51 protein-coding genes, 1 other RNA gene, 1 pseudogene and 1 other annotated feature (2 of these 54 cut by a window edge) are annotated in these 57,671 nt (G+C 53.0%); of the genes and pseudogenes, 21 read left to right on the top strand and 32 right to left on the bottom strand.

Going from position 1 to position 57,671, the window contains the following annotated elements; genetic code table 11:
- The 3 genes from copA to ybaK form a co-directional block, all read left to right on the top strand.
- Positions 1–2,309, top strand: partial view of a copper-exporting P-type ATPase CopA gene (copA, locus tag OGV65_RS17815; protein ID WP_104651315.1) — the 3' portion only. It extends 193 nt beyond the left edge of the window; only the last 2,309 of its 2,502 coding nucleotides appear in the window; its start codon lies off the left edge, out of view; it ends in the stop codon at positions 2,307–2,309.
- Between the two features lie 202 nt (positions 2,310–2,511).
- Positions 2,512–3,306, top strand: coding sequence for a TraB/GumN family protein (locus OGV65_RS17810; protein ID WP_286455289.1), 795 nt, complete (start codon positions 2,512–2,514; stop codon positions 3,304–3,306).
- 200 nt (positions 3,307–3,506) lie between these two features.
- Positions 3,507–3,986 (top strand): Cys-tRNA(Pro)/Cys-tRNA(Cys) deacylase YbaK, encoded by a 480-nt coding sequence (ybaK, locus tag OGV65_RS17805; RefSeq protein WP_016152092.1) that lies wholly within the window; start codon positions 3,507–3,509, stop codon positions 3,984–3,986.
- Positions 3,987–4,167: 181 nt separating this feature from the next.
- On the opposite strand, the gene ushA is transcribed toward ybaK, so the two are convergent.
- Positions 4,168–5,820 (bottom strand): bifunctional UDP-sugar hydrolase/5'-nucleotidase UshA, encoded by a 1,653-nt coding sequence (gene ushA / locus OGV65_RS17800; protein ID WP_016155880.1) that lies wholly within the window; start codon positions 5,818–5,820, stop codon positions 4,168–4,170.
- Positions 5,821–6,117: 297 nt separating this feature from the next.
- Here ushA and fsr point away from each other — a divergent pair, with 297 nt between their 5' ends.
- Together fsr and ybaL are read left to right on the top strand one after the other, a co-directional pair.
- Positions 6,118–7,338 carry a fosmidomycin MFS transporter gene (gene fsr, locus OGV65_RS17795; protein ID WP_016155879.1) on the top strand — a complete coding sequence of 407 codons (1,221 nt, stop codon included), beginning with the start codon at positions 6,118–6,120 and terminating at the stop codon, positions 7,336–7,338.
- 224 nt (positions 7,339–7,562) lie between these two features.
- Positions 7,563–9,242: a YbaL family putative K(+) efflux transporter gene (gene ybaL / locus OGV65_RS17790; protein WP_047501892.1), complete on the top strand. Its 1,680-nt coding sequence runs from the start codon at positions 7,563–7,565 to the stop codon at positions 9,240–9,242.
- 45 nt (positions 9,243–9,287) lie between these two features.
- Here ybaL and gsk read toward each other — a convergent pair whose 3' ends face one another.
- Complete coding sequence (gsk, locus tag OGV65_RS17785; RefSeq protein WP_016152086.1) at positions 9,288–10,592, bottom strand: inosine/guanosine kinase; 1,305 nt, start codon at positions 10,590–10,592, stop codon at positions 9,288–9,290.
- Positions 10,593–10,744: 152 nt separating this feature from the next.
- Between gsk and aes the strand changes: the two genes are divergently transcribed.
- Positions 10,745–11,704, top strand: coding sequence for an acetyl esterase (gene aes / locus OGV65_RS17780; RefSeq protein ID WP_286455288.1), 960 nt, complete (start codon positions 10,745–10,747; stop codon positions 11,702–11,704).
- Here the strand turns inward: aes and hemH are convergent.
- The 8 genes from hemH to OGV65_RS17740 form a co-directional block, all read right to left on the bottom strand.
- Positions 11,701–12,663 carry a ferrochelatase gene (hemH, locus tag OGV65_RS17775; RefSeq protein WP_016152084.1) on the bottom strand — a complete coding sequence of 321 codons (963 nt, stop codon included), beginning with the start codon at positions 12,661–12,663 and terminating at the stop codon, positions 11,701–11,703. The two genes, aes and hemH, sit on opposite strands and share 4 nt — an antisense overlap.
- A 180-nt stretch (positions 12,664–12,843) precedes the next feature.
- A complete protein-coding gene (adk, locus tag OGV65_RS17770; protein ID WP_003021773.1) occupies positions 12,844–13,488 on the bottom strand; it encodes an adenylate kinase in 645 nt (214 codons plus the stop codon).
- A gap of 232 nt (positions 13,489–13,720) precedes the next feature.
- On the bottom strand, positions 13,721–15,595 hold the full coding sequence (gene htpG, locus OGV65_RS17765) for a molecular chaperone HtpG (protein ID WP_016152083.1): 1,875 nt from the start codon (positions 15,593–15,595) through the stop codon (positions 13,721–13,723).
- Positions 15,596–15,705: 110 nt separating this feature from the next.
- The gene (recR, locus tag OGV65_RS17760) at positions 15,706–16,311 is read right to left on the bottom strand and encodes a recombination mediator RecR (RefSeq protein ID WP_016152082.1); all 606 of its coding nucleotides are present in this window, start codon (positions 16,309–16,311) and stop codon (positions 15,706–15,708) included.
- Positions 16,311–16,640 (bottom strand): YbaB/EbfC family nucleoid-associated protein, encoded by a 330-nt coding sequence (locus OGV65_RS17755; RefSeq protein WP_003021764.1) that lies wholly within the window; start codon positions 16,638–16,640, stop codon positions 16,311–16,313. The genes recR and OGV65_RS17755 overlap by 1 nt, the downstream gene beginning before the upstream one ends.
- Before the next feature lie 58 nt (positions 16,641–16,698).
- Positions 16,699–18,630 (bottom strand): DNA polymerase III subunit gamma/tau, encoded by a 1,932-nt coding sequence (gene dnaX, locus OGV65_RS17750; RefSeq protein WP_286455287.1) that lies wholly within the window; start codon positions 18,628–18,630, stop codon positions 16,699–16,701.
- Positions 17,302–17,366: a sequence feature (DnaX frameshifting element), on the bottom strand. It overlaps the preceding gene by 65 nt.
- Before the next feature lie 118 nt (positions 18,631–18,748).
- Positions 18,749–19,300 (bottom strand): adenine phosphoribosyltransferase, encoded by a 552-nt coding sequence (gene apt, locus OGV65_RS17745; RefSeq protein ID WP_006685676.1) that lies wholly within the window; start codon positions 19,298–19,300, stop codon positions 18,749–18,751.
- A 193-nt stretch (positions 19,301–19,493) separates the two neighbouring features.
- Positions 19,494–19,871 carry a DUF454 family protein gene (locus OGV65_RS17740; RefSeq protein ID WP_029139439.1) on the bottom strand — a complete coding sequence of 126 codons (378 nt, stop codon included), beginning with the start codon at positions 19,869–19,871 and terminating at the stop codon, positions 19,494–19,496.
- A 69-nt stretch (positions 19,872–19,940) separates the two neighbouring features.
- Between OGV65_RS17740 and priC the strand changes: the two genes are divergently transcribed.
- Positions 19,941–20,468, top strand: coding sequence for a primosomal replication protein N'' (gene priC / locus OGV65_RS17735; RefSeq protein WP_286455286.1), 528 nt, complete (start codon positions 19,941–19,943; stop codon positions 20,466–20,468).
- Positions 20,469–20,482: 14 nt separating this feature from the next.
- The gene (gene rsmS / locus OGV65_RS17730) at positions 20,483–20,644 is read left to right on the top strand and encodes a pleiotropic regulatory protein RsmS (protein WP_016155875.1); all 162 of its coding nucleotides are present in this window, start codon (positions 20,483–20,485) and stop codon (positions 20,642–20,644) included.
- A 74-nt stretch (positions 20,645–20,718) separates the two neighbouring features.
- On the opposite strand, the gene mscK is transcribed toward rsmS, so the two are convergent.
- Entirely contained in the window at positions 20,719–24,084 is a 3,366-nt protein-coding gene (mscK, locus tag OGV65_RS17725) for a mechanosensitive channel MscK (protein WP_047501900.1), read from the bottom strand.
- A gap of 127 nt (positions 24,085–24,211) precedes the next feature.
- Positions 24,212–24,862, bottom strand: a complete 651-nt coding sequence (gene acrR, locus OGV65_RS17720) for a multidrug efflux transporter transcriptional repressor AcrR (protein WP_047501902.1) — start codon at positions 24,860–24,862, stop codon at positions 24,212–24,214.
- 141 nt (positions 24,863–25,003) lie between these two features.
- On the opposite strand from acrR, the gene acrA reads away from it, so the two are divergent.
- The 6 genes from acrA to OGV65_RS17690 all read left to right on the top strand — a co-directional run bounded on the left by acrA (position 25,004) and on the right by OGV65_RS17690 (position 31,797).
- On the top strand, positions 25,004–26,197 hold the full coding sequence (gene acrA / locus OGV65_RS17715; RefSeq protein WP_094760920.1) for a multidrug efflux RND transporter periplasmic adaptor subunit AcrA: 1,194 nt from the start codon (positions 25,004–25,006) through the stop codon (positions 26,195–26,197).
- A gap of 22 nt (positions 26,198–26,219) precedes the next feature.
- Positions 26,220–29,369 carry an efflux RND transporter permease AcrB gene (gene acrB / locus OGV65_RS17710; protein WP_016152073.1) on the top strand — a complete coding sequence of 1,050 codons (3,150 nt, stop codon included), beginning with the start codon at positions 26,220–26,222 and terminating at the stop codon, positions 29,367–29,369.
- Positions 29,370–29,857: 488 nt separating this feature from the next.
- Positions 29,858–30,232 carry an Hha toxicity modulator TomB gene (tomB, locus tag OGV65_RS17705; protein WP_286455285.1) on the top strand — a complete coding sequence of 125 codons (375 nt, stop codon included), beginning with the start codon at positions 29,858–29,860 and terminating at the stop codon, positions 30,230–30,232.
- A gap of 27 nt (positions 30,233–30,259) precedes the next feature.
- On the top strand, positions 30,260–30,478 hold the full coding sequence (gene hha, locus OGV65_RS17700) for a hemolysin expression-modulating protein Hha (protein WP_002892050.1): 219 nt from the start codon (positions 30,260–30,262) through the stop codon (positions 30,476–30,478).
- 180 nt (positions 30,479–30,658) lie between these two features.
- Complete coding sequence (gene maa, locus OGV65_RS17695; protein WP_286455284.1) at positions 30,659–31,210, top strand: maltose O-acetyltransferase; 552 nt, start codon at positions 30,659–30,661, stop codon at positions 31,208–31,210.
- Positions 31,211–31,326: 116 nt separating this feature from the next.
- Positions 31,327–31,797 (top strand): YlaC family protein, encoded by a 471-nt coding sequence (locus tag OGV65_RS17690; RefSeq protein ID WP_016152071.1) that lies wholly within the window; start codon positions 31,327–31,329, stop codon positions 31,795–31,797.
- A gap of 78 nt (positions 31,798–31,875) precedes the next feature.
- Here the strand turns inward: OGV65_RS17690 and ykgO are convergent, their stop codons facing one another.
- Positions 31,876–32,016 (bottom strand): type B 50S ribosomal protein L36, encoded by a 141-nt coding sequence (gene ykgO / locus OGV65_RS17685; protein WP_005125190.1) that lies wholly within the window; start codon positions 32,014–32,016, stop codon positions 31,876–31,878.
- A 1-nt stretch (position 32,017) separates the two neighbouring features.
- Positions 32,018–32,278 carry a type B 50S ribosomal protein L31 gene (locus tag OGV65_RS17680; protein WP_016152070.1) on the bottom strand — a complete coding sequence of 87 codons (261 nt, stop codon included), beginning with the start codon at positions 32,276–32,278 and terminating at the stop codon, positions 32,018–32,020.
- Positions 32,279–32,466: 188 nt separating this feature from the next.
- Between OGV65_RS17680 and pdeB the strand changes: the two genes are divergently transcribed.
- The gene (pdeB, locus tag OGV65_RS17675; RefSeq protein ID WP_047501906.1) at positions 32,467–34,020 is read left to right on the top strand and encodes a cyclic di-3',5'-guanosine monophosphate phosphodiesterase PdeB; all 1,554 of its coding nucleotides are present in this window, start codon (positions 32,467–32,469) and stop codon (positions 34,018–34,020) included.
- 51 nt (positions 34,021–34,071) lie between these two features.
- On the opposite strand, the gene OGV65_RS17670 is transcribed toward pdeB, so the two are convergent.
- Complete coding sequence (locus OGV65_RS17670; RefSeq protein ID WP_003831033.1) at positions 34,072–34,425, bottom strand: DUF1428 domain-containing protein; 354 nt, start codon at positions 34,423–34,425, stop codon at positions 34,072–34,074.
- A 64-nt stretch (positions 34,426–34,489) separates the two neighbouring features.
- A complete protein-coding gene (gene yczE / locus OGV65_RS17665) occupies positions 34,490–35,119 on the bottom strand; it encodes a membrane protein YczE (protein ID WP_016155872.1) in 630 nt (209 codons plus the stop codon).
- Between the two features lie 87 nt (positions 35,120–35,206).
- Between yczE and yczR the strand changes: the two genes are divergently transcribed.
- Positions 35,207–36,634, top strand: a complete 1,428-nt coding sequence (gene yczR / locus OGV65_RS17660) for a MocR-like transcription factor YczR (protein WP_047501908.1) — start codon at positions 35,207–35,209, stop codon at positions 36,632–36,634.
- 59 nt (positions 36,635–36,693) lie between these two features.
- Here the strand turns inward: yczR and OGV65_RS17655 are convergent, their stop codons facing one another.
- The 3 genes from OGV65_RS17655 to ffs all read right to left on the bottom strand — a co-directional run bounded on the left by OGV65_RS17655 (position 36,694) and on the right by ffs (position 37,454).
- Positions 36,694–36,912: a hypothetical protein gene (locus OGV65_RS17655; RefSeq protein WP_016152066.1), complete on the bottom strand. Its 219-nt coding sequence runs from the start codon at positions 36,910–36,912 to the stop codon at positions 36,694–36,696.
- The gene (locus OGV65_RS17650) at positions 36,909–37,160 is read right to left on the bottom strand and encodes a hypothetical protein (protein WP_259685574.1); all 252 of its coding nucleotides are present in this window, start codon (positions 37,158–37,160) and stop codon (positions 36,909–36,911) included. The genes OGV65_RS17655 and OGV65_RS17650 overlap by 4 nt, the downstream gene beginning before the upstream one ends.
- Before the next feature lie 197 nt (positions 37,161–37,357).
- Positions 37,358–37,454, bottom strand: an RNA gene (ffs, locus tag OGV65_RS17645) — signal recognition particle sRNA small type.
- Positions 37,455–37,538: 84 nt separating this feature from the next.
- Between ffs and OGV65_RS17640 the strand changes: the two are divergent.
- Positions 37,539–37,928 (top strand): annotated as a pseudogene (locus tag OGV65_RS17640) (MGMT family protein).
- 31 nt (positions 37,929–37,959) lie between these two features.
- On the opposite strand, the gene OGV65_RS17635 reads toward OGV65_RS17640, so the two are convergent.
- Entirely contained in the window at positions 37,960–38,529 is a 570-nt protein-coding gene (locus OGV65_RS17635; protein ID WP_016152063.1) for a YbaY family lipoprotein, read from the bottom strand.
- 212 nt (positions 38,530–38,741) lie between these two features.
- On the opposite strand from OGV65_RS17635, the gene tesB reads away from it, so the two are divergent.
- Positions 38,742–39,602, top strand: coding sequence for an acyl-CoA thioesterase II (tesB, locus tag OGV65_RS17630; protein ID WP_016152062.1), 861 nt, complete (start codon positions 38,742–38,744; stop codon positions 39,600–39,602).
- Between the two features lie 49 nt (positions 39,603–39,651).
- Here the strand turns inward: tesB and amtB are convergent, their stop codons facing one another.
- The 5 genes from amtB to decR form a co-directional block, all read right to left on the bottom strand.
- Entirely contained in the window at positions 39,652–40,938 is a 1,287-nt protein-coding gene (amtB, locus tag OGV65_RS17625; protein WP_008783954.1) for an ammonium transporter AmtB, read from the bottom strand.
- A 31-nt stretch (positions 40,939–40,969) separates the two neighbouring features.
- Positions 40,970–41,308 carry a P-II family nitrogen regulator gene (glnK, locus tag OGV65_RS17620; protein WP_003021657.1) on the bottom strand — a complete coding sequence of 113 codons (339 nt, stop codon included), beginning with the start codon at positions 41,306–41,308 and terminating at the stop codon, positions 40,970–40,972.
- A gap of 256 nt (positions 41,309–41,564) precedes the next feature.
- Positions 41,565–43,343 carry a SmdB family multidrug efflux ABC transporter permease/ATP-binding protein gene (locus OGV65_RS17615; protein WP_047501912.1) on the bottom strand — a complete coding sequence of 593 codons (1,779 nt, stop codon included), beginning with the start codon at positions 43,341–43,343 and terminating at the stop codon, positions 41,565–41,567.
- Positions 43,336–45,108, bottom strand: coding sequence for a SmdA family multidrug ABC transporter permease/ATP-binding protein (locus tag OGV65_RS17610; protein WP_286455283.1), 1,773 nt, complete (start codon positions 45,106–45,108; stop codon positions 43,336–43,338). The genes OGV65_RS17615 and OGV65_RS17610 overlap by 8 nt, the downstream gene beginning before the upstream one ends.
- Positions 45,109–45,152: 44 nt before the next feature.
- Complete coding sequence (gene decR / locus OGV65_RS17605; RefSeq protein ID WP_016152059.1) at positions 45,153–45,611, bottom strand: DNA-binding transcriptional regulator DecR; 459 nt, start codon at positions 45,609–45,611, stop codon at positions 45,153–45,155.
- Between the two features lie 116 nt (positions 45,612–45,727).
- Here decR and OGV65_RS17600 point away from each other — a divergent pair, with 116 nt between their 5' ends.
- Positions 45,728–46,783 carry a PLP-dependent cysteine synthase family protein gene (locus tag OGV65_RS17600; protein ID WP_181220742.1) on the top strand — a complete coding sequence of 352 codons (1,056 nt, stop codon included), beginning with the start codon at positions 45,728–45,730 and terminating at the stop codon, positions 46,781–46,783.
- Positions 46,784–46,833: 50 nt separating this feature from the next.
- On the opposite strand, the gene cof is transcribed toward OGV65_RS17600, so the two are convergent.
- The gene (cof, locus tag OGV65_RS17595; protein ID WP_016152057.1) at positions 46,834–47,652 is read right to left on the bottom strand and encodes an HMP-PP phosphatase; all 819 of its coding nucleotides are present in this window, start codon (positions 47,650–47,652) and stop codon (positions 46,834–46,836) included.
- Between the two features lie 217 nt (positions 47,653–47,869).
- On the opposite strand from cof, the gene OGV65_RS17590 reads away from it, so the two are divergent.
- Positions 47,870–49,570: an SgrR family transcriptional regulator gene (locus OGV65_RS17590; RefSeq protein WP_286455282.1), complete on the top strand. Its 1,701-nt coding sequence runs from the start codon at positions 47,870–47,872 to the stop codon at positions 49,568–49,570.
- 64 nt (positions 49,571–49,634) lie between these two features.
- Entirely contained in the window at positions 49,635–50,330 is a 696-nt protein-coding gene (gene queC, locus OGV65_RS17585) for a 7-cyano-7-deazaguanine synthase QueC (protein WP_003021638.1), read from the top strand.
- A 107-nt stretch (positions 50,331–50,437) separates the two neighbouring features.
- Here queC and fadM read toward each other — a convergent pair whose 3' ends face one another.
- From fadM to clpX, 6 genes are all read right to left on the bottom strand, one after another.
- Complete coding sequence (gene fadM / locus OGV65_RS17580) at positions 50,438–50,836, bottom strand: long-chain acyl-CoA thioesterase FadM (protein WP_016152055.1); 399 nt, start codon at positions 50,834–50,836, stop codon at positions 50,438–50,440.
- Between the two features lie 105 nt (positions 50,837–50,941).
- Positions 50,942–51,316, bottom strand: coding sequence for a helix-hairpin-helix domain-containing protein (locus OGV65_RS17575; RefSeq protein WP_047416882.1), 375 nt, complete (start codon positions 51,314–51,316; stop codon positions 50,942–50,944).
- Positions 51,317–51,462: 146 nt separating this feature from the next.
- Entirely contained in the window at positions 51,463–53,337 is a 1,875-nt protein-coding gene (gene ppiD / locus OGV65_RS17570; RefSeq protein ID WP_016152053.1) for a peptidylprolyl isomerase, read from the bottom strand.
- Between the two features lie 267 nt (positions 53,338–53,604).
- Entirely contained in the window at positions 53,605–53,895 is a 291-nt protein-coding gene (hupB, locus tag OGV65_RS17565; protein WP_219352570.1) for a nucleoid-associated protein HU-beta, read from the bottom strand.
- A gap of 190 nt (positions 53,896–54,085) precedes the next feature.
- Entirely contained in the window at positions 54,086–56,440 is a 2,355-nt protein-coding gene (gene lon, locus OGV65_RS17560; protein WP_016152052.1) for an endopeptidase La, read from the bottom strand.
- A gap of 184 nt (positions 56,441–56,624) precedes the next feature.
- A protein-coding gene (clpX, locus tag OGV65_RS17555; RefSeq protein WP_003831013.1) for an ATP-dependent protease ATP-binding subunit ClpX crosses the window boundary here: on the bottom strand, positions 56,625–57,671 show its 3' portion. The gene runs 228 nt beyond the window's last position; the window shows 1,047 of its 1,275 coding nt (coding positions 229–1,275); its start codon lies beyond the right edge, outside the window; its stop codon occupies positions 56,625–56,627.

Raw genomic sequence — 57,671 nt, 5'->3', positions numbered from 1 at the left:
TAAGCCACCCAAAGGCTAAACCGCTGACGGAGTCATCAATCCCGTCGGAAGCACTGGCAGCGGTCCCTTCCGAGCTTCCGGCAGCTACGGCTGATGATGACAGCCAACAGTTGCTGTTAAACGGCATGAGCTGCGCCAGTTGTGTGACCCGCGTACAAAATGCATTGCAAAGTGTACCGGGCGTCACGCAGGCACGGGTAAACCTGGCGGAACGCACTGCGCTGGTAATGGGCAGTGCCTCCGCCGCAGATTTAGTACAGGCGGTTGAAAAAGCGGGCTACGGCGCAGAAGCGATTGAAGATGATGCTAAGCGTCGCGAGCGTCAGCAAGAAACCGCCGTGGCAACCATGAAACGTTTTCGCTGGCAGGCAGCCGTCGCGCTGCTCCTGGGTATCCCGGTCATGGTATGGGGCATGATTGGCGACAACATGATGGTGAGCGACGACAACCGCAGCCTGTGGCTGATGATTGGTCTGGCAACGCTTGCCGTGATGGTTTTCGCGGGCGGTCACTTTTACCGCAATGCGTGGAAAAGCCTGATGAACGGCACCGCGACCATGGATACGCTGGTGGCGCTGGGTACGGGGGTGGCATGGCTCTATTCCATGAGCGTCAACCTCTGGCCACAATGGTTCCCGATGGAAGCGCGACACCTCTATTATGAAGCCAGTGCCATGATTATCGGTCTGATTAACCTCGGACACATGCTGGAAGCGCGGGCTCGCCAACGCTCGTCTAAAGCACTGGAAAAACTACTCGATCTGACACCGCCGACCGCACGTGTCGTCACTGACGAAGGTGAAAAGAACGTGCCGCTGGCAGAGGTGCAGGCTGGAATGTTACTGCGCCTGACCACCGGTGACCGCGTTCCGGTTGATGGCGAAATCACTCAGGGTGAAGCCTGGCTGGATGAGGCCATGCTGACCGGGGAGCCGATTCCACAGCAAAAAGGCGCAGGCGATAGCGTCCACGCCGGTACGGTCGTACAGGACGGTAGCGTGCTGTTCCGCGCCAGCGCTGTTGGCAGTCACACCACGCTGTCGCGCATTATTCGTATGGTGCGCCAGGCGCAAAGCAGCAAACCGGAAATTGGCAAACTGGCCGACCGCATCTCCTCGGTGTTCGTTCCGGTCGTGGTCGCCATTGCGCTAGTCAGTGCGGCTATCTGGTATTTCTTTGGACCGGCGCCGCAGATTGTCTATACGCTGGTAATCGCCACCACCGTCCTGATTATTGCCTGCCCTTGTGCGCTGGGTCTGGCAACGCCGATGTCGATTATTTCCGGCGTCGGGCGCGCCGCTGAATTTGGGGTGCTGGTACGTGATGCCGATGCGCTGCAGCGCGCCAGCACGCTCGATACCATCGTGTTTGATAAAACCGGGACGCTAACTGAAGGCAAACCACAGGTTGTCGCCATCAAAACGTTTGGCAATACCGACGAAGCGCTGGCAATTCGTCTGGCAGCGGCCCTTGAACAGGGTTCCAGCCACCCGTTAGCCAGGGCGATTCTGGACAAAGCAGGTGATGTCACGCTGCCGCAGGTCAACGGTTTCCGTACGCTGCGCGGTTTAGGCGTCAGTGGCGAAACGGAAGGTCATACGCTGCTGCTGGGAAACCAGGCGCTGCTCAATGAACAGCAGGTAGATACCACTGAAATGGAGGCTGAAATCACCGCTCAGGCTTCCCAAGGCTCAACTCCGGTACTGTTAGCGATTGACGGTAAAGCGGCAGCGCTGTTAGCGGTACGTGATCCTCTGCGTAGCGACAGCGTGGCAGCGCTCCAGCGTCTGCACCGCGCCGGGTATCGTCTGGTGATGCTCACCGGCGACAACCCAACGACCGCCAACGCCATTGCCAAAGAGGCGGGTATTGATGAGGTGATTGCTGGCGTTCTGCCTGACGGTAAAGCCGAGGCGATTAAACGTCTGCAGAGCCAGGGGCGTCAGGTTGCCATGGTCGGTGACGGTATCAACGATGCGCCTGCGCTGGCTCAGGCTGATGTAGGGATTGCCATGGGTGGCGGCAGCGATGTGGCGATTGAAACCGCCGCGATTACGCTGATGCGCCATAGCCTGATGGGCGTTGCCGATGCGCTGTCTATCTCCCGGGCAACGCTGCGCAATATGAAGCAGAACCTGCTCGGCGCGTTTATCTATAACAGCATCGGTATCCCCGTTGCCGCCGGGATTTTGTGGCCGTTCACCGGAACGCTGCTCAACCCGGTCGTTGCCGGGGCGGCGATGGCGCTCTCCTCCATTACCGTGGTGAGCAACGCTAACCGACTGCTGCGCTTCAAACCTAAAGAGTAAGCCTTTACCGGATGACGCTCTGAACGGAGCACCAAATCATTCGCGTTGCCTCAAGGCGGCAAGTATAAAAACCCCAGGAGCATAGCCAACTATGTGACTGGGGTTTTTGCACGCTGCCAATAAAGAGGCTGAGGGAATGATGAAGTGTATTTGCACCTTCCAGGACCACGCGCTAGCATGGAAGTCTACTTAGGGAGGCCGTATGGATCTGTTGTACCGGGTAAAATCATTTTTCACCGCGCTACGCGGCAACCACTATACCTGGCCTGCCATCGACATCTCCTTGTCCGGTAACCGCCATTTTCATCTGATTGGCAGTATTCACATGGGCAGCCGCGATATGGCGCCTCTGCCTGCCAAATTACTCAAAAAGCTCCAGCGTGCCGATGCGCTCATTGTCGAAGCCGATGTTTCCGGCGACGACGCGCCGTTTGCCAACCTTCCGACCTTTGCCGCACTGGAAGAACGCATCAGCCCAGAGTTGCTAGATAATCTGCACAAAGTCACCGACGAGCTGGGTATTTCCCCTTCCCTGCTGTCTACCCAGCCGCTGTGGCAAATCGCCATGGTCTTGCAGGCAACGCAGGCGCAGCAGTTGGGGTTGCGGGCAGAATACGGCATTGATTACCAACTTCTGAATGCGGCAAAACAGGTGCATAAACCCATAATCGAGCTGGAAGGCGCATCCAGCCAAATCGAGCTGTTGTGTCAGTTACCCGATAACGGACTGGCTCTACTGGACGATACCCTGACGCACTGGCATACCAATGCCAGACTGCTACAACAGATGATGGGCTGGTGGCTTAAAACGCCGCCACTCAATAGCGAACTCACTCTACCCAATACTTTTAGCCAGTCGCTGTATGACGTTTTAATGCATCAGCGTAATGCGGCCTGGCGCGATCGACTCAGGGCGATGCCTGCCGGGCACTATGTCGTGGCCGTTGGTGCGCTGCATTTGTATGGAGAAGGAAATTTGCCGGAGATGTTACGGTAAAAAAATGGCCAATATTGCTATTGGCCCGTCAAAGAGGAATTTCATCATTATTATGATCCCGACGCTTAAAGCATCGGTGTAGTTCGATTGTCGCTCAAAGTCATCATCCTGCCAACACTATTGCGCAAGATGGTACTATTTTTTAGACAGACATCAGGCGTATGCTTGTGTCGTATTTTGTCTGGGCCAGGAAAATTGCTATGACACCCGCCGTTAAATTACTCGAAAAAAACAAAATTTCTTTTCAGATCCACACCTACGATCACGATCCGTCCGAGACGAACTTTGGTGACGAAGTGGTACGCAAGTTAGGTCTGAATGCGGACCAGGTCTACAAAACGCTACTGGTTGCCGTGAATGGCGATATGAAGCACCTGGCGGTTGCCGTTACGCCGGTAGCCGGTCAACTGGATCTCAAAAAGGTCGCCAGGGCGTTGGGAGCCAAAAAGGTCGATATGGCCGATCCGATGATCGCGCAGCGAACCACCGGGTATCTGGTAGGCGGCATCAGCCCGCTGGGGCAGAAAAAAAGATTGCCGACGCTCATCGACGCTCCCGCCCAGACGTTTGACACCATTTATGTGTCCGGCGGCAAACGCGGGCTGGATATTGAACTGGCAGCAGGCGATTTGGCGAAAATTCTGGATGCGAAATTCGCCGATATCGCACGCCGTGATTAATTGTCTTTTGCCCGGTGATACGGCGATTGAGCCTACTGCGATTACAGGGTGTGATTGGTGAAGACAGTTTGGACTCGGCCAGCGCGCAGGAACCGGAGCATAGAGGTAATAAGTAGGATTATTGGGCCGCCATGAAGGGCGGCCCGGAGGAGCGGATAAAATGATGCCCCAAATTGCCCTGTTACTGCCAGCTTACCTCGCCCTTCGGCTCATACGCACCGGCATCGAGCGGTGAGTTCTTCTGCACGTACTCTTTCAGCACCTCCGCATCAATAAACCCGGTATTCACATAGCCTGGCTTGTTATCAATTCGCGGATAGCCATCGCCGCCGGTGGCATTGAAGCTCAGCGTTGCCATGCGATAGGTTTTGGCTGGATCAACGGGTTCGCCTTTAATTTTCAAATCGTTAAGCTTGCCGTCTTTCGCCACGAAGCTGACGTTGGCAAACTGCGGATAGGCCCCGGAATCCGGCTTCATTTGTGCCACGGCGGTCAGATAGTCAATCACCTCTTTCCCGCTCATGTCGGCGTACACCACGATGTTACCGAACGGCTGCACTTTCAGCACGCTCTTATAGGTGATATCACCGCCTTCGATGGAGTCACGGATACCGCCGCCGCTCATCACGCCAAAATCAGCGCTGGTTCGCGCCATTTGCGCAGCCAGCAGTAAATGCCCCATGTTGGTCTGCACGAAACGGACTTTGCTACGGTCGCCTTCGAGGCGCGCATTGACGCTACCAATTTTCACGTCGAGCTGCGCTTTACCTTTATTCTGGAACGGCGTCAGCAGAGAAAGCATTTGCTGATTTTCTGCAATTTCCGGGGTGTAGAGTACGCGCTCACTTTTACCGTTGTCCCAGGTCACTTTTTTCTTCAGGTTGACGGGGATGAGCTGGTAGTTAACCATTTTCATTTCGCCATTGCGGAACTCAAAGTCCGCCCGCCCCACGTATTTCCCCCACTCATGCGCCTGCACAATCCAGATCCCGTTTTGCTTGTCTGGCGCACACGGCGTACCCGGTACGTAATCAACCTGCTTCTTGTTTTCCGCGGCCATACATACCGGATCCTGCGAGTGACCACCCACAATCATTGCCAGCGATCCCGCCGGCAGGCTGCGCGCCATTTCTACGTCGCCAGGCGCGTTCGAGCCGTGATTGCCATTGTCATAATGTCCCATATGGGTGGTCGCAATAATGATGTCCGGCTTTTCCCCCATATTCAGTTCCTGGATAACCAGTTTGGCTTCATCAGCAGGTTTACGGAACTCAATATCGGTAAAGAACTCTGGGTTGCCAATTTTCGCCGTATCGTCAGTGGTTAAACCGAGTACGGCAATTTTTAAATCCTGGCGCTTAAAGATGGCCCACGGCTTAAACAAACGCTCGCCGGTGCTTTTCTGATAGATATTGGCCGAGAGAAACGGGAATTTGGACCATTTTTCCTGCTGGCGCAATACGCTAAGCGGATTATCAAACTCGTGGTTTCCGACCGCCATCGCATCATAGCCAATCAGGTTCATTCCGCGAAAATCAGGTTCCGCATCCTGCAGATCAGACTCCGGTACGCCGGTATTAATGTCGCCACCGGAAAGCAGCAGTACACTGCCTCCTTCCTCAGCCACCTCTTTACGAATACCGTCCACCAGCGTTTTTTGTGCCGCCAGCCCGTATTCACCGTATTCGCTACGCCAGAAGTGACCGTGATGATCGTTGGTATGCAGAATGGTAATTTTGTAGGTTTTATCTTTTTCGTACGCCTGTGCAGGTTGACCTGCCAGCGCAAATGCGGCTAATAACGCCAGCGCCACGCCCCGTTTTAAAAACTTCATATTTCACTCCCTGACTCAATATCAACCGCCATACCCGTTATCCTTCAAATTACATGTGCGTTGGCTGCGCTCACTTCCCCCTGTCGCTTATGCAGTAAGCTCCTGGGACTCTCGCGTTTGCCGCCTACCTGTAAGTCGAATTAGTTCGGGCATAAAATTACAGCTACTGAAAATAATAGCCGAAAATGTTTTCAGAAATGAGACTTCCTTCAAACACCTTCCGCAGGTATGTTAGTCAGGTAATAATAACAAATTAGATTACCCTCATAATCGCAACCCAAACAGAAGTGACTTTCTATGGCAATAAGTGAACCAACCCAGCCAGTGGCTGGCGCGTCAGCGTCGGTTGCTAAAGCACGCACCTCATTTGGCATTTTAGGGGCAATCAGCCTCTCCCATCTGCTAAACGATATGATCCAGTCGCTGATCCTGGCGATTTATCCGCTATTGCAGTCAGAGTTCTCGCTGACGTTTATGCAGATAGGGATGATTACCCTGACCTTCCAGCTTGCTTCCTCACTGCTGCAACCGGTTGTGGGTTACTGGACGGATAAATACCCAATGCCGTGGTCGCTGCCCATTGGGATGTGCTTCACGCTGAGTGGGCTTGTTTTGCTGGCCATGGCTGGCAGTTTCCATATGGTCCTGCTCGCCGCAGCGCTGGTTGGTACCGGCTCTTCGGTATTTCACCCGGAATCATCCCGCGTGGCGCGAATGGCCTCCGGCGGTCGTCACGGTCTTGCCCAGTCAATTTTCCAGGTTGGCGGCAACTTCGGTAGCTCTCTGGGACCGTTACTGGCGGCTGTCATCATCGCGCCATATGGTAAGGGTAATGTGGCCTGGTTTGTGCTGGCTGCGTTATTAGCGATTGTCGTTCTGGCGCAAATCAGCCGTTGGTATGCTGCGCAGCACCGGATGAGTAAAGGAAAACCGAAAGTCGCCATCGTGAATCCGTTACCACGGAATAAAGTGGTACTGGCGGTAAGCATCCTGCTGGTGCTGATTTTCTCCAAATACTTCTATATGGCGAGCATCAGCAGCTATTACACCTTTTATCTGATGCAAAAATTCGGATTATCGGTACAAAATGCCCAGTTTCACCTGTTTGCCTTCCTGTTTGCCGTCGCAGCCGGGACGGTGATTGGTGGACCATTGGGCGATAAAATTGGCAGAAAATATGTTATTTGGGGCTCTATCCTCGGCGTAGCACCCTTTACCCTCTTTTTACCCTACGCAACGCTGGAATGGACCGGGATTTTAACCGTGATCATTGGTTTTATCCTCGCATCGGCGTTTTCTGCCATTCTGGTCTACGCGCAGGAACTGCTTCCTGGCCGTATCGGCATGGTTTCTGGGCTATTTTTCGGTTTTGCCTTCGGCATGGGCGGCTTGGGAGCCGCGGTGTTAGGGCTGATTGCCGACCATACCAGCATCGATTTGGTCTACAAAATATGTGCTTTCCTGCCACTACTGGGGATACTGACCATATTCTTACCTGATAACCGACATAAAGCCTGATTTTCTGACGGCCAAAAGTAAATTTTGGCCGTCAGACTTACAGTAGCCATCAGCCTTTGCCTCTCACATACCGCTGTACTTTTCCGATCCGTGCTTTTTTACGTCTAAAATCCTATTTTCATCAAAATTCAATAATTATTCACAAACAAAAACATCAAAATTGTCATAAACTATTACTCGTCGTTTGAGTTTTCAGGATTATCACAGCAACCAAAGGAGACGGAATGCATCACGCCACCCCGCTTATCACCACCATTGTCGGCGGCCTTGTGCTCGCTTTTATATTAGGCATGATTGCCAATAAACTACGTATTTCTCCTCTGGTGGGATATCTGTTAGCGGGCGTTCTGGCCGGTCCATTTACACCTGGTTTTGTTGCTGATACCAAGCTAGCGCCTGAACTGGCCGAGCTTGGCGTAATCCTGCTGATGTTCGGCGTGGGGCTGCACTTTTCGCTGAAGGATTTGATGGCGGTAAAGTCTATCGCCATTCCCGGCGCGATTGCCCAGATAGCGGTGGCAACGCTGCTGGGCATGGCGCTTTCAGCGGTGATGGGCTGGTCGCTGATGGTAGGGATCGTGTTTGGTCTGTGTCTTTCAACCGCCAGTACCGTGGTGCTATTGCGTGCGCTTGAAGAAAGGCAGCTCATTGACAGTCAGCGCGGGCAAATCGCCATTGGCTGGCTGATTGTCGAAGACCTGATGATGGTGCTGACGCTGGTTCTCCTGCCAGCCGTCGCTGGAATGCTGGAAAAAGAAGATGTCGGCTTTGCCTCGCTGGCCGTAGATATGGGCATTACCATCGGTAAGGTGGTGGCGTTTATCGCAATTATGATGCTGGTTGGTCGTCGCCTGGTGCCGTGGATTATGGCCCGTAGCGCCGCAACCGGCTCACGCGAACTGTTTACCCTGTCAGTCCTCGCCCTCGCATTAGGTATCGCATTTGGCGCAGTGGAGCTGTTCGATGTCTCCTTTGCACTGGGGGCATTCTTCGCCGGCATGGTGCTGAACGAATCTGAACTGAGTCACCGTGCGGCGCATGACACCCTACCGCTGCGCGATGCGTTCGCCGTACTGTTCTTTGTTTCCGTCGGGATGCTCTTTGATCCCATGATTCTGATTCAGCAGCCGCTGGCGGTGCTGGGCACGCTGGCGATTATCATCTTTGGTAAATCCCTTGCCGCCTATTTCCTGGTGCGCCTGTTTGGTCACTCCCAACGCACAGCGCTCACCATTGCCACCAGCCTGGCGCAGATTGGTGAATTTGCCTTTATCCTGGCGGGTCTGGGCATGGCGTTAAACCTGCTGCCGCAGGCCGGACAGAATCTGGTGCTGGCGGGGGCGATCCTGTCCATCATGCTTAACCCGGTGCTGTTCGCGGTGTTAGAAAAATATCTCGCCAAAACAGAAACGCTGGAAGAACAGACGCTGGAAGAGGCTATTGAAGAAGAGAAGCAAATTCCGGTGGATATCTGCAATCACGCCCTGCTGGTTGGCTTTGGGCGCGTCGGTAGCCTGCTGGGCGAGAAATTGATGGCTGCGGGGATCCCGCTGGTAGTTATCGAAACCTCACGCACCCGAGTGGATGAACTGCGCGAGCGCGGGATCCGCGCGGTGCTGGGAAATGCCGCCAACGAAGAAATTATGAATCTGGCGCATCTGGATTGCGCACGCTGGCTGCTGCTGACCATTCCCAATGGCTATGAAGCGGGTGAAATTGTCGCTTCAGCACGCGAGAAGAGCCCGTCGATTGAGATTATCGCCCGCGCGCATTATGACGACGAGGTGGAATACATTACCGAACGCGGCGCCAATCAGGTCGTCATGGGTGAGCGTGAAATCGCCCGTACCATGCTGGAGCTGATTGAAACGCCGCCTGCTGGTGAGGTGGTCGTTACAGGCTGATGTCGTTGCCGGATGACGCTATCGCTTATCCGGCATGTGCATGATTTAACGATCCCAGTACGACTCTTCGAGGCTATCTTCGCGTTCCGGCAAACCGCGCGTCAGGCGCGGGGAATGCTGGTTCAGCACCTGATAACTCACGCGATTCGCATATTTACACACCTGGGCTAACGACGAATAGGTCAGCCAGGTGAACTTGTGCTTGCTGGAGTTAGGCACGTTGCTGCGGTGATAGCTGTTAGCGGTAATATCATGCAGTAATGCCGCCAGCGCGCCGTCACCAGCGCCGTTGGTATTCATGATCTTCTCTGGCCCGCCCATATACGGTGCGATGTGCGAATACACACGCAGCGGATTGGTACAATCTTTATGGCGCATGGCGCGGCTAAACTCGTACTGGTTGAATTCGGCAATGGCCCCAGGCAGCAGCGGATGCTGGGTTTTACGTTTGACTTCTTCTTCCGTAAAGCCCGCCATATACAGACCCGCCGGACCCGCTGTGCACAGCACCAGATCCACCCAATCCAGCGCCTTGTCGGACGCCAGCAGCGGATCGTTTTCGCCGGTCAGCGCTTCGGCCTCTTCTTCATTCATCGCCAGAATTGAGACATGCTCTTTCAGGAATGCCTGCCACCACTGCGGATTATCGGCAATGACAAATTTGGTGCCCAGCGTCAGTACCACCGGTACATTGTGTTTTTTAGCAAATTCGATCGCCTTCATGGTCGCTTCCGGCATTGGCTCGCCCGGCTCGCAGCGCACCAGATAGGACGTCAGCACCAGCGCGGACGCTCCGGCAATCACCGATTCAGGGATGCTATCCGCCCGCAGCTTGTTCATATGCCCAGGGCTGATTGCAAAGGTACGCTCACCGGACTCGCCAATCAGCGTAAAGCAGCGACCAATCGGTCCATCTACGCCCTGCAGGTAGTTCAGATCGGTACGACTGGAGGTATTGCATAAATAGCGGTACGCATAGCTGCCAATCTCGATATTGCTGCACATCACACCCAGCAGCACCGAGCGGTCATCCGCCAGCACGGAGTAGTTGTGCATCGTATTACCGATAGTACCGCCCGCAAACTGATGGGTGATCAAATTTTCACGCACCAGTTCCTGGTAGAGCGCTTCAGCGACATCATCTGCAATCACCAGAGAGTGCCCGGCGCTTAATCCATAACGTTTTACAAAGTTATCATCAACTTTGGCTTCAATATCCACCAGCGTCTGGTCAATACCCACCACCCAGGCTGCGCTGGTTTCATTTTCTGGCTGAATTTGTTGCAGCAACGGATCGCGCGCGCTGACGGGGAAATAGTGTTTGGATTTACGTTTACCGGGAAATTTCATGGTCGATTTTACGGGTGGTTAGCTGAGCGATGCATGGTAGCACATTCCCCGCTGCGCATGCGATGCGGCGCTGAGTTTCAATATCGGACGGTGAGATCGCAGTTTATCCGGGATGAATTTCTACAATAACTCACCTTCACAAGGAGCGCTTTATGAAGCCGGAAAACAAGATCCCCGTACTCGACAACATTTCGGATGAAATGAAAAGTGTGGTGAATTTTCATCGCGAAGATTTACCGCCGTGGCCCGCTGCCAATGACTTCGTGGCCCAGCGTAAACACTACATTCATGAACGGCAGTTGTGGAATGCCGATGCCCCACAGATGAATACCCGAGAATGTGTTATTTCCACCGCATGCGGCCCCGTTGCCACACGAATTTACGCTCCGCAGCCCCATAGCCAGGCGACGCTATATTATCTGCACGGCGGCGGTTTTATTCTCGGTAATCTGGATACCCACGATCGCATTATGCGTTTACTGGCGCACTATACGCAGTGCACGATCATTGGCATCGACTATTCGCTTGCGCCAGAGGCCCGCTACCCGCAAGCCATCGAAGAGATTGTCGCCGTCTGTCAGTACTTTTATCAGCACGCTGGCGATTATTCCCTTAATGTGAATCATATTGGTTTTGCGGGCGATTCCGCCGGGGCCATGCTGGCGCTTGCCAGCGCGTTGTGGTTGCGGGATAAACACATTGCCTGCGGCAAGGTGGCTGGCGTGCTGTTGTGGTATGGGCTTTACGGCCTGCAGGATTCACTGAGCCGACGGCTAATGGGCGGCGCCTGGGATGGTTTAACCCGCGAGGATCTGCAGATGTACGAAAACGCGTACCTGCGTAGCGCCGACGATCGTGAATCACCGTACTATTGCCTGTTTAATAACGACCTGACGCGCGACGTACCGCCGTGTTTTATCGCCGGTGCGGAGTTTGATCCGCTGATTGACGATAGCCGCTTATTATTCCAGACGCTACAGGCGCATCAGCAGCCCTGCCAGTACAAAATGTACCCCGGCACGTTGCACGCCTTCCTGCACTATTCGCGGATGATGAAAACCGCCGACGATGCGTTGCGGGAGGGCGCGCGTTACTTCAGAGCGCAGCTTTAACGGTAGGCTGCGGTCAGTTTAACCATCATTTCGATATGTTCCGGTGTGGCATTCAGCGCCGGAATATACTCATATTGCTTACCGCCTGCCTCAAGGAAAATCTCCCGGTTTTGCACCGCTATCTCTTCCAGCGTTTCGAGACAATCAGCCGCGAAGCCCGGACACATGACCTGGATATGTCGGGTCCCTTTCTCCGCCAGCATTTTTAACGTTTCATCGGTATATGGCGTTAACCACGGTTCACGGCCAAAGCGAGACTGGAAGGTCATCATCACTTTTTCCGGCGGCAAGCCAAGCGCTGAAACCAGCTCACGAGTCGTATCGCGGCAGCGCTGCGGGTAGTCATCGCCTTCATCGGCGTAGCGCTGCGGAATGCCGTGGTAGGAAAGCAGCAGCAAATCGGGTTCACCATGTTGAGCAAATGAATCACGGGCGCTCTTGGCCAGCGCATCAATGTAGCTGCTGTCATCGGCGTAATCACGAATAAATGAGATGCCAGGAATACTGCGTTTACGCGCTAAGATTCGCGCCAGTTCGTCCCAGACCGCCGCCACGGTAGAACAGGAATATTGCGGGTACAGCGGTAACACCACCATGTGTTCAACTCCGCTTGCCAGCAGTTCATCGACCGCGCTTTCAAGCGACGGTGAACCGTAGCTCATCCCCAGCGCGACAGGCGTATTTGGCAGACGTTGTGCCAGCGCCTGCTGTTGCGCCTTGCTGTAGACCATCAGCGGGGAACCGTCTTCCATCCAGATTGACTGGTACAGCTTTGCCACACGTGGCGCACGCAGCGGCAAAATCACTCCACGCAGCAGCGGCCACCACAGCGCAGGTGACGTATCGACTACGCGTTGATCGCTTAAAAACTGGCGCAGGTAGCGCTTAACGGCTTCGGGGGTTGGGGCATCGGGAGTGCCGAGGTTTGCCAGCAGGATACCGGTTTTCGTCTGACGCATTACCGCCTCTTATCGATTCAAATTGTTGATAATTGTAGCGGAAAAGCGATAAAGAAGAACTAATTGCTGTGAAAGGTAAGACGAGAATTTGCCTGATGGCGCTGCGCTTATCAGGCCTACATAAAATCGTAGGCCGGATAAGGTGTTGACACCGCCATCCGGCATTGACTGCGCTAAAACTTAACCGAGGATTTTTTCCAGCGCTGCGCGAACGTCAGCCACAGCCTGGGTGCCGTCAACTTTCGCGTATTTGGTGTTACCCGCCTGCGCTTCTTTAGAGTAGTAGCCGATCAGCGGAGCGGTCATCTGATGGTATTCCACCAGGCGCTTACGTACGGTCTCTTCCTGATCGTCTTTACGGGTGGTCAGCTCTTCGCCGGTTACGTCGTCTTTGCCTTCAACCTTAGGCGGGTTGAATTTGATGTGGTAAACGCGGCCAGAAGCAGCGTGTACGCGACGACCCACGATACGGTCAACGATCAGCTCGTCCGGAACGTCGAATTCAAGAACGTAGTCCACGTTGATGCCTGCTTCTTTCATGGCATCAGCCTGCGGAATAGTACGCGGGAAGCCATCAAGCAGGAAACCATTACGGCAGTCTTCCTGAGCAATACGCTCTTTTACCAGCGCGATCACCAGCTCATCAGTCACCAGCTTACCGGCGTCCATGATGTCTTTCGCTTGTTTGCCCAGCTCGGAGCCAGATTTCACGGCAGCACGCAGCATATCACCGGTGGAGATTTGCGGAATACCATACTTCTCCATGATGAACTGAGCCTGAGTTCCTTTACCCGCGCCCGGAGCGCCAAGCAGAATGATACGCATTACGAAAATCCCCTTAAAGGTTGTCGATATTTTTTAAAAAGCGCTAAACGATACCACCATCACGCAATTGGCTCAAGGAAGACGCCCGACGCTGAAACGGTTAACGGTGGGAAAATTAAAAATGAGGAGAGAAAATGCCGGATCGCGGTGTAAACACCGTATCCTGCCAGGGATCGACGAGATGGTGTAAGCCGGACACGCGTTAGCGTCATCCGGCATTACCTTACGGCTATCAGGACACCAGCAACTGGTTCATACGACGAATGAACTGGTTTGGATCTTCCAGCGTGCCGCGTTCAGCAAACAGCGCCTGATCCAGCAGCAGTTCAACCCACTCTTTGAACTGTGCTTCGTCCTGGGTATCCGCCGTGCGTTTGACCAGCACGTGGTCCGGGTTGAGTTCAAAGATATATTTCACTTCCGGTACGGCCTGGCCAGCAGCAGCGAACAGTTTCGCCATCTGGGTGCTCATTTCGTCCGCATCGGTGGTAACGATGGCCGGCGTGTCGGTCAGACGGTGAGTCAGACGCACTTCTTTTACGCGATCGCCCAGCAGGGTTTTCACGCGCTCAACGAACGGCGTCAGCGCTTTTTCCGCTTCTTTTGCCGATTCGTCAACGTCATCCGCCAGCTTGTCGATGGACTCGTCAGCTTTGGCTACGGACTGGAATGCCTTACCGTCGAACTCGGTCAGGTAGTTCATCATCCACTCATCGATACGGTCAGAAAGCAGCAGCACTTCGATGCCTTTCTTACGCAACAGTTCCAGGTGCGGGCTGCTCTTCGCCGCCGCATAGCTGTCTGCGGTGATGTAGTAGATTTTCTCCTGCCCTTCTTTCATACGCGACACGTAGTCTTCCAGCGACACGGTTTGTGCGGAGGAGTCAGTGTGCGTGGACGCGAAGCGCATCAGCTTAGCGATCGTTTCCTGGTTAGCGTTGTCTTCCGCCGGGCCTTCTTTCAGCACCAGGCCGAACTGTTTCCAGAAGGTCTGGTATTTTTCTGCGTCGTCTTTCGCCAGTTTTTCCAGCATCTGCAGTACGCGTTTGGTCAGCGCGCTACGCAGGTTACGGGTGACGGTGCTGTCCTGCAGGATCTCACGAGAAACGTTCAGCGGCAGATCGTTAGAATCTATCAGGCCACGCACAAAGCGCAGGTAATTCGGCATAAACTGCTCGGCGTCGTCCATAATGAACACGCGCTGAACGTACAGTTTCAGACCATGCTTGTGATCGCGGTTCCACATATCCCACGGAGCCTGAGACGGGATGTACAGCAGGCTGGTGTACTCCTGCTTACCTTCCACACGGTTATGACTCCAGGTCAGCGGATCAGTGAAGTCGTGCGCGATATGTTTGTAGAATTCGTTGTACTCGTCGTCTTTGATTTCCGACTTGTTACGGGTCCACAGCGCCTGCGCCTTGTTGATCTTTTCCCAGGAAACTACGGTCTCGCCGTCTTTCTCTTCGGATTTTTCGATCTCTACCGGCAGCGCGATATGGTCGGAATATTTGCTGATGATGGAACGTACGCGCCAGTCATCAAGGAACTCGTCTTCGCCTTCGCGCAGATGCAGCGTGATTTCGGTGCCGCGATCGTCTTTGGTGATGTCGGCAACGGTGTACTCACCTTCACCCGCAGATTCCCAGAACACACCATTTTCCGGTTTATCGCCCGCTGCGCGGGTACGCACGGTGACTTTATCCGCCACGATGAACGCAGAGTAGAAGCCAACCCCGAACTGGCCGATCAACTGGCTGTCTTTCGCCTGATCGGATCCCATGGATTCAAGGAAAGATTTAGTACCGGATTTCGCAATGGTCCCCAGATGATCGATAACGTCATCACGGTTCATCCCCACGCCGTTATCGGCAATGGTCAACGTACGCTTATCTTTATCGAAGGAAACACGCACACGCAGCTCACCGTCACCTTCATACAGGTCCGGGTTAGACAGTGCGCGAAAACGCAGCTTGTCTGCCGCATCCGAGGCGTTAGAGATAAGCTCACGCAGGAAGATTTCTTTATTGGAATACAGAGAATGGATCATCAGGTGCAGAAGCTGTTTTACTTCTGACTGAAAACCACGAGTTTCTTGTCCTTTCATGTAGGTCTACCTCAACAATGCCATTTTCAATGGTAAAAACAGGTTGAGGGTGAAATGGGGACAAGCGGGAAGGATTTCAAGCGGAAGCCGCCGTCGCGGCCTCCGTTTGTTCAGAATTTAATCTTGTGTCGTCCTGCCAGAGAGTGCGACAGCGTGGTGCCATCGACCATTTCCAGCTCGCCACCAACCGGAACGCCATGGGCGATACGGCTGGCTTCAACGTCATATTGCATGCAAAGCTCAGCAATATAGTTGGCGGTCGCCTCTCCTTCGACCGTGGGATTGGTCGCCAGGATCAGTTCGCTGATTTGCTCAGATGCCAGCCGCTGCTCAAGACGATCCAGCCCGATATCATCAGGGCCAATACCGTCCAGCGGCGACAGGTGTCCCATCAGCACGAAGTAACGTCCGGAAAATTGCCCGGTTTGCTCAATGGCGTAGATGTCCGCCGGACTCTCCACCACGCAAATCTGACCGTTTTCCTGGCGACGCGGGTTCGAGCAGATGTTGCAGACGTCCTGTTCTGTGAATGTGCGGCAATCGGCACAGTGGCCGATTTCCGACATCGCCTTCGTTAACGCCTGCGCCAGACGCATCCCGCCGCTGCGATCGCGCTGAAGCAGCGTGAACGCCATGCGCTGCGCAGACTTCGGGCCAACGCCCGGCAGACAGCGCAGAGCTTCCATAAGCTGAGTTAACAGCGGGCTGGTTTGCATCAGAACGGCATCTTAAAGCCAGGCGGCAGCTGCATTCCGGAGGAAACAGAGGCCATCTTCTCTTTCTGCGTCTCTTCAATACGGCGCGCGGCGTCGTTGAATGCCGCAGCAACCAAGTCTTCCAGCATCTCTTTGTCGTCTTCCAGCAGGCTTGGATCGATCTCCACACGACGGCAGTTATGCGCGCCGTTGATGGTTACTTTTACCAGACCCGCGCCAGATTCGCCGGTCACTTCCAGCTTGGCGACTTCTTCCTGCATCTGCTGCATTTTTTCTTGCATCTGCTGGGCCTGTTTCATCAGGTTACCCAGACCGCCTTTACCAAACATAGGCTTCTCTCTCAATCACGTTAAGGGATGACGACCGTCAAACCGTAATGGCTGACGATCAAATGGGGCGAATACTCTCTTCGTCCAGGTCCGCATCGAAAAAACGACGCAGCGTCTGAATGTTATTATCCGCAATAATCGACTCACGCGCCTGCGCGAGTTTCTCTTCATAAATGGCCTGACGCCACTCCAGCGGCGTGCGCACCGCTGGATTATCATCTTCAACGATGGTCAATTCAACCGTTGACCCCGTTAAGGAGCTCAATGCTTCGGCCAGTTTTTGCTGCGCGCCGCTGGAGTTAAGGTGTCGCTGCGTGGAACGCAGATGCAGGCAAACCACGTTGCCATTCTCTTCTTTCCAGGCATTAAGCGCCACCTGCTCCACCAGTTTAGGCAGCGAGAGCTGGCTTACCTGTGCGGTCCACGGGTCACGTTCGATGGCCTCAGCCGCCAGCTTTGCCGCCAGTTCTGGCGTTTTTTCATGCTCAAGCGCTTTTTTCAGCGCTTTCGGCGTAGCGACGACTTCTTTGACTTCTGCAACAGGATTGGTCGCTTTCCAGCGATACGCTTCTTTCTTCGCTGGCGCTTTTTCCAGTGCAGAGACCGCTGGACGCGCCTGAACACGTTCCGACACCGAAGCCAGTCTTTCCAGCGCAGCATTATTCACCGGCCGCGCGCGGGAAGCGGCTGCCGGTTCACTCTTTTTTGGTTTGGTTGCTCCCTGAGCGCGTTGCAGCTGGCTGCGTGCCGCCAGCACCTGGCTGGTAGCATCGGAGAGCGGCACATTCTGTTGCTGTTGCGCTGCCGCAGGCTGCTGCTGCGGCACCTGCGTCGGGTTCATCACCGCAGTGGGTGCGACCGGGGCAAACGAGTGTCGTGGGGCTTCAGGTTCCGGGAGCGGCATGCGCGGATGAAAAGCCAGCGCACGTAGCAGCGTCATTTCAACGCCCATTCGCCTGTCCGGCGCATACGGCAGTTCTTTGCGCCCGATTAACAGAGTCTGGTAGTAAAGCTGCACATCGGTTGGCGGGACGATTCGCGCCAGTTCGCGCATACGCTGTTCAATAGCGGCCATATCGCTGCCGAGTGCGGCAGGTGAAAGCTGAACCATGGCGATACGATGCAGCAGAGCCGACATCTCAACCAGTAGCGCTTCCCATTCAATACCGCGCGCGGCGGCATCGTTCACCAGCGTCATAACGCGTTCGCCGTCCGCAGCCACAACCGCTTCAACCAGCGAGAGCGCCTGGTCGTCGTCCAGCGTGCCAAGCATGGTGCTGACCGCGTCGGTCGAGACCTGACCATCGCCGCTGGCGATCGCCTGATCGGTCAGGCTCAGCGCATCGCGCAGGCTGCCGTCCGCGGCGCGAGCCAGCAGTTGCAGCGCACGTGGCTCATGGGCGATATGCTCTTCTTTGAGGATATGCTCAAGTTGATGGCGAATCTGTTCGACATCCAACGCTTTAAGATGGAATTGCAGACAGCGCGACAGGATAGTCACCGGCAGTTTCTGCGGATCGGTGGTCGCCAGCAGGAACTTAACGTGCGCGGGCGGCTCTTCGAGCGTTTTCAGCAAGGCGTTAAAACTGTGGCGCGACAGCATGTGCACTTCGTCAATCAAATAGACCTTAAAGCGACCGCGCGCTGGCGCGTACTGGACGTTATCCAGCAGGTCACGGGTGTCTTCGACTTTGGTGCGTGAGGCGGCGTCGATTTCAATCAGATCGACAAAGCGCCCCTGCTCGATTTCACGGCAGTTATCACACACGCCGCACGGCGTAGCGGTGATGCCGGTTTCACAGTTTAATCCCTTCGCCAGCAAACGGGCGATTGACGTTTTCCCGACGCCACGGGTGCCGGAAAACAAATAAGCATGATGAATACGCCCTAACGACAAGCCGTTCGCCAGTGCCGTCAGCACATGTTCCTGGCCGACGACGTCAGCAAAGGTTTGTGGGCGCCATTTTCGGGCTAAGACCTGATAACTCATTGGCAGGCTCTGAAAGGCTGGAGGGTGGATTCACAGGGAGATAATGCTAACACAACCTCGCAGCGACGGCGAGGTTGTGTGTCTCGGTATTAATCTGCCGAGATAAGATAGCCCGAAATTAGTGGCCCGGGAATGGAACCAGGCTATAACAGGTCAGTCCCTGCTTTTCCAGACGCTGCTCGCCACCCAGATCAAACAGGTTAATGATAAATGCAGCATCGGTCACTTCGCCACCCAGACGGCGGATCAGTTTCACGGTCGCTTCAATCGTGCCGCCGGTTGCCAGCAGGTCGTCCACAACCAGGACTTTATCGCCAGGTTTGATGGCATCAACGTGGATTTCCAGTTGATCGGTGCCGTATTCCAGCTCATAGCTCTCAGCAATAACTTCACGCGGAAGCTTACGGGGTTTACGTACCGGAACAAAACCAACGCCCAGACCCAACGCTACCGGCGCGCCAAACAGGAAGCCACGCGCTTCGGTACCAACCACTTTAGTGATACCCGCATTTTTGTAGCGTTCAACCAGCAATTCAATACTGAGGGCGTAGGCTTTCGGGTCTTCCAGTAAACTGGTGACATCACGAAAAAGAATGCCCGGTTTTGGGTAATCGTGGATGCTTTTGATGCTATTTTTGAGAAACTCAAGCTGCTGTGCAGTCGCGGTCATAAGTTTGTGCCTGATTAATACAGTATTACTTCACGGCGCACTATACACTTCATCCTCGACGTATCTTGAATGATTTTGTGTCTGTATAAGAGCCAAGGTTATATTTGCTTAACCTTTGACCACCTGCGCCTGTGCTCGAAAACGGTCGAATTTACTGGCTGTGAGAGACAATTGCAACAGCGTTTATTGCGCTTTACTGCTTTTGTTGTTTTTCATCAATCACCGGGATCCGCCACATAAAAATAAGTAAACAGGCGAGAATAACCAGCAGCAGGCCGCGTACCCACATCATATTGACCAGCCACAGTGAAATACTAAACGTTACCAGGATCAACAAAATAGCGCGCGGCTTTGCTCCCGGCGGCATCGCGCGGTGTTTTTGCCAGTGGCGCAGATACCCGCCGAACCACGAACGGTACAGCAACCAGTCGTGAAAACGCGGCGACGAGCGAGCAAAACACCAGGCGGCCAGCAAGATAAACGGCGTTGTCGGCAACAGAGGCAATACAACGCCCAGCGTTCCTAACACTACCGCTATCCAGCCTATGATGATTAGAATAATGCGTTGCATAATATGAATACTTAACACAGAGAATCGCTACTTTATCATAACAGTTCTCATTTTCATCGGAGTGTTGTCGTGAAAACCGTCATGCTGCTTCAGACGCTCGAAAACCAGCTTACCCGCTTACGGCAGCGTTGTGCCCCACTGGCACACCATGCCACGCTTAGCGCCCGCTTTGACAGGCATCTGTTTCACACCCGCAGCACGTTGCTACAGGCCTGTCTGGATGAAGCTGATGATAATCTCACTGCTCTACGTCGCGCAGTTGAACAGCAACAACTACCACAAATTACCTGGCTTACGGAACACCTTGCCTCACAGTTAGAGGCGATTTCACGTGAAACCGCCAGTTGGTCGCTCCGGGAGTGGGACAGCGCCTCTCCTGGTCTGGCGCGCTGGCAGCGTAAGCGAGTTCAACACCAGGAGTTTGAGCGCCGCCTGGTTGAAATGACGCGTGAACGTAAAGAACGCCTGGCACAGGTTACGGGCTTTGAAGAACAGCAAAAACTGCATCGCGAAGTAGAGGCATTCGAAGCACGACTGGCACGCTGTCGTCATGCACTGGCAAGAATAGATAACGTGCTGGCGCGTTTAACCCGCTAATCCCCGGAGAATTTATGTCATTAGAGAACGCCCCAGATGAAGTCAAACTGGCCGTCGATTTGATTGTCCTGCTTGAAGAGAATCAGATGGAGCCTGAAACAGTTCTGAAAGCACTGGAGATTGTGAAGCAGGATTATGAGAAGAAACTGCTCTCTTTATCTAAAAAAGAGCTGTAACTGAGAACCTGATGGCGTTGCACTTATCAGGCCTACGAATGAATCGAAGCTCGCAGGCCTGATGATTATTTCTGTTAACCTACCGAAGGCGTCGGATCGTCACCTTTAATGATGTCACGTTTTACCTCGGTCACGGTGTCACCTTTCGCGTTATGCAGGTGAACTTCGAGCTGGTTAAAGGCGATATCAATGTCATTTTCACGGCACAAACGATCGACCGCCCGGTTAAGTTCATCAACCGTGTGGCTACGATCGCGCAATTCACGCACGTATAAACGCAGCTCATGATCCAGCGTGCTGGCACCGAAGGCGGTAAAGAACACTGCAGGCTCCGGATCGTGCATCACTTTCGGGTGTTCTGTCGCCGCCTGCAACAGCACCTTCTTCACTTTGTCCAGATCCGAACCATAGGCCACGCCAATGCGGATCACCAGACGCGTGGTGGTATCGGAGAGCGACCAGTTGATCAACCGCTCCGTCACGAATGCTTTGTTCGGGATGATCACCTCTTTGCGATCGAAGTCAGTAATGGTGGTGGCACGGATACGGATCTTGCTGACCGTTCCGGAGAATGTACCGATGGTCACGGTATCGCCGATGCGTACCGGGCGTTCAAACAGAATAATCAGACCGGAAACAAAGTTACCGAAAATTTCCTGCAAGCCGAAACCAAGACCAACCGAGAGAGCAGCGGCCAGCCACTGTAGCTTATCCCACGAAACGCCGAGCGATCCGAAGACCGTCATCGCACCAATGGCGATGATGGCGTAATTCAGGATCGTGGTGATCGCATAAGAAGCCCCCTGGCGCATCTTAAGCCGCGAGAGCACCAGCACTTCCAGCAGGCCGGGTAAGTTGCGGATCAGCGCCCACGCGACCATTGACGCAATAATCGCAAACAACAGGCTGCCCATGGTGACGTCTTTCACCACTGCCGCACCCGCTTCGGTGCCGTTGTAATGCCAGAGCGTTATGCTGTCGAGATAGCTGAACACGGTGATCAAATCAGACCAAATGGCCCAGAACAGAACACCAAACAGGGCAACCATCACCAGCATGGTTATACGCAGCGTTTGCTGGTTAACCTGTTCCAGCGCAATAGTCGGTTCTTCCTGCGGCTCTGCGCCTTCGGCCCCTTCTTTCACCAGGTTCTGACGACGCGCTAACGCACGACGCCAGGCGATACGACGAGCCGCTACGCTCAACCCTCGCAGCACCGTCTGGTACAGCAGATTCCAGAGGATAACCAGATAGACCGTTTCAATCCAGCGGCCCGCCAGGCGCAGCGTGGTGTAGAAATACCCTGTCGCCGTCAGCACCATTAATGCAATCGGAATAATAGACAGCACGGTAATAGTGACCAGACGCAGACCATGCGACTCTTTGTCACGCCAGCTTTCGCGGCACATTGGCCATACCAGGAAGGCGATCAGCAGCAGGTTGAGGAAAATGACCACCTGGCCAAGCACATCGTCCATCAAATTAAGCGGCGACAGCTCAGCAATGACCGACCAGAAGTTAAGCGGCAACAGCGCAAGGCTAATACGCACAATCTGGCGACGCCAGTGGCTGGTCTGCTTCGCTGGCATGCCAAAATGACGTATCGCCACGCCATCTTTTTCCAGCACCTTCCAGCACAGACCAAACACCAGCCAGAAGATGGTCATCTTCTTACTGAACGCCCACAGCAGGTCGCTAATATTCAGTTGCATAGTCAGCAGAATCAGACCCACCGCGAGGATAATCAGACACGCCGGCAAGGCTCTGATGAGATCGATAAGAATCGCTTTTGGCGTATTAAGCTGACTGTCATTGCGCAGGTTACCCACCGCGGCGGCTAATGTTGCCTGATAATCCTTCAGCCACTTCAAACGCCAGCGGATTAACCCGGCGATAAGCAGCAGCGGCAGCCCTGCCAGGAACGCAATAAATACGGCGGGCCAGGCTTTTTCCCAGTTCACCGTGATTTTCATCGACTTAAACTGGTCTTTTAGGGTTTGCGGGAAGGCTTTAATCCAGTCCCAGTCCATCGGACGGTTACTGTTAACCCAGAAGATTTGCTGCGTGAGGATCTCTTTCAGGTTTTTCGACACGCTCATTAACTGCTGCTGGTTGATTTGCAGATTAATCGCCATCATCAACTGGTTGCCCAGCTGCTTATTTAGCTGATCCAACAGTTCACGACGCATATCCACGACCTGCAGCAGGGCATCATGGACTTCAGGGTTAACGTCGTTGCTGTGTCCTTCTTCCAGTTTGGCGACAAACGCATCATTCTGGAACAACGTATCGCGCTGCTGGTTGACTTCGAACTGCTCCAGACGCAAATCGGCGATCCGGTTGGTCATATCGGCAAGCTCATCCGCCGACGGCAGCGTTTGTTGTTGCTGATATAAAATGCGCGACAGCAGTAGACTGCCTTTCAGGACGGCGATCTGCTCTTTAATGTTGCGTTCGGATTGCAGCGCGCGGTCAAGCCAGTTTTTGACCTTGATATTTTGCTGCATCAGGCTGTTGCCGTTTTCAGTCGCGGCAATCAGGCGCTGGCTGAGCTGATGGTTAACATCAAGTTCCTGCTTCACTAACGGATTGGACTGAATACGCTCGGCTTCGTCCGGCGTTACCGCTTCCTGTGCCGTCTTTTCGGTTAACGTCAGTCGTTTGCTGTTCACCGCCTCTTGCAGGAGCTGGAGCTGGTGTTCAAGGCGGTTACTGTGCGCCGTCACATAATCGCGTTGTTTTTGCAGGGTATCCTGCAAAACGGTATTCCCTTCGAGGCTCTTACGCTGCTGGTCGATCTGCGCGTTCAGCAACGCTTGCTGCGCCTGCAGCAGCACCTGCTGGCTGGGGCGTAAAGCCGCCTCTCCCACAGTGGTGCCATCGAGTCGATTGCGGATTTGCTGCATCTGTTGCGACGCAGTGTACATCGCATTTTGTACGCGTTCTGGCTGTGTCTGCAGCGATACTAGTTGGCTGTTGTAAGCGGCCAGATCGTTTTGCGAGCTTTGCAGATCATCCAGGACCTGCGACACGCGCGACTCAAGCTGTCGTAAGGAGAGCGTACTCAGCGTTTTTCGCGTTTCATCGTCATTATCGACATCGCTAAGCGAATTTAGCGCATCCGTCGCCTGACGCATTTTCTCCGGCGCCTGGGCAACTTTTTGCCGAAGCTGTACGGTTTCATCCTTCACACGATCGATTTTATCCAGCGTGGCAATGGTATCGATGAGATCCTGTTGAACCAGCTTATCCTGTGCGGAGAGATCTTTTTGTTTATTCAGCGTGTCTAACTGGCTCTGAATATCCGCTTTCGTCGGCAGTTCACCACTCTGTTGCGCCCGCGCAAATGCAGATGACTGGCAGGATAGCAAAAGAATGAAGAAAAGAATGGTAATAGCAATAAGATGCTGTGAACGTTTATAGAGCTGCAACATAGTCATGAGAATGAAGGTTTCTGAACCGGAAAAGTGACCGAAAATAGTCAAGCGGCAAGAATATCACGGCTGTGACCGGCAGAATAGCAGGAGGCAAAATGACCAGGAGAATTCCTGGTGCGGACCCAGAGAGTTAACAGGTTTCCGCTACCTTAACCCGCAAGGTTGGGCAGAGAAGACACATCTCAAGCAGCACGGCGACGTATTCCCGTGCCTCTTTTTTCAGATCAAAAGATTCAGGGGCAAATAACCAGTTCTCGATAATTCCGGTAACATAACTACGCAGCAGCACCGCCACGCGACGCGTGTTCAGATTTTCCGGCAGCATGTTGGCGTTCATGCAGTGCCGCAATGTTTGTTCGATACGGTCGTAATTTTCAATACACAGACTACGTTGAGCTAGCTGAACTGAGGCCATTTCCCCGACAAATTCGCATTTGTGGAATATAATTTCCAACAATAAACGTCGGCGTTCTTCTGTCACGGTAGCTTCAAGAACGTAAATTAAAATTTCTCTTAATACTGATAGTGGATCGTCGGGGAATTTTGCCTGATACTCAGTCTCTAACTCATCAATGTTAGGTTTTGCTAGCTCCCAGATTTCACTGAATAAATCCGATTTGTTTTTGAAATGCCAATAGATCGCGCCGCGCGTGACACCAGCGGCTGCTGCGATCTCCGCAAGCGAGGTGGATGATACCCCTTGTTGCGAAAACAAACGCAGAGCGACATCGAGAATGTGCTGTCGAGTTTCCTGTGCTTGTTGTTTGGTTTTTCGTGCCATAGGTCAGTGAATTTACAGGCGTTAGATTTACATACATTTGTGAATGTATGTACCATAGCACGACGATAATATAAACGCAGCAATGGGTTTATGGGCTTTCAGCCATTGATCAATTTGAAATCGGACACTCGAGGTTTACATATGAACAAAAACAGAGGGTTAACGCCTCTGGCAGTCGTTCTGATGCTCTCAGGCAGCTTAGCGCTAACAGGATGTGACGACAAACAGGCCCAACAAGGGGGCCAGCAGATGCCAGAGGTTGGAGTTGTTACGCTCAAAACTGAACCTCTACAGATAACAACCGAACTCCCGGGTCGCACCAGTGCGTATCGCATTGCAGAAGTTCGTCCTCAGGTTAGCGGTATTATCCTGAAGCGTAACTTCACGGAAGGTGGTGACATCGAAGCGGGTGTATCTCTCTATCAGATTGATCCTGCTACTTACCAGGCCGCTTATGAAAGCGCAAAAGGCGATCTGGCAAAAGCACAAGCCGCAGCAAATATCGCTCAACTGACGGTCAAACGTTATCAGAAACTGTTGGGTACTAAGTACATCAGTCAACAGGATTACGATAGTGCACTGGCAGACGCACAGCAGGCGAACGCCTCCGTTGTCGCCGCGAAAGCCGCGGTAGAAACTGCACGCATCAATCTGGCTTATACCAAAGTGACGTCGCCGATCAGCGGCCGCATTGGTAAATCATCCGTTACTGAAGGCGCTCTGGTGCAAAACGGTCAGGCAACTGCACTGGCAACCGTTCAGCAGTTGGATCCCATCTATGTGGACGTGACGCAGTCAAGCAACGATTTCCTGCGCCTGAAACAAGAGTTGGCCAACGGCACGCTGAAGCAAGAAAACGGTAAAGCGAAAGTCGAACTGGTGACCAATGACGGCATTAAATTCCCGCAGTCCGGTACGCTGGAATTTTCTGATGTCACGGTAGATCAAACCACCGGGTCGATTACGTTACGCGCAATCTTCCCTAACCCGGATCACACCTTACTGCCGGGTATGTTCGTCCGTGCTCGTCTGGAAGAAGGGACTAACCCAACTGCATTACTGGTTCCACAGCAAGGCGTTACCCGCACACCGCGTGGCGATGCCAGTGCATTGGTTATCGGTGCAGACAACAAAGTTGAAACCCGTCAAATTGTTGCCGCACAAGCGATTGGCGACAAATGGTTAGTCACTGATGGACTTAAACCGGGCGACCGCGTGATTGTCACTGGGCTGCAAAAAGTACGTCCTGGCGCTCAGGTAAAAGCGCAGGAAGTCACCGCTGATAACAACCAGCAAGGTGCAAGCGGTAGCCAGCCTGAACAGTCCAAGTCTTAACTTAAACAGGAGCCGTTAAGACATGCCTAATTTCTTTATCGATCGCCCAATATTTGCGTGGGTGATCGCCATTATCATCATGTTGGCAGGGGGGCTCGCGATCCTCAAATTGCCGGTAGCGCAATATCCGACTATTGCACCGCCAGCAGTGACGATCTCCGCGACCTACCCTGGCGCTGATGCCAAAACAGTACAGGATACTGTTACTCAGGTTATCGAACAGAATATGAACGGTATCGATAACCTGATGTACATGTCCTCAAACAGTGACTCCACGGGTACCGTGCAGATCACGCTTACCTTTCAGTCTGGTACTGATGCGGATATCGCGCAGGTACAGGTGCAGAACAAACTGCAGCTGGCAATGCCGCTTCTACCGCAGGAAGTACAACAACAGGGTGTGAGCGTTGAGAAATCATCCAGTAGCTTCCTGATGGTTGTCGGCGTAATCAACACCAACGGCACCATGACGCAGGAGGATATTTCCGACTACGTGGGCGCCAACATGAAGGACGCCATCAGCCGTACTTCAGGTGTGGGTGATGTTCAGCTGTTCGGTTCCCAGTACGCGATGCGCATCTGGATGGATCCGAACAAACTGAATAACTTCCAGCTGACGCCGGTTGATGTGATCAGCGCCATCAAAGCGCAGAACGCCCAGGTTGCAGCCGGTCAGTTAGGCGGTACGCCGCCGGTGAAAGGCCAGCAACTTAACGCTTCGATCATCGCGCAAACCCGTCTGACCTCCGCCGATGAGTTCAGCAAAATTCTGCTGAAAGTGAATCAGGACGGTTCCCAGGTGCGCCTGCGTGACGTAGCGAAAGTCGAACTGGGTGGCGAGAACTACGACATCATTGCGAAGTTCAACGGTAAACCGGCATCCGGTCTGGGTATCAAGCTGGCGACAGGCGCTAACGCCCTGGACACCGCAAACGCTATCCGCGATGAACTGAAGAAGATGGAACCGTTCTTCCCGTCAGGTCTGAAGATCGTTTACCCGTATGACACCACGCCGTTCGTGAAAATCTCTATTCACGAAGTAGTGAAAACGCTGGCGGAAGCCATCATCCTCGTGTTCCTGGTAATGTATCTGTTCCTGCAGAACTTCCGCGCGACGCTGATTCCGACTATCGCCGTGCCGGTGGTGCTATTGGGTACGTTTGCCGTCCTTGCGATTTTCGGCTTCTCGATAAACACGCTGACGATGTTCGGGATGGTGCTCGCCATCGGCCTGTTGGTGGATGACGCCATCGTTGTGGTCGAGAACGTTGAACGTGTAATGGCTGAGGAAGGGCTACCGCCGAAGGAAGCAACGCGTAAATCGATGGGCCAGATTCAGGGCGCACTGGTTGGTATCGCTATGGTGCTGTCAGCGGTATTTATTCCGATGGCCTTCTTCGGGGGATCTACCGGTGCAATTTACCGTCAGTTCTCCATCACCATTGTTTCGGCGATGGCGTTATCAGTCTTGGTGGCATTGATTCTGACCCCTGCCCTGTGTGCGACCATGCTCAAACCGGTTGCTAAAGGCGATCACGGAGAAGGCAAAAAAGGTTTCTTCGGCTGGTTTAACCGCATGTTCGATAAGAGCACGCACCATTACACCGACAGCGTGGGCGGAATTCTGCGCAGCACCGGTCGTTATCTGGCGCTGTATCTGATCATCGTCGTGGGTATGGCCTATCTGTTCGTTCGTCTGCCAAGCTCGTTCCTGCCAGATGAAGACCAGGGGGTATTCCTGTCAATGGCTCAGCTGCCAGCGGGTGCAACGCAAGAGCGTACCCAGAAGGTGCTGGACGAAATGACGGATTACTATCTGACCAAAGAAAAAGCGAACGTTGAATCGGTGTTTGCCGTTAACGGCTTCGGTTTTGCAGGACGTGGTCAGAACACCGGTATCGCGTTCGTGTCTCTGAAAGACTGGAGTGAACGTCCAGGCGAGGAGAACAAGGTTGAGGCAATTACTCAACGTGCGATGGGCGCATTCTCGCAGATTAAAGACGCGATGGTCTTTGCTTTTAACCTGCCAGCGATTGTGGAGTTAGGGACCGCGACCGGTTTCGACTTCCAGCTGATTGACCAGGCAGGTTTAGGTCATGAGAAGCTAACTCAGGCGCGTAACCAGCTGTTTGGTGAAGTTGCGAAACATCCTGATCTGTTAGTCGGCGTACGTCCTAACGGTCTGGAAGATACGCCGCAGTTCAAGATCGATATCGATCAGGAAAAAGCGCAGGCTCTGGGTGTATCCATTAGTGATATTAATACAACGCTGGGTGCAGCATGGGGCGGAAGCTACGTAAATGACTTCATCGACCGTGGTCGTGTGAAGAAAGTTTACATCATGTCTGAAGCGAAATACCGTATGTTGCCGGAAGATATTGGAAACTGGTATGTCCGCGGTAGCGATGGACAGATGGTACCGTTCTCCGCCTTCTCTACCTCACGTTGGGAATATGGTTCACCGCGTCTGGAACGCTATAACGGTCTGCCTTCCATGGAAATCTTAGGCCAGGCCGCACCGGGTAAAAGTACCGGTGAAGCCATGGCAATGATGGAGGAACTGGCCAGCAAACTGCCATCCGGTATCGGCTATGACTGGACCGGTATGTCCTACCAGGAACGACTGTCCGGCAACCAGGCCCCTGCTCTGTATGCCATTTCACTGATTGTCGTATTCCTGTGTCTGGCGGCATTGTACGAGAGCTGGTCAATTCCGTTCTCCGTCATGCTGGTGGTACCGTTAGGTGTTATCGGTGCATTGCTGGCGGCAACGTTCCGCGGCCTGACCAACGACGTTTACTTCCAGGTAGGCCTGCTCACAACCATTGGGTTGTCGGCGAAGAACGCGATACTTATCGTCGAATTCGCCAAAGACTTGATGGATAAAGAGGGTAAAGGTCTGATAGAGGCGACGCTGGATGCGGTCCGCATGCGTTTACGTCCGATCCTGATGACATCGCTGGCCTTTATTCTGGGCGTAATGCCGCTGGTTATCAGCTCCGGCGCAGGCTCCGGCGCGCAGAACGCCGTTGGTACTGGCGTAATGGGCGGGATGGTGACGGCAACCGTGTTGGCTATCTTCTTTGTTCCGGTGTTCTTTGTGGTGGTACGCCGCCGCTTTAGCCGCAAAAGTGAAGATCTTGAGCATAGCCACTCAGTAGACCATCATTGATAGATCTCTAAAGATAAGGCCGCGCAAGCGGCCTTTTTTCTGGAAAAATCATAAAAATCACTTATTGCTATTTCGTTTATTTTCTCCAGGGTAAATAAGCGATATAATCCCTGTAGCCTTAAAGGCTATTCTTAAAAAAACATTGAGAGTTCTTATTTACTTTAATAAATATTAAGATTATTCCTGGTAAGCGGTTCACATTGTCGATTGTTACCTTTCGTTGCTAAACCTAATCAAGATAACTCGATGATTGCCCGAAGAATAAAGAAATTGTCCGATTCCGAATAACCGCATTTATCTGTTAAAATGTAAAAATGACCTGACATCATAAGTTTGCATAATTGTAATTTTTCGTGATATGACGATGAAATCTTTTTTAGACTAGATTATAGTTAAATCATCAGGAGTCGCGGGCAAGTTCCAGGTAGTCTGTTGTATCCATCCCGAAGGTGTTCGGTTAGTTTAAGCCACGAAGAAGGGGATGCGTTATGGATGAATACTCACCCAAAAGACATGATATCGCGCAGCTTAAATTTCTCTGCGAAACCCTGTATCATGACTGTCTTGCAAACCTTGAACAAAGTAACCATGGCTGGGTTAATGACCCTACCTCTGCCACCAGCTTGCAGCTCAATGAACTGATAGAGCATATTGCAACCTTCGCACTTAATTATAAAATTAAGTACAATGAGGACAATAAGCTGGTCGCGCAGATAGATGAATACCTGGATGACACTTTTATGTTGTTCAGCAGTTATGGTATTAATACGCAGAATCTGCAGAAATGGCGGAAGTCAGGTAATCGACTGTTTCGCTGTTTTGTCAATGCCACCAGGGCTAATCCTGTTAGTTTGTCTTGTTAAAAATTATTACAATCATAGGTAAGATTTATGTCCGATAAACCATTAACTAAAACTGATTATTTGATGCGCCTGCGACGTTGTCAGACAATTGACACACTTGAGCGCGTTATTGAAAAAAATAAATATGAATTGTCCGACAACGAACTGGCTGTATTTTACTCAGCAGCAGATCACCGCCTTGCTGAATTGACTATGAATAAGCTCTACGACAAGATTCCAACTTCTGTTTGGAAATTCATTCGCTAATTGCTCACGGGTTAAGTCAGGTATAGCGGTACATTTGTCTGGCTGACCATTTTCGTATTTACAATGGTTATTTAAATCAAATCACGTGACTACGATCACAGCGAAGAAGTGGGAACGTTCCCCTTGCTTGCATTGCGTTTTACTGTGTTGAAATGACCTCCAGTACACAGGAAATTCGTAATGAGTAATGAAAAGCAAAAAATGATCGCCGGTGAACTTTATCGCCCGGCGGATGAAACATTGCGCCACGACCGTCTACGCGCTCGTCAGTTGACCCATCGCTACAACCTCACCGCTCCCGATGAAAAAAATGCGCGACAAGCTATCCTGCATGAGCTGTTGGGCCAGAGCGAAGGGGCTTACATTGAACCCTCTTTTCGTTGTGATTACGGCTATAACATTTATCTCGGTAAAGAATTTTACGCCAACTTCGACTGCGTTATGCTCGACGTCTGCCCGATCCATATTGGCGACAGCTGCATGTTAGCCCCAGGAGTCCATATTTATACCGCCACCCACCCGCTGGATGCCACCGAGCGAAACAGTGGCATGGAGCTCGGCAAACCCGTGACTATTGGCAACAACGTCTGGATAGGTGGACGCGCAGTGATAAACCCTGGCGTAACGTTGGGTGATAACGTGGTTGTGGCCTCAGGCGCGGTGGTCACGAAAAGCGTTCCGGCAAACTGCGTGGTTGGGGGCAATCCCGCCAGGATTATCAAAACGCTGTGATCTTAAATGTAACTGTTATGCTAAATTGTGGTTAATCTGTTACTTTCTTCACAAGGTATCCCCTTTTAAAATAGGGCGATCGCATCTGAATATCGCAGACACCACAAAGGCAAGAGATGACAGAAATACAGCGCCTGCTTACCGAAACCATCGACGACTTAAATATTCGCGAAAAGCGCGACAACAAACCGCGCTTTAGCATCAGCTTTATTCGCAAACATCCCGGCTTGTTCATCGGCATGTATGTTGCGTGGTTTGCCACGCTGGCGGTGATGCTGCAGTCAGAAACGTTAGTCGATTCAGTATGGCTGCTGGTGGTTCTGTTCGTCATACTCAACGCGTTTTTCTTTTTCGACGTTGCGCCGCGATACCGCTTTGAAGATATCGACGTACTGGATTTCAGAGTTTGCTATAACGGGGAATGGTATAACACGCGCTTTGTCCCCCCTTCACTCATCGATACCATCCTGCACTCACCTTCCGTCGATAGCGAACATAAAGCGCAGCTGCAAAAGATGATATCGCGTAAGGGTGAACTCTCGTTTTACGATGTCTTTACGCTAACCCGTCCCCAGACCAGCCAGTAACCACATCTCAACGCAGATAAAAAAAGTGCGTCCCGATGAAGGAAACGCACTTTAATCCCTGAAATGTTGGTAAAGAAACTAACGTCTTTTTTTACGCCCCTGAACAGCTTTAAAGCGCGGATTCGTTTTGCAGATTACGTACAAACGCCCTTTGCGTTTCACTATCTGGCAGTCAGGATGACGCTGTTTTGCACTACGAAGTGAATTGAGTACCTGCATCTTAACCTCGCTTAGTGCCAATAAAATGACCAAAACGTTTCTGGAAACGTGCTGCACTGCCTTCGTTATCAAAGGTTTTTTGTTTCCCGGTATAGTACGGATGCGATTTGGAAGAGATATCCAGGGTCACGTACGGATACATTTTCCCCTCAAACTCAATCTCACGTTCCGTTTTAATGGTCGAGCCGACCTTAAAAAATTCATTGGCACTGGTATCGTGAAACACCACAGTACGGTAAAAAGGATGAATATCCGGCTTCATGGCAACCTCAATTTGCTACGTTATAACATAACAATCAAAATACACCACTCTTGTATAAATCACAACCTGGTTTACGCGATTAAGAGTTAAACGGGATGATAAGTGGCCGTAAATATATGATGCCAATCGAATAGCTTTTTCGGCTTTCGGATATACTTTCCTTACGCTGTGTTAATAAGGATATCACTGTGATAACACGACATCTGATAAGCCTGGTGACTGGGGTGCTGTTTCTTTCCATCCTCGCGCCCGTAGGTTTAAGCCTGTGGTTGGCGCATCGTCAGGTCGAAACGAAATTTATCGATGAACTCGATATGTTCTCAACCCGAGTCGCATTACGTACGGAACGCGTAGGTGAACAGGCCAAAAAAGCGTTGCGCCATATTGAAGCGTTTCAGGGTGAACCTTGTAGTGAAGAGCATCTGCTTGAAATGCGTCGTTTGTCATATAGCTATCGCTATATTCAGGAAGTACTGTACCTCAAAGATAACGTTCCACAATGCTCATCCCTGGAAAAAAGAAGCCGGGCAGCCGCGTTTCCTCCAGCAATGAAAATCACGCCCGATGGCTACCACGCATGGTTGACCATGCAAAACGATTTGGGCATCAAGCGTTTTATGGCGGCATTAGGTAGCAAGCATTACGTCGTGATGATCGATCCCGGATCTTTTATTGATGTCATCCCGTTTGGCTCATGGCCGATTGAAGTCGCTATCCTTGGTACCGCGCGTAACACGGTGGTAGCCAGTAGCACCGATCTGCCACCGGATGTTTTACAACATGTGCAACTAGAGCATTCGATTACCCATCTGCAGAAAGACGGCAGTATTTATAACGCCCGCCCCTTCCCCGAACTGGGCATTACGGTTGTAACCTGGGCATCCACTGTACCTTTGCAAAAAAGCTGGCACCGACAAGCGCTAATCTGGCTGCCGGCAGGGATCCTTCTCGGCTTACTCACCGCAGCCTTTATTCTGCGTATTTTGCGCCGTTTACAGTCCCCTCATCACCAGTTGCAGGACGCTATCCAGCATCGGGATATCAAGGTCTACTACCAACCGATTATCTCGCTCAAAACGGGGAAAGTGGTCGGGGCAGAGGCGCTGGCTCGCTGGCCACAGGCCGACGGGAGCTATCTGTCGCCTGAGATTTTCGTCGCACTGGCGCAAGAGACCGGGCTTTCAGAGCCGCTCACCCGTTTGATTATTGAAAGCGTATTTGACGATTTAGGAAAATGGTTGCGTCAATATCCCCACCAGCATATATCCATTAACCTTGAGTCAGCCGATCTGACCTCCGAAACACTTCCTGCTCTGTTAAGCCAGAAGGTGAACCACTGGCAACTTAAGCCTGCACAAATCGCACTGGAACTGACCGAACGCGAATTTGCCGACCCAAAAAACAGCGCGCCGTTTATTGCTAAATACCGACAGGCAGGCCATTCGATCTATATTGATGACTTTGGTACCGGCTATTCAAGTCTTAGCTATTTGCAGGATCTGGATGTGGATATCCTGAAGATCGACAAATCGTTCGTCGATGCGCTGGAGTACAACAACGTCACGCCGCATATCATCGAGATCGCGAAAACGCTGAAGCTGGAGATGGTGGCAGAAGGTATTGAAACCGAGAATCAGGAAGCCTGGCTACGCCAGCACGGCGTGCAGTACGGTCAGGGCTGGCTTTACAGTAAAGCGCTGCCGAAAGCAGAATTTATTCTGTGGGCAGAAAAACGGCTTTAGCATGGCTGTTGATGGTGAGATGGCTGGCGGCACGCCGCACAGCCAGTCACATCACTCTTCCATAATGGGCGCAAATCCACCGTAGATCATTCGCTTGCCATCAAATGGCATAGATTCACCGAATTCCTTCATACGGGGATCGGACATCATCTTCTGATTCGCCGCATCGCGGACCTCTTTGGAAGGGTATTCAATCCAGCTGAATACCACTTCCTCATGATCCTGCGCTTTCACAGCCATGCGAAAATCGGTCAGTTTGCCGTCGGGGACATCATCTGCCCAGCACTCCACCACGCGCAATGCACCGAACTCCTTGAAAAGCGGAGCTGCTTTTGCCGCCATCGCAATATACGCCTCCTTGTTTTCAGCGGGTACGGCAACCACAAAGCCATCAACATACTTCATGAGAAAAACCTCCGAAGTGTACTGCGCGGCAAGCCGATTCCGGCCGCGTCAGTCGAGGTTAAGTTTAGTCGCCAGCAGGCGATCGTGCCCCAGGCGCATTCCTGATGCGAATACGCGCCTGCGGCTGATGGCAAAACCATGGCAGGCAAATTTGAATCAGCGGCCCAATAGCCAGTGCATACAGCACCGTTCCAAACCCAACGGTTCCCCCCAACAGCCAACCAATAAGCAACACGGACACTTCGATTGCGGTTCGAATTCGTCGTACTGGCCAGCCGGTACGCGCGTGAATTCCAGTCATCAGACCGTCACGCGGGCCCGCGCCAAAACCGGCACCAATGTACAGAGCGGTTGCTAACGCATTCAGTATCACCGCTGACACCAGCAGCCCGCTGCGCGCCAGCAGGGATTCAAATCCCGGAATCACCAGCAGCGCGACATCTGCCGCCAGCCCAATCATAATCACGTTGCTCAACGTGCCAAACCCTGGGCGCTGGCGTAGCGGTATCCACGCCAGAAGCACCAACACACCCACGGCAATAATCACCACGCCGATATTCATCGACAGTAAATTTGCCACCCCCAGGTGAAACACGTTCCACGGATCGGCCCCTAAATCGGCACGGACAAACATCGCCGTCGACACACCGTACAACGTCAGCCCAATAAACAGCTGAAGTAAACGACGCAGCATGTTCTTCCCCTCTTACTCTCAGATAACTTTCATCTTCACCGCAATTGGCACTATGATTAATGTCCAGTTTTCAAAAAGTGGACTGCTATGTCATCTCGCCGTTACGGAAGCCAGTCTTTGCAACGCCTGCTCGGACACTGGCAGGAAAGTCCCTCGCGAACGCCCATCTGGCGACAGTTGGCAGAAGCGTTACGTTTGCTGATCCTCGATGGGCGACTGGCGCTGGATAGCCGCTTGCCCGGTGAACGCGAACTCGCTGCCGTTCTGCAAGTCAGCCGAACCACCGTCGCCAGCGCCATGGCGCAACTGCGTGAGGAGGGATATCTGGAAAGCCGACATGGTAGCGGTTCACGGGTGATCCTTCCGGAACACATTCGCCATGTGCCAACGCGGACCAGCACTGGCACAGCGCTTGATTTGTCCACGGCAGCGCTGAGTGCCGGTCCTGAAATTCATCAGGCTTACCAGCAGGCACTGTTCGCAATGCCGCAGCATCTGCTGAGCTCCGGGTATCTACCGCAGGGACTGTCGGTTTTGCGTGAATCCATCGCCCGGCATTATTGCGAACGCGGACTCCCGACGCAGCCCGACGAAATAATGGTCGTGAACGGCGCGGTCAGCGGTCTGGCGTTGATCCTGCGTTTACTCACCGGCCCCGGCGATCGCGTAGTGGTAGATCACCCCACTTATCCGCTGGCCATTGCAGCAATACAAGGGGCGTCATGTCGCCCCGTCGGCGTGTCGCTGCCCGAGCACGGTTGGGATACGGCGGGTCTGGTCGCCACCATCGCGCAAACTGCACCGAGAATGGCCTATCTGATGCCGGATTTTCACAACCCGACCGGGCGCTGTATGGACACCGCTACTCGCCAGGTCGTGGCGGATATTGCTGAAAGAACCCACACGACGTTGGTGGTCGATGAGACCATGGTGAACCTGTGGTATGACGCCCCACCGCCACCGCCGCTTGCCGCATTCAATCGCGATGCCCCAATCATCCTGCTCGGTTCAGCAGGGAAAAGCTTTTGGGGCGGATTACGTCTGGGCTGGATTCGGGCGTCGGCGCGTACCATTGCCGCGCTGGTCCAAACCCGCGACACCTTCGATTTGGGCTCCCCGGTGCTTGAACAACTCGCCACCAGTTGGCTGCTGGATAACGCCGAGGACTTTCTTCCTGACAGAAGACGCCGGCTCACATCACAGCGAGACCTGTGCTCGCGCCTGATGAACTCACATTTTCCGGAATGGCAATTTACCCAGCCACAAGGAGGACTCTCTTTCTGGGTTGAACTGCCTGATACGCTGGCGACGCTCTTTGCCACGCGCGCCGAAAGCGCAGGCATTCAGTTGGGAACCGGTACGCGGTTCGGCCTTGATGGCGCATTCGACCGATTTTTGCGTATGCCCTTCACGTTGCCGGATGACACAGCGTGTGCCGCCTTCAGAGTGTTGCAACCCATTTGGGATAGCCTGCGTTTGCAGGCCAGCGGCGGGAAAATGCGTAAAATAATCTAAACGACGAGTTAAAGGACTCGCTCTTGAATGCCGTGATGGACGAGGAGGTCCTGGCAATACTACCGCTGAGGAGGAACCGGAAAACCCTTCAGGGAAATCACGAAATTCTCACCGTCTTTCTTAATTTTTGCCCCAGCATCACACCAGTCGGAGGCAATACGGAAGAACTCATCGCTGCCGACATTCCAGCTCAGACGAACGTGTTTCACATAACCGGAGCGCAGCATTTCACAGGCTTCGCCATAATTACAGGCGGTTGAGAGCGATTGTTGTTTCATTTTTTCTTCTTCAGTAATCTTCGCAATGCTTTGATTTCTTTAGGAGTCAGTGCGTCAACTACGGATTCTTCCGTATGCTGGCTATCGATATCCTCAGCGGAGACTCCCACCTCTTCAATGACGGAAAACGCGATCAGTAGCAGTTTTTCCGTGGCGATACTCAAATTTTCATTATGCACTTCAGCATAATGGCGAAGCTTTTCTTTTAGCGCCTCATCAACTTTGACATTCAATACAGCGGTCGACATCGTAGAAAATCCTTGTGGTCAGCCACAACACACCGGATGTAAGACCATGTCATTACAGCGCAATGGCGGCGGCAAAAGCTCAAATAACATCCCCAAAACACAGTGACAGTATTTGATGACAATAAAATGACGATCCGATGACAAAGAAAAGAAGATAAACAGAAGAGAAATTGCCGGACGGCAGAATTGGGTGGGGGCCCTGCCAGCTACATCCCGGCACACACGTCATCTGCCTTGGCTGCTTCCTTCCGGACCTGACCTGGTAAACAGAGTAGTGTTGCGGGAGAACCAACAGAGCCCCCATTGAGAGCGTTGTTAACCAACGCGCAGGCGCATTATCACTGCTGCACCCTGTAATTGCAACCCATCCAGCATCGGATGCTGTTTTCTTGTGCAATGCGGCTTCACTCCTTCGCCATTCGGCATTATGCTGGAGGATTAGCGCAGGAATAAATGATGGATATACAGGACTCTTTCCCCCAACGCGTCTGGCAAATCGTCGCTTCAATCCCCGAAGGTTTCGTCACCACGTATGGCGATGTTGCCCGGCTTGCGGGATCGCCGCGCGCTGCGCGTCAGGTAGGCGGCGTGCTTAAACGTCTCCCCGAAGGCAGCGCCCTGCCCTGGCATCGGGTGGTCAATCGCCACGGAGCCATTTCGCTGACGGGTCCCGACCTGCAACGACAACGTCAGGCGTTGCTGGCAGAAGGAATAGTGGTTTCAGGAAGCGGACAGATCGATTTACAGCGCTATCGCTGGGTGTACTAACCCTCTCCAGGCGGAGAGGGTTACAACGACTTTAGTACTGCGTGGGAGCCGGAACCGCAGATGACGGATTCACCTGGGTTGGTGAAGTAGACGGAACCGTGGTAGTAGCCCCACCGCTCGCCTGAACCGGTACTGCTGTTTGCTGTACAGGGACCAACGTCAGGTCGGCTTTAGTCCCACCCTGATTGATGACCGTCTGAACGGTATCAGTAATAAAGACCAGTTTATCATTTACCGTAATAGCCGCACTCAGCAGAATACGGGCGTTAGGTTGAATATCTGCCGGGTTGAACGGTAATACAAAGCTGAATGGCGCTTGTTTACCTTCAGTACGAACCGCTTTTTGCGACAGCACTTTTGACGGCGCATCGGCCAGTGAAGCATCTGACAGCGTAACGGTTAGCACCGCATCGGGTGGCAAGGCCACTTTCTGACGGATCCATACTGTACCGGAGACATTTGGCTGCTGAATTTTAGACTGTGTGTCAGAAATTGACGTATTAGGGCTTGGCGCAGGTGTCTGAATATCAGCGCTTTTATCGGCACAGGCCGCCAGAGCGACTGCAACCGCTAAACCACTTACCATGTGCACGAGTTTCATTAAATTCTCCTTATCATCTATGCACCAGCGAGAACTTTCCTCGCCAGAAGAGTGGTTAACAAAAACATAACGTGACTAAGTGTGGCACAAGACAGCTATTTTTGCCTGTAATAGGCCAGTAATTCAGACAATTGCACCCATCGGACCACTTTTAAAATTGCGTTATACTCTGCCTACCTCGCTGCGACATCGATATCACCTGGAGAGCACGTATGAGTCTGGCACTGAAAAATTTGCTGACATTGTTAAATCTGGAAAAAATTGAAGAAGGACTCTTTCGGGGCCAAAGTGAAGACTTAGGGTTACGTCAGGTTTTTGGGGGACAGGTTGTCGGTCAGGCGCTGTATGCCGCAAAAGAAACCGTACCGGAAGAGCGTCTGGTACACTCTTTTCACAGCTACTTTTTACGCCCCGGCGATAGCCAAAAGCCCATAATCTATGATGTGGAAGTCCTGCGTGATGGTAACAGCTTCAGCGCGCGCCGCGTTGCCGCGATCCAGAATGGTAAACCCATTTTTTACATGACCGCCTCTTTTCAGGCACCGGAAGACGGATTTGAACATCAGAAAACCATGCCGGATGCGCCGGGTCCCGATGAGCTGAAATCAGAAACGGAAATTGCCCGCTCAGTGGCGCATTTGCTGCCGCCGCTGTTGAAAGAAAAATTTATCAACGATCGTCCGTTGGAAGTACGCCCTGTCGAGTTTCATAACCCCCTCAAAGGTCACGTCGCACCTCCGACGCGCCAGGTGTGGATTCGCGCTAACGGCGTGCTGCAGGACGATCTGCGCGTCCATCAGTATCTGCTGGGTTATGCCTCAGACCTGAACTTCCTGCCTGTTGCGCTGCAACCGTACGGGATTGGCTTCCTGGAAAAAGGGATTCAGATCGCCACCATTGACCATTCTATGTGGTTCCACCGTCCGTTTAATATCAATGAATGGCTGCTATATAACGTCGAGAGTACTTCGGCATCCGGTGCCCGGGGCTTTGTACGCGGAGAGTTTTATACCCAGGATGGCGTGCTGGTCGCTTCTACCGTACAGGAAGGGGTAATGCGTAATCGCAATTGAGAATTGCCGGATGGTGGCGCAAAAGCGTTGCCATCCGGCAAATTGAGAATCAGGCGTTGTAAGCGTTCTCGCCGTGACTGTTTACATCCAGACCTTCGCGCTCCTGCTCTTCCGGTACGCGCAAACCAACCGTCATATCCGCCAGCTTATAGCCAATGAAAGCCACCACGCCAGACCAGACGATGGTGATCGCCACGCTTTCCAGTTGCACCAGCAGCTGATGCCCCATGGTCACGCCCTCGGCAAAGCCCACGCCTCCCAAAGAGCTGGCAGCGAAAACTCCGGTCAGGATACAGCCGACAATGCCGCACACGCCGTGAACGCCAAACACGTCACACGGATCGTCCACACGCAGAAAACGCTTCAGCATGGTCACGCCCCACAGGCCTGCCAGACCCGCAACGACACCGATAATCAGCGCGCCGCCGACACCGATATAGCCACATGCAGGTGTTACGCCCACCAGACCCGCAATGGCACCAGAGCAGGCGCCCAGCAGAGACGGTTTACCACGCAGCGCCCATTCACCGAAGATCCATCCGAGGATGGCTGCAGCGGTGGCGACCACGGTATTAACGAAGGCCAGTGCGGCGATTTCATTTGCCGTACCCGCTGAACCAGCATTAAAGCCAAACCAACCAATGTAGAGAATAGCGGTACCGGTGAAGACCATCGGCAGGTTATGCGGTTTAAAAGCTTCTTTGCCAAAACCGACACGTTTGCCAATCAGATACGCGCCTACCAGACCGGCAATCGCCGCGTTGATGTGCACAACCGTTCCGCCGGCAAAATCCAGCGCGCCGTGGGAAGCCAGCAAGCCGCCGCCCCAGACCATATGAGCAATGGGGATGTACGACAGCGTTAACCATACCACCACAAAAATCAGCACCGCGGAGAAGCGAATACGTTCAGCCAGCGCACCGACGATTAGCCCAACGGTGATGCAGGCGAACGAGCCCTGAAAAGCAACGTGAATGTACTGGTAGAAGCTCCCCGTTACCGCCGTTAGCGCAATATTCTTCAGCAATACCCAGTTGAAGTTGCCGAAGAAATTATTTCCTTCGCCAAAGGCCAGTGAGTAGCCATAAACCACCCATAAAATACAAACCAGAGCAAATGTCACCGTAACCTGAGTCAGCATCGACAGCACGTTCTTACCGCGAATCAAACCGCCGTAGAACAGCGCAATGCCAGGGATGGTCATAAACAGCACCAACGCGGTACAGATCATCATAAAAGCGTTATCCGCTTTATCCGCAACCGCCGGTGCCGCCATCGCCAGTCCCGGCAGCAGCGCCAGTGAAGCAATACCTGTTTTCATCGTTGCTATCTTCATTTTTTGGTTTCCTATCACTGTGTGCCAGACGTTACAGTGCGGCTTCGTCGGCTTCGCCGGTACGAATACGAATCACACGTTGCAGCTCGGCGACGAAGATTTTGCCGTCGCCAATTTTTCCGGTGTATGCCGCCTTACTGATGACATCAATCACGCCATCCAGTTGGTCGTCGGCAATCGCCACATCAATCTTCACCTTCGGCAGAAAATTGACGCTATATTCAGCCCCACGGTACAGCTCAGCATGACCTTTCTGTCGGCCAAACCCCTTCACTTCGGTGACGGTCAGCCCCTGAATACCAATAGACGACAATGCTTCACGGACGTCTTCCAGTTTGAACGGTTTGATTACCACGGTAACCAGCTTCATAGATCCCCTCCAGTCAGAATTCAGTAGTGGCTGCAGATACACGAGAGGAATATTGCAAGGGATGTGCCAGGAATGAAAAAGGCGGGATGATTCAGGTTCTCAGGGTACTTCCGGGAGAGGAAAAGAAAAAACGCACTATAACGGTGCATAGTGCGTTACATTTTTGCACCAGATTGTTGATTGCCGGATGGCAGCGTAAACGCCTTATCCGGCCTACGAGACCGTGCTGGCCCCAGACCGGATAAGCGCCGCGCCATCAGGCGATAACAGAATCGTCTTGCGTGCTGGCGGCTAACTCTTCACCCGCCAGTTGCAGCTGATACATCTGCCAGTAACGGCCTTGCGCCGCCAGTAATTGCTGGTGCGTACCACGCTCCACCGCCTGACCGCGATGCAGCACCAGAATGGTGTCCGCATCGACAATCGTCGATAACCGATGCGCAATCACCACCAACGTGGTGTGTTCACGTACCGCCGCCAGAGCTTGCTGAATGGCCTGTTCAGTACCGGAGTCAATACTGGCCGTGGCTTCGTCGAGGATCAACACCTGTGGCGTTTCAACCAACACCCGCGCCAACGCCAGCAGCTGTTTTTGACCAACAGAGAGATTATTGCCCTGCTCGCCCAGCCGGGTATGAATCCCCTCGCTCAGACCTCGCGCCAGTTCAGCCAGTTGCACGGTCTCCAGCGCCTGCCATACTCGCTCTTCTGAGATATCGCGGCCCAGCGTAACGTTCGCCAGGAAGGTATCTGCCATCACCACCGGATCCTGCTGCACCATGGCGATGCCCTGACGTAACGCACCGTGGCTCAGTGAAGACAGCGGCCGTCCATCAAGGCGGATTTCCCCCTGCGTCAGCGGGTAGTAACCCATCAGCAGGCTGGCGAGCGTGCTTTTACCACTGCCGGTGTGTCCGACCAAAGCCACAAAGCTGCGCGAAGGCACGGACAGACTGATATTTTGCAGCACCAGATTGTCGTCGCGATAGGCAAATGAAACGTTATCCACCTCAATGTCCCCGCTCTTTAGCGGTCGCTCATCTTCACCATAGCGCTGACGTGGCCCATCCATCAGTTCGAACACTCGCTCACCGGCGACAACCGCCTGCTGCAGCATTGATTGCTGAGTGGTCAACTCGATCAGCGGTTCGTTCAAACGGCCGAGATAGCTGATAAACGCGTACAGCACGCCAACCTCGATCGAGCTGCCAGAGGTAAAACTGAACAGCATCAGCAATCCGCAGAGGATCAGCGCCGAGAAAAGGCTAAGCAGCGGGCGCAACAAAAAACCATCCAGTCGCAGGGTTTGCATACGCGCCATATAGTGCGAGCGGCTTGCTTCGCCCATTCTCTCGCCAAATCGCGCCTGCTGGCGGAACTGCTGGATAACACTCATGCCGTTGATGACTTCGTTAAAGCCATCGTTAATATCCGCCAGATAAGCGCGAACCCGGCGCACAATCGGGGTGCTGTAGCGTTGATAAATCACCATCACCACCAGCACGGCCGGGAAAATGGCCATCGCCACTACCGCCATACGCCACTCAAGGCTGAACATCGCTACCAGCATGGCGCCAATTAATGCCGCGCTGCGCAGGACCGTTGCTACCACCGTCACGTACAGGTCGCGAATAACTTCGGTGTCATTGGTCACGCGGGAGATTAGCTGCCCGACAGGTTGAGTATCAAAGGCGCTGAGCGGCTGGCGCAGCGCAGCGTCCATTACGTCGGTGCGCAACTGTTGTACTACGCCAACTGCCGCCTGGTTAAACAGCAATGACTGCGCGTAATGCAGGCCAGCCGCCAGCAGTTGCAGACCGATATATGCCGCAACCAGCCCGGCGACCATCGCCAGCGGCAGATTATTCTTCGCCACCATGTTATCGATAAAATAGCTAATCAGCAGCGGACCGCTGACTTCCGCCGCAGCCGCCACCCACAGCATGACTACCGCAATAGCCAGCTGTTTTCGCCATGGAGAGCCATACGCCAGCAATCTTTTCAGGGTCGGCCATAATTGCCCAAAACTACGCATTAGCCGCCTCCTCGTTTATCTCTGGTGCATCAGTCAGCGCCGCTTCCAGTTGCTGATAGCGGTACATATCGCGATACCAGCCAGGCTGCTGCACTAACGCATCATGCTCGCCGCGCTGGGCAATATGCCCATGCTGCATCACGATAATCTCACTGGCTTCCGTCAGGGCCGATAAACGGTGGGCGCTAATAATGACGGTTCTGCCTTCGCCCCACTGGCGCAGGTTATGCAGGATCTGATGCTCGGTACGACCATCTACCGCCGACAGCGCATCATCCAGAATCAAGATTTCAGCGTTCAGGAGTAGCGCTCGAGCGATGGAAATACGCTGTTTTTGCCCACCAGACAGCATCACCCCACGTTCGCCAACTTCGGTGTCGTAGCCCTGCGGAAGACGTAAAATATCCTCATGAACGCTGGCAAGGCGTGCCACATACTCGATCTCTTCCTGCGTGGCCTGAGGGCGTCCTAACGCGATGTTATTGCCAATGGTATCCGAAAACAGGAATGGCGTCTGGCTGACAACTGCCAGCCGGCTGCGCCAGCTATCCAGTTGTAATCGCGTTAAGGGGATATCATGAAAGCGCACATCGCCGTGGGTGATATCAAAATGACGCTGAATCAGCGACAGCACCGTACTTTTCCCCGCGCCGGTAGGCCCACAAATGCCCAGCATCTGCCCAGGTTTAAGCTGGAAGTTCACATTTTCCAGCGCCGGGTGTGTCGTTTGCGGGTAGCAAAATTCGCGAATCGCCACCGCCAGCTCCCCACGTCCTTCCGGTACCGGTTCAGTGCCGTCATCCACCACCGGCGCTTCAGACAGCATGGCGCGAATACGGCTGTACGCCGCGCTGCCACGTTCGACGATGTTAAACATCCATGCCAGCGCCAGCATCGGCCAAATCATCAAACCGAGATACATCATAAAGCTGGTGAGCTGGCCGAGCGTCAGCGAGCCGTGCACCACCATCCAGCTTCCCCCAGCAATCGCCAGTAGGTTAGCCATGCCAATGGCGATATAAATCGTGGGATCAAAACGGGCGTCAATGCGCGCCACGCGCAGGTTTTTCTTACCGGTATCTTCGGCATCGGCGGCAAATAATGCCGATTGCCGATCCTCCAGACCGAAGGCCTTGATCATGCGAATACTGGTCAGGCTTTCCTGAGTACGGTCGTTGAGACTGGAAAACGCCGCCTGCGCCAGCTTAAAGCGGTTATGGAGTCGATCGCCGTAACGTTTGATCATCAACGCCATCACCGGCATCGGCAGCAGCGCAATTAACGTCAGCTGCCAGCTTATCTGCGTTGACATCACGATCAGCACCGCACATCCCATTACCAGCGAATCTACCAGCGTCAGCACGCCTTCTCCGGCGGCAAATACGACCCGATCGACATCGTTGGTCGCACGCGCCATCAGATCGCCCGTGCGGTGACGCAGATAAAATTCTGGATGCTGGCGACTCAACTGACGGTAATAATCTTCCCGCAGCTCAACCGCCAGTTGGTAGGATGCGCCAAACAGCAGCACGCGCCAGACATAGCGCAGCAAATAAACCACCACTGCAATCAGGGCAATTGTTCCCACCCACATCAGCAGTCGCTCGGTGGTGAAGCGTTGAGTCGTCACGCCATCCACAATGATCCCGACCACTTTCGGCGGAATAAGCTGAAGGATAGCGATGATGATAAGCAGGGCCACCGCCCCGAGGTAGCGACGCCACTCCCGGCGGAAGTACCAGCTTAATTGAGCAAATAATCGCACGCGTTATGTCCTGACAAGATTTCCGGCAATAAGCGCCGGGAGAGTTATTCAATAGGGAGCGCAGTTGTGTATTTAATCTGTTCCATCGCAAAGCTGGAGGTGACGTCAGACAGGCCCGGTACGCTGTTCACCAGGCGCTTATAAAATTCATCGTAGCTTTTCATATCGGCGACCTGCACTCGCATCAGGTAATCATATTCCCCTGCCATACGCCAGAACCCCAGAACCTCCGGCATACCGGTGACTTCGGTGACAAAGCGGCAATACCATTCACTGCTGTGATGCTGAGTCTTAATCAGCACAAACGCGGTCAGCCCCAGCCCCAGTTTTTCTGGATCTAACAGGGCGACTCTACCCAGCAGGATACCGTCATCCTCAAGCCGTTTGAGGCGTTTCCAGCAGGGGGTGGTAGTCAGATTAACGGCATCTGCTAACGCCTGCAAAGAAAGGGTGCAGTCCTGTTGCAGTAAGCTAAGCAGCTTACGGTCAATTTTGTCTAACATATCCACTCCACAGAGAAGAATTTTCTCCTTACATTCTATTTTAAAGGCTAAATGGCAACAATTTTTTCCGTGCTTTTCGCTATTCTTGGCACAAAATGACAAATGGATATCTATTAATGATGAATAGCTCCTGGGTTAAAAACGCCATCAATGAAATCAACGCGGATTATCAGCGTTCTGCGGATACGCATCTCATTCGTCTGTCGCTACCGGCGTTCCCGGGCATTCAGATCTATTTAAAAGATGAGAGCACGCATCCCACCGGGAGCCTGAAGCATCGTCTGGCGCGTTCACTGTTTCTGTACGGATTGTGCAATGGCTGGATTAAAGAAGGCACCACCATCATTGAATCATCGTCCGGTTCAACGGCGGTCTCCGAGGCTTATTTCGCCCGACTGTTAGGACTGCCGTTTATTGCCGTCATGCCTTCCTGTACGGCGAAGCGTAAAATTGAACAGATTGAGTTTTACGGTGGTCGCTGTCATTTCGTGGAAAGCGCCTGTGAAATCTATGCGGCCTCTGAACAGCTGGCGCGTGAGCTGAACGGTCATTACATGGACCAGTTCACTTATGCTGAGCGCGCTACCGACTGGCGTGGCAATAACAATATTGCTGACAGCATCTTCCGTCAGATGCAGTGCGAGCCCAACCCCGTCCCCCGCCATATTGTGATGAGCGCCGGAACCGGCGGCACCTCTGCAACCATTGGCCGCTATATTCGCTGTCAGGGCTACGATACTCGCCTGATGGTGGTGGATCCGGAAAACTCAGTCTTTCTGCCCTTCTGGCAGGATCGCGATGCAACGTTACGCAGCCCGATAGGAAGCAAAATCGAAGGCATCGGCCGCCCACGTGTCGAACCCTCCTTCATTCCTGACGTAGTCGATGAAATGCTGCGCGTGCCGGATGCCGCAAGCGTGGCCACCGCACACTGGCTGGAAACGCAGTTGGGCCGCAAAGTCGGCGCTTCAACCGGCACCAACATGTGGGGAACGCTGCAACTTGCCGCCCGTATGCGCGATGCCGGAGAAAGCGGTTCACTGGTCACGCTGCTGTGCGACAGCGGCGAACGCTATCTTGAAACCTACTACAACCCGCAGTGGATCGACACGCACATCGGTGATTTAACGCCGTGGAAAGCGGAACTCACCCGGCTTCTGAACACCCATTAATGGGATAAAAAAAAGCCAGACGCGAAGTCTGGCTTGCTGGAAGGGATCTCTCATTCGGGGGAATAAGGTAGATGCGGATTGTCCAGCCAATGCGTCAAAAAGTGTGACACCGCCTGATTGCGGCAATGCCCAATCACCGACAAATGCGGCAGTTCAGCAATCAGTTGTGGCATCGCGTTGCCCATAATCAGGCCGCGCCCAACGCTGCCTAACATTTCGCGATCGTTCATGGCATCGCCAAACGCCATACATTCGGCCATTGAATAACCTAAGTGGTCGCTTAGTACCGCCAGCGCCGATCCTTTGTTACAGCCCACCGGCAGCACCTCAAGGCAATCAACCGCGGAAAAACAGAGATTTGCCTGCTCACCCAGCGCCTCATTCAGTTGAATGCGTAATTGGATCAGGGAGTCATGATCCCCACAGAAACAGACTTTCGTTACCTGATGAGCCGGGATACGTTTCACATCGACGATCTGGTAGCGAAATCCGCTATACACATGCGCCTGTAGCAGCGATGGGATCTCTTGTCCGGTGAACCAACCGTTGTCATTAAAGACATGCATGCTGGCTGTGGTATCCCACTTCTGATGTAACACGATATCCGCCACAGTCGGATCCAGATCCTGACGGTGCAATACATCGCCCTCAACAGAGTGAATGCGCGTGCCGTTACCCGTGATCAAAAAGGCGTCCAGTGAGATAGAACCCAAAATATGGCGCATCTCCAGCACATGGCGGCCGGTGGCAAATGTCAGGGTGATCTCGCGTTCACGCAGGCGCGCCAGCGTTGAAAGCGTTTCGTCACCTAAATGGTGATTCGGCATCAAAAGGGTGCCATCCATATCAAATGCAGCCAGACGAGCCATTTCTTTCTCCACACTGTGACGCGGTTAACTTGTGATTCAGTATCACCTGAGATATACGGAAGTAATAGTGAATAGATAAAATGAATTGTTCCGGGTTTATTACACAAAATCATTCAAGTTGCATCCAGGCGGCAAGTGAATGAACGTCCAGGAGCATGCAGTGACTGGGGTGAATTAACGCCGCCAACAAAGAGGCAGCTTGAAGGATGACGTGTATATGAGATTGTTGAATCGCCTGAATCAGTACCAACGCCTGTGGCAGCCGTCGGCGGGAGAACCGCAGTCGGTGACCGTCGGGGAGCTGGCAGAACGCTGTTTCTGCAGCGAGCGCCACGTGCGTACCCTGCTGAAGCAAGCGCAGGATGCTGGCTGGCTGGAGTGGCACGCCCAGTCGGGGCGTGGGAAACGCGGGCAACTGCGCTTTTTGGTGACGCCAGATTCGCTACGCAGCATTATGATGGAGCAAGCGCTGCAAAAGGGGGAGCAACTTAGCGTACTGGAGCTGGCTCAGCTGGCGCCGGGAGAATTAAGAACGCTGCTCCAGCCGTTTATGGGCGGGCAGTGGCAAAACGACACCCCAACCCTGCGTATCCCCTATTACCGCCAGCTCGACCCTTTGCACCCTGGATTTCTCCCTGGTCGCGCAGAACAACACCTCGCCGGACAAATATTCTCGGGCCTGACCCGGTTCGACAGTATTACGCAACGCCCCTGCGGAGATTTAGCCCACCACTGGAATATCTCCGCCGACGGCCAGCGCTGGGATTTCTATATTCGCTCCACCCTGTACTGGCATAACGGCGATGCGGTCAGCAGCACACAGCTACATCAACAGTTGCTGAAGCTGTTAGAGCTACCCGCGTTAAACAAGCTGTTTATCAGCGTAAAGCGCATTGAGGTGACGCATCCCCAGTGCCTAACCTTTATTTTGCATCGCCCCGACTTCTGGCTGGCGCATCGTCTGGCAAGCTACAGCAGTCACCTGGCACATCCCGAACTCCCGTTTGTTGGTACCGGTCCGTTCCGGTTGACGCTGTTTACCCCTGACCTGGTGCGCATCGAGAGTCACGATCACTACCACCTGAGTCATCCGCTACTAAAAGCCATTGAATACTGGATAACCCCGCAGCTTTTCTCCCAGGATTTGGGCACCAGCTGTCGCCATCCGGTTCAAATTGCAATTGGTAAACCCGAAGAGCTTCCCATGCTAAGCCAGGTAAGCAGCGGGATCAGCCTCGGTTTCTGCTATCTCACGCTCAGAAAAAGCGCGCGGCTGAATACGCAGCAGGCCCGTCGCCTGGTCAATATTATCCACCGATCTTCCCTGCTACAAACGCTTGACGTGGATGAAAACCTGATCACGCCAAGCAATGCGCTGCTGCCGGGATGGACGATCCCCCAATGGGATGAACGGGATGACGTGCCGCTACCGGAAAAACTTACGCTAGCCTATCACCTGCCGGTAGAGTTGCACGCCATGGCTGAACAGCTTCGCCAGGCGCTGGCGCTACTCGGCTGTGAATTAACGCTTATTTTTCATAATGCTAAAAACTGGGATGGCGACCATCCTTTAGCCCAGGCCGACCTGATGATGGGCGACAGGCTGATTGGCGAAGCGCCTGAATATACCCTCGAACAGTGGCTGCGCTGCGATCAGCTCTGGTCACATGTATTGAGCTCACCGGCATATACTCATCTGCAAACCACCCTGGATGCCCTGCAAATTCAGGCCGATGAAGACAATCGTCATGCGGCTTTACAACACGTTTTCGCCTCACTGATGCATGACGCGACCCTGACACCGCTGTTCAATTATCACTATCGTATTAGCGCTCCGCCGGGCGTGAACGGCGTACGCCTGAATCCTCGCGGCTGGTTTGAATTTACCGAAGCCTGGCTACCGCCCCCGTCGGCGTGAAGAAGCTGGTCGGCGACACGCCCAGGCGCTACCATAAGGGTTTCGTTATTTGTCAGGAAAAACCATGAAACGTGCCGTTGTTGTATTCAGTGGGGGTCAGGACTCCACAACCTGTCTGGCGCAAGCGCTGCATCAGTATGATGAAGTGCACTGCGTGACCTTTGATTATGGTCAGCGCCATCGCGCTGAGATTGATGTCGCACGTGACCTGGCCTTAAAACTTGGCGCGCGTGCGCACAAGGTACTTGATGTAACGCTGCTCAGCGAACTGGCCGTCAGTAGCCTGACCCGCGATAACATTCCGGTACCCGATTACGAACCGGATGCGAACGGCATTCCCAATACCTTTGTGCCAGGACGCAATATTCTGTTTTTAACGCTGGCGGCGATTTACGCGTATCAGGTGCAGGCGGAGGCAGTCATTACCGGCGTTTGTGAAACGGATTTCTCTGGATATCCGGACTGCCGCGATGAGTTCGTCAAAGCCCTGAATCATGCCGTAAGCCTGGGAATGGCGAAAGATATTCGCTTTGAAACCCCGCTGATGTGGATCGATAAAGCCGAAACCTGGGCACTGGCCGATTACTGGGGCAAGCTGGACCTGGTACGCGAAGAAACGCTGACCTGCTATAACGGCATCAAAGGTGACGGTTGCGGTCACTGCGCGGCCTGTAATCTGCGCGCCAACGGCCTGAACCATTATCTGGCAGATAAACCGGCAGTGATGGCGGCAATGAAGCAGAAAACAGGACTAAAGTGATCGTTTTGCCGGATGGCGGTGCACGCACCTTATCCGGCTTTCGACATTCACCATGGTCAATATCGCCCGTAAGCCTGATAAGCGAAGCGCCGTCAGGCTTCCTTCCATCACTTCACCATCTGCTCCAGTTTTTCGCGCAACTCCCCTTCCAGCGGTAGCGCCTTTTGCGTTTTCAAATCAATACAGACGAAGGTAATCAACGCGTCTGCCACCACCTGTCCTTCCGGCTCCAGGGTGATAGTCTGGTTCAACACACCGCTTTTGCCATTTAACTGTTGCACCTGACTGGTAATGGTCAGCAGGTCGCTCAGCACCGCAGGGCGGCGGTAGTTAATGTTAATATTCACGACCACAAAAGCGATGTTGTGTGCGGTCATCCACTGAAAGCTGTCGCTGTTTTCCAGGCCATCCCAGCGGGCTTCTTCCAGAAACTCAAGATAGCGAGCATTGTTAACGTGCTGATAGACATCAAGATGAAAACCACGAACTTTGATTTGTGTTTGCATAGCGCAGGAGCCTTACGTTGTTTTTATAGGAACACACTTTAGGGTAAGAGGTCATAACTGGTATGACCTCTACAGTCTGGCAAACTTTCAGCACTCTGCAAGTTATTAAAGTGTTAAAACTGCCAGATTGCGCTCTACCAGCGAACTCCCCATGCCCGGCACCTGCTTTAAGTCCTCCACCGTTTTAAACGGCCCGTACTCCTCACGATAGCTGACAATCGCCTGTGCTTTCTTCAGACCTACGCCATTCATGACTCGCGCTAAATCCTCCGCAGAAGCGCTGTTGATGCTTACCCTGGTGCCTTCATCATCGCTCGCTTTAGCCGGTTGCGTGGCTTTGCTTTGTGCTACTCCCGTAGCATCCGCTTTGGCTTGAGTCGCCTGGCTTTTGGCGACTGGCTCTGCAGCCAGTGCGCTTTGAGCCATACCGGCGCAGGTCAATGAAAGGGTAATAAGCAGGGCTTTGATTCCATGTTTCATACTGTTTTCTCCTTGTTTGTTAACAGTGGAATCACGATAGCGAGGTGCAGAACGGCAGACAAACGGCAAATATCAGAAATGGAAAAGGCCGCGAAAGCGGCCTTTGGTTGATACAACTTTTTGCAATTTTTTGCGAGTAGCCTCGGTTATTGCTGCTGTTCCAGCGCGTCACCGACTTTAATTTTTGCGGCTTTACGCAGGTTGCTCATCAGCGCTTCAAAGACAATCTGCGCATTGTTCTGGGTAATCCCCTGAACCATCGCTTTCTTCTGCTCTTCAGGCATAGAACCGGCTTTCACCTCGTCCAGCGCCAGCAGTACAACGTTACCCTGCATGTCGTTCGCCACGCCGTAGCTCGGTTTGTCTTTCGCCGGCAGGCTCAGGCCAAAGGCCGCCTGACTCAGCGGATCCTGACCCGTACGGCTCAGCGTTTTCGCTTCGCCAAAGCTCAGACCCGCCGCTTTCATGGCTTCATCGCCCTTACCAGCTTTCAGATCCGCCAGCAGTTTATCGGCATCAAGCTTCGCCTGCTGCTCTGCTTTATTGTGCTTAACAAGCGCAGTTACCTGATCTTTCACTTCAGCCAGTGGTTTAACGGCTTCAGCTTTGTGCTCTGCAATTCGCAATACAAACGCGCGATCGCCATCCACGGTGATGATGTCGGAGTTACTGCCAGGCGTACCGTTCTCACCAACCAAACCACCATTGAAAATGATGTCAGCGACCGGTTTGAAGTTCAGCTCTTCCGGCAGACTGTCACGGCTAAACCAGCCCGTTTCAACCGCTTTCATACCCGCCGCCTGCTCCGCACCCGCCAGGGATTCGTTATCGTTGCTGGCGGCATCGCTCACTTTCTGCTGCAGCGCATAGTAGGCATCCAGCGCTTTTTCCTGCTTCACTTTCGCCGCAATGTCGTCGCGGGCTTCGCTCAGCGGTTTAACCTGCGCAGGCTGCACGTCGTCAAGACGCGCAACGAGGAAACCAACGGAAGACTTAATCACACCTGACAGCTGGCCTTTCTCTTTCAGACCGGCATTCTTCAGCTCATCCGGGGTGGTGGAATCTTCCAGCCATCCCATGTCGCCGCCTTTACGGGCAGAGATGATGTCAGCAGATTTTTCTTTTGCCAGCGCAGCGAAATCACCGCCTTTGTTCAGCTCGTCCAGTACCGCTTTGGCTTCATCTTCCGTTTTGGTCTGAATGATGCTGTAGCGGTTACGCTGCGGCTGAGTGAACTGATCCTGATGCTGGTCATAATAAGCCTGAATATCCGCATCGCTGGCCGTCTCCTGCATAGCAGCAGCATCCAGCTTGATGTAGCTCACGCGGAACTGTTCCGGCGTCATAAAGTTGTTTTTATTCTGCTCGTAGTAGCTGGCAACTTCCTGCTCGGTAACAGACTGCTTCGCGGCCAGTGCGTTAACGTCAATTGTCGCCTCGCGAACGATACGCTGCTGTGCGACCAGCGCCGCCAGCTCGTCCGTTTCGCCTTTCAGCATGAAGTCCGTACCGGCAACGCCGTTAATCAGTTGCTGGGTAGTAAGCTGATTACGTAATGCCTGAGCGTACTGGTCTGCGGTCATTCCCATCTGATTAACAATCGCGTTGTAGCGATTGTTATCAAATTTACCGTCCACCTGGAACGCAGGCGTGGCGAAAATAGCCTGTTTAACCTGATCGTCGCTGATGTTGAGATTAAGCTCGCGGGAGTACTGATCCAGCAGCGCTTCGTCAATAAGACGATTCAGCACCTGCTGACGCAGCGTTTTCATGTAGCCTTCGTTCGCAGCCAGTTCGGAGTATTGATCGCCCAGCTGTTGCTGCATGCGGTTACGTTCGCTGTTGAACGCATTCTCGAACTGCCCGCGGCTAATCTCCTGGCCATTCACTTTGGCGGCGAAGTTATTGCCCCCGCCAATCAGGTAACCACTCACGCCGGTCAAAATGAACGACACGATAATGATACCGAAAATAATCTTGAGCACGAGACTGTTAGCAGCCGTGCGTAAGCTGTCCATCATGGTGTAACCACACTCCGCTGTAGATGACTATACGCGTTATCTCTCAAGCCGCCTGCGCGTTGTCACAACAGCGGCGGCAAGGATTTTGAGTATATATGCTTCACGCAGCATAGCGTTTCCTGAACGCTGCGTACAAAGGCCTATTGTGACAAGAAACAGGGGCAATTGTCAGCCCACAACGCGTAGAAAGTACCGGAATTACAAATAAAAAAGGCACATCAGTCGATGCGCCCTTGTACTTCGTCACATCCCCAAAGGGGAAATCACTTAGTTTACCGCGTCTTTCAGTGCTTTACCTGCACGGAAGCCCGGTACTTTAGCCGCGGCGATGGTGATCTCTTTACCTGTTTGCGGGTTGCGACCAGTACGGGCAGCACGCTCTTTAACGGCAAAAGTACCAAAACCTACCAGCGCTACGTCATCACCTTCTTTCAGAGATTCAGTAACAGAAGCAATAATTGCATCTAACGCACGTCCAGCCGCAGCTTTAGAGATATCAGCCCCTGCAGCAATTTTGTCGATCAGTTGAGATTTATTCACTCTTCTCTTCCTCTTTATAATTTATATCGCACCTGAATCCTTCAAAGTGCGAACGCGCAGCAGTTATATCAGGCCTGCCATGCCCTTACAACACCCGTTAATGATGGCAAGCCTAATCCGTCATCTAAATTAGCTATACAAAAAAAGGCTGGCAAGTCCGAAATGGCCTGCCAGCCCTGTTTTTATTAATGCTCTTTGCGCGAGGTCACTATTTTGCGGTCACAACCTGCATTCCGGAGGGCTCATTTTGCAACGCGAGCGTCAGAACCTCCTCAATGCGTTTCACCGGATGGATGTCCAGATCGGCAATTACGTTGTCCGGAATCTCTTCCAGGTCACGTTTGTTTTCGTCTGGAATTAAGACCGTTTTAATACCACCACGGTGTGCCGCCAGCAGTTTTTCTTTCAAACCACCAATAGGCAGAACCTGGCCACGCAGGGTGATCTCGCCGGTCATCGCCACGTCGGCGCGAACCGGGTTACCGGTCAGACAAGAAACCAGCGCGGTACACATGGCAATACCTGCACTCGGACCGTCTTTCGGCGTCGCCCCTTCAGGTACGTGAACGTGGATGTCGCGTTTTTCGTAAAAGTCGGGATTAATACCCAGTTTTTCCGCACGCGCGCGCACCACGGTCAGCGCAGCCTGAATGGATTCCTGCATGACTTCACCCAGAGAACCGGTGTAGGTCAGCTTGCCTTTACCCGGTACGCAAGCGGTTTCGATGGTCAGCAGATCGCCGCCCACTTCCGTCCATGCCAGACCGGTTACCTGACCAACGCGGTTTTCGTTGTCCGCGCGGCCATAGTCAAAGCGCTGTACGCCCAGGTAGTCGTGCAGGTTGTCGCCATTGATCTCAATATGTTTCAGCGACTTGTCGAGCAGCAGCTGTTTCACCGCTTTACGGCACAGTTTGGAAATTTCGCGCTCCAGACTACGCACGCCAGCTTCACGGGTGTAATAACGAATAATGCCCACAATGGCGCTATCGTCGACCGTCAGCTCGCCTTTTTTCAGCGCGTTACGCTCAATCTGTTTCGGCAACAGGTGACGTTTAGCAATGTTCAGCTTCTCGTCTTCGGTATACCCGGACAGACGGATCACTTCCATACGATCCAGCAACGGTGCGGGAATATTCATGGAGTTAGAGGTCGCAACGAACATCACGTCGCTGAGATCGTAGTCCACTTCCAGGTAGTGATCGCTGAACGCCACGTTCTGCTCTGGATCCAGCACCTCAAGCAGTGCGGAAGCCGGATCGCCACGCATGTCGGAAGACATTTTGTCAATCTCATCAAGCAGGAACAGCGGGTTTTTAACGCCCACTTTAGCCATTTTCTGGATCAGTTTACCCGGCATCGAACCAATATAGGTCCGGCGGTGACCGCGAATTTCAGCTTCATCACGCACGCCGCCCAGCGCCATACGGATGTATTTACGTCCGGTTGCTTTAGCGATGGACTGTCCCAGAGAAGTTTTACCTACCCCCGGCGGCCCAACCAGGCACAGGATCGGCCCCTTGATTTTATTCACACGGCTTTGAACCGCGAGATACTCAAGAATACGGTCTTTGACGCGTTCCAGACCGTAATGGTCGGTATCGAGGATTTCCTGAGCCTGACGCAGATCTTTTTTGACCTTGCTACGCGCATTCCACGGCACCTGAACCATCCAGTCGATGTAGCCACGGACTACGGTCGCTTCCGCTGACATCGGAGACATCATTTTCAGCTTCTGCAGTTCTGCTTCCGCTTTCTCTTTTGCCTCTTTCGGCATTTTCGCCGCGTCGATTTTACGCTTCAACGCTTCGTTTTCGTCCGGCGCATCGTCCATCTCGCCGAGCTCTTTCTGAATGGCTTTCATCTGCTCGTTCAGATAGTACTCACGCTGGGATTTTTCCATCTGCTTTTTAACGCGGTTGCGAATGCGTTTCTCAACCTGCAGCAGATCGATTTCAGACTCCATCATCGCCATCAGATATTCCAGACGTTCGTTAACGTCGGACATCTCCAGTACGGACTGCTTGTCAGCAAGCTTCAGCGGCATGTGCGCAGCGATGGTGTCCGCCAGACGTGCAGGATCGTCAATGCTGTTCAGCGACGTCAGCACTTCGGGCGGGATTTTCTTGTTCAGCTTGATATAGCCTTCGAACTGGCTGATAGCGGTACGCACCAGCACTTCCTGTTCGCGCTCATCAATAGCAGGCGAGTCAAGGTACTCCGCTTTCGCAGAGAAGTGCTCACCGTTGTCAGACAGCGCTGAAATACGCGCGCGCTGTAACCCCTCGACCAGCACTTTTACGGTGCCGTCAGGCAGTTTCAGCATCTGCAAAATAGAGGCCACGGTCCCGACGGTGAAAAGATCGTTTACACCCGGCTCATCCGTTGACGCTTCTTTCTGGGCAACCAGCATGATTTTTTTATCATGGTCCATAGCCGCTTCCAGACAACGGATAGATTTTTCCCGCCCTACAAATAAGGGTATGACCATGTGCGGATAAACCACCACATCGCGCAACGGCAATACGGGGATTTCAATGCGTTCAGAACGCTCAGGATTCATAGAGCTCTCTCTTAGTTTAGTTTCCGCCAGGTAATCAGGTGGTACGACTGTGCTCCACACCACCTTTAACATGTATGTCAGTATATGGGGATGTTTCCCACACATTCAACGCCATGTTTACGGAAAAATAAAAGGGGAGATAAAATCCCCCCTTATTAATTAAATGTCTGTATGAATTGATGAATTATTCGCCAGATGCCTGCTGCGCTTCCGGCTTACCGTAAATCAGCAATGGCTTGCTCTGGCCGCCAATCACCGACTCATCGATCACCACTTTTTCGACGTCTTCCATAGAAGGCAGATCGTACATAGTGTCAAGCAGTGCGGCTTCGACGATAGAACGCAGACCACGAGCACCGGTTTTACGTGCCATCGCTTTTTTGGCGATCGCATCCAGCGCTTCCTCACGGAATTCCAGATCGACACCTTCAAGATTGAACAGCGCCTGGTACTGCTTGGTCAGGGCATTTTTCGGCTCTTTCAGGATCTGGATCAGCGCTTCTTCACTCAGTTCGCTCAGCGTCGCTACAACCGGCAGACGCCCGATGAACTCAGGGATCAGACCAAATTTGATCAGATCTTCCGGCTCCACCTGCGACAGCAGTTCACCTTCACTGGCTTTATCAGACTGCGCTTTTACCGTTGCGCCAAAACCAATGCCGGAGCCCGTTTCAACACGGTTAGCAATGACTTTATCCAGACCGGCAAAGGCACCGCCGCAGATAAACAGGATCTTGGAGGTATCAACCTGCAGGAATTCCTGCTGAGGATGTTTACGCCCCCCCTGCGGTGGAACGGCAGCAACCGTACCTTCGATCAGTTTCAACAGCGCCTGCTGTACGCCTTCGCCGGAAACGTCACGGGTAATGGACGGGTTGTCAGACTTACGAGAAATCTTGTCGATTTCATCGATATAGACGATCCCGCGCTGTGCTTTCTGCACGTCGTAATCGCACTTCTGCAGCAGTTTCTGAATAATATTTTCAACATCTTCACCCACATAACCAGCTTCGGTCAGCGTGGTGGCATCAGCCATAGTGAACGGAACGTCCAGCAGGCGTGCCAGCGTTTCAGCCAGCAGCGTTTTACCGGAACCCGTCGGGCCAATCAGCAGGATGTTACTTTTGCCCAACTCGACGCCATTGCTGGTGTCGCCGTTGCGCAGACGTTTGTAATGGTTGTATACCGCGACCGCCAGCACTTTCTTCGCCTGCTCCTGACCGATAACGTA

It is taken from the genome of Citrobacter sp. Cb004, assembly GCF_030337065.1.
GTDB classification, from domain to species: Bacteria; Pseudomonadota; Gammaproteobacteria; order Enterobacterales; family Enterobacteriaceae; genus Citrobacter; species Citrobacter braakii.
The sequence above is the reverse complement of the archived record's forward strand: the minus strand, read 5'-3'. Positions and strand labels throughout refer to the sequence as shown.

Coding starts and splice junctions, on each gene's coding strand:
- OGV65_RS17810 (WP_286455289.1), top strand. CDS start 2,512: ATGGATCTGTTGTACCGGGTAAAATCATTTTTCACCGCGCTACGCGGC.
- ybaK (WP_016152092.1), top strand. CDS start 3,507: ATGACACCCGCCGTTAAATTACTCGAAAAAAACAAAATTTCTTTTCAG.
- ushA (WP_016155880.1), bottom strand. CDS start 5,820: ATGAAGTTTTTAAAACGGGGCGTGGCGCTGGCGTTATTAGCCGCATTT.
- fsr (WP_016155879.1), top strand. CDS start 6,118: ATGGCAATAAGTGAACCAACCCAGCCAGTGGCTGGCGCGTCAGCGTCG.
- ybaL (WP_047501892.1), top strand. CDS start 7,563: ATGCATCACGCCACCCCGCTTATCACCACCATTGTCGGCGGCCTTGTG.
- gsk (WP_016152086.1), bottom strand. CDS start 10,592: ATGAAATTTCCCGGTAAACGTAAATCCAAACACTATTTCCCCGTCAGC.
- aes (WP_286455288.1), top strand. CDS start 10,745: ATGAAGCCGGAAAACAAGATCCCCGTACTCGACAACATTTCGGATGAA.
- hemH (WP_016152084.1), bottom strand. CDS start 12,663: ATGCGTCAGACGAAAACCGGTATCCTGCTGGCAAACCTCGGCACTCCC.
- adk (WP_003021773.1), bottom strand. CDS start 13,488: ATGCGTATCATTCTGCTTGGCGCTCCGGGCGCGGGTAAAGGAACTCAG.
- htpG (WP_016152083.1), bottom strand. CDS start 15,595: ATGAAAGGACAAGAAACTCGTGGTTTTCAGTCAGAAGTAAAACAGCTT.
- recR (WP_016152082.1), bottom strand. CDS start 16,311: ATGCAAACCAGCCCGCTGTTAACTCAGCTTATGGAAGCTCTGCGCTGT.
- OGV65_RS17755 (WP_003021764.1), bottom strand. CDS start 16,640: ATGTTTGGTAAAGGCGGTCTGGGTAACCTGATGAAACAGGCCCAGCAG.
- dnaX (WP_286455287.1), bottom strand. CDS start 18,630: ATGAGTTATCAGGTCTTAGCCCGAAAATGGCGCCCACAAACCTTTGCT.
- apt (WP_006685676.1), bottom strand. CDS start 19,300: ATGACCGCGACTGCACAGCAGCTTGAGTTTCTCAAAAATAGCATCAAA.
- OGV65_RS17740 (WP_029139439.1), bottom strand. CDS start 19,871: ATGCAACGCATTATTCTAATCATCATAGGCTGGATAGCGGTAGTGTTA.
- rsmS (WP_016155875.1), top strand. CDS start 20,483: ATGTCATTAGAGAACGCCCCAGATGAAGTCAAACTGGCCGTCGATTTG.
- mscK (WP_047501900.1), bottom strand. CDS start 24,084: ATGACTATGTTGCAGCTCTATAAACGTTCACAGCATCTTATTGCTATT.
- acrR (WP_047501902.1), bottom strand. CDS start 24,862: ATGGCACGAAAAACCAAACAACAAGCACAGGAAACTCGACAGCACATT.
- acrA (WP_094760920.1), top strand. CDS start 25,004: ATGAACAAAAACAGAGGGTTAACGCCTCTGGCAGTCGTTCTGATGCTC.
- acrB (WP_016152073.1), top strand. CDS start 26,220: ATGCCTAATTTCTTTATCGATCGCCCAATATTTGCGTGGGTGATCGCC.
- tomB (WP_286455285.1), top strand. CDS start 29,858: ATGGATGAATACTCACCCAAAAGACATGATATCGCGCAGCTTAAATTT.
- hha (WP_002892050.1), top strand. CDS start 30,260: ATGTCCGATAAACCATTAACTAAAACTGATTATTTGATGCGCCTGCGA.
- maa (WP_286455284.1), top strand. CDS start 30,659: ATGAGTAATGAAAAGCAAAAAATGATCGCCGGTGAACTTTATCGCCCG.
- OGV65_RS17690 (WP_016152071.1), top strand. CDS start 31,327: ATGACAGAAATACAGCGCCTGCTTACCGAAACCATCGACGACTTAAAT.
- ykgO (WP_005125190.1), bottom strand. CDS start 32,016: ATGCAGGTACTCAATTCACTTCGTAGTGCAAAACAGCGTCATCCTGAC.
- OGV65_RS17680 (WP_016152070.1), bottom strand. CDS start 32,278: ATGAAGCCGGATATTCATCCTTTTTACCGTACTGTGGTGTTTCACGAT.
- OGV65_RS17670 (WP_003831033.1), bottom strand. CDS start 34,425: ATGAAGTATGTTGATGGCTTTGTGGTTGCCGTACCCGCTGAAAACAAG.
- yczE (WP_016155872.1), bottom strand. CDS start 35,119: ATGCTGCGTCGTTTACTTCAGCTGTTTATTGGGCTGACGTTGTACGGT.
- yczR (WP_047501908.1), top strand. CDS start 35,207: ATGTCATCTCGCCGTTACGGAAGCCAGTCTTTGCAACGCCTGCTCGGA.
- OGV65_RS17655 (WP_016152066.1), bottom strand. CDS start 36,912: ATGAAACAACAATCGCTCTCAACCGCCTGTAATTATGGCGAAGCCTGT.
- OGV65_RS17650 (WP_259685574.1), bottom strand. CDS start 37,160: ATGTCGACCGCTGTATTGAATGTCAAAGTTGATGAGGCGCTAAAAGAA.
- OGV65_RS17635 (WP_016152063.1), bottom strand. CDS start 38,529: ATGAAACTCGTGCACATGGTAAGTGGTTTAGCGGTTGCAGTCGCTCTG.
- tesB (WP_016152062.1), top strand. CDS start 38,742: ATGAGTCTGGCACTGAAAAATTTGCTGACATTGTTAAATCTGGAAAAA.
- amtB (WP_008783954.1), bottom strand. CDS start 40,938: ATGAAGATAGCAACGATGAAAACAGGTATTGCTTCACTGGCGCTGCTG.
- glnK (WP_003021657.1), bottom strand. CDS start 41,308: ATGAAGCTGGTTACCGTGGTAATCAAACCGTTCAAACTGGAAGACGTC.
- OGV65_RS17615 (WP_047501912.1), bottom strand. CDS start 43,343: ATGCGTAGTTTTGGGCAATTATGGCCGACCCTGAAAAGATTGCTGGCG.
- decR (WP_016152059.1), bottom strand. CDS start 45,611: ATGTTAGACAAAATTGACCGTAAGCTGCTTAGCTTACTGCAACAGGAC.
- OGV65_RS17600 (WP_181220742.1), top strand. CDS start 45,728: ATGATGAATAGCTCCTGGGTTAAAAACGCCATCAATGAAATCAACGCG.
- cof (WP_016152057.1), bottom strand. CDS start 47,652: ATGGCTCGTCTGGCTGCATTTGATATGGATGGCACCCTTTTGATGCCG.
- OGV65_RS17590 (WP_286455282.1), top strand. CDS start 47,870: ATGAGATTGTTGAATCGCCTGAATCAGTACCAACGCCTGTGGCAGCCG.
- queC (WP_003021638.1), top strand. CDS start 49,635: ATGAAACGTGCCGTTGTTGTATTCAGTGGGGGTCAGGACTCCACAACC.
- fadM (WP_016152055.1), bottom strand. CDS start 50,836: ATGCAAACACAAATCAAAGTTCGTGGTTTTCATCTTGATGTCTATCAG.
- OGV65_RS17575 (WP_047416882.1), bottom strand. CDS start 51,316: ATGAAACATGGAATCAAAGCCCTGCTTATTACCCTTTCATTGACCTGC.
- ppiD (WP_016152053.1), bottom strand. CDS start 53,337: ATGATGGACAGCTTACGCACGGCTGCTAACAGTCTCGTGCTCAAGATT.
- lon (WP_016152052.1), bottom strand. CDS start 56,440: ATGAATCCTGAGCGTTCTGAACGCATTGAAATCCCCGTATTGCCGTTG.